This is a genomic window from Streptomyces lasalocidi (assembly GCF_005280215.1).
Classification (GTDB): Bacteria; Actinomycetota; Actinomycetes; order Streptomycetales; family Streptomycetaceae; genus Streptomyces; species Streptomyces longwoodensis.
In genome coordinates this window covers 4,294,982-4,350,940 of sequence record NZ_SZNQ01000001.1, presented here as the reverse complement: position 1 = coordinate 4,350,940, position 55,959 = coordinate 4,294,982, and the positions used below count along the sequence as shown (strand labels likewise).

General features: G+C 73.0%; 52 protein-coding genes (2 of these 52 only partly in view). 22 read left to right on the top strand and 30 right to left on the bottom strand.

Annotated features, from left to right (window positions below; genetic code table 11):
* The 4 genes from ilvD to E4U91_RS19580 all read right to left on the bottom strand — a co-directional run.
* A protein-coding gene (gene ilvD, locus E4U91_RS19595; RefSeq protein WP_137308063.1) for a dihydroxy-acid dehydratase crosses the window boundary here: on the bottom strand, window positions 1-944 show its 5' portion. 910 nt of this gene lie to the left of the window's left edge; 944 of the gene's 1,854 nt are visible here — the first part of the coding sequence; its start codon is at window positions 942-944; its stop codon lies off the left edge, out of view.
* Between the two features lie 180 nt (window positions 945-1,124).
* On the bottom strand, window positions 1,125-1,820 hold the full coding sequence (locus E4U91_RS19590) for a TetR/AcrR family transcriptional regulator (RefSeq protein ID WP_241678634.1): 696 nt from the start codon (window positions 1,818-1,820) through the stop codon (window positions 1,125-1,127).
* On the bottom strand, window positions 1,817-2,641 hold the full coding sequence (locus E4U91_RS19585) for a sugar phosphate isomerase/epimerase family protein (RefSeq protein ID WP_174867830.1): 825 nt from the start codon (window positions 2,639-2,641) through the stop codon (window positions 1,817-1,819). The genes E4U91_RS19590 and E4U91_RS19585 overlap by 4 nt, the downstream gene beginning before the upstream one ends.
* Window positions 2,642-3,085: 444 nt before the next feature.
* Complete coding sequence (locus E4U91_RS19580; RefSeq protein ID WP_137308062.1) at window positions 3,086-4,018, bottom strand: Ppx/GppA family phosphatase; 933 nt, start codon at window positions 4,016-4,018, stop codon at window positions 3,086-3,088.
* An 84-nt stretch (window positions 4,019-4,102) separates the two neighbouring features.
* Between E4U91_RS19580 and E4U91_RS19575 the strand changes: the two genes are divergently transcribed.
* A complete protein-coding gene (locus E4U91_RS19575; RefSeq protein WP_388124536.1) occupies window positions 4,103-5,032 on the top strand; it encodes a DUF3109 family protein in 930 nt (309 codons plus the stop codon).
* A 73-nt stretch (window positions 5,033-5,105) separates the two neighbouring features.
* Here E4U91_RS19575 and E4U91_RS19570 read toward each other — a convergent pair whose 3' ends face one another.
* Window positions 5,106-6,830: a BACON domain-containing protein gene (locus E4U91_RS19570; RefSeq protein ID WP_137308061.1), complete on the bottom strand. Its 1,725-nt coding sequence runs from the start codon at window positions 6,828-6,830 to the stop codon at window positions 5,106-5,108.
* A 242-nt stretch (window positions 6,831-7,072) separates the two neighbouring features.
* Here E4U91_RS19570 and radA point away from each other — a divergent pair, with 242 nt between their 5' ends.
* The gene (gene radA, locus E4U91_RS19565; protein ID WP_137308060.1) at window positions 7,073-8,485 is read left to right on the top strand and encodes a DNA repair protein RadA; all 1,413 of its coding nucleotides are present in this window, start codon (window positions 7,073-7,075) and stop codon (window positions 8,483-8,485) included.
* A gap of 81 nt (window positions 8,486-8,566) precedes the next feature.
* Entirely contained in the window at window positions 8,567-9,691 is a 1,125-nt protein-coding gene (gene disA, locus E4U91_RS19560; protein WP_137308059.1) for a DNA integrity scanning diadenylate cyclase DisA, read from the top strand.
* Between the two features lie 157 nt (window positions 9,692-9,848).
* Here the strand turns inward: disA and E4U91_RS19555 are convergent, their stop codons facing one another.
* Window positions 9,849-10,694 carry a hypothetical protein gene (locus tag E4U91_RS19555; RefSeq protein ID WP_137308058.1) on the bottom strand — a complete coding sequence of 282 codons (846 nt, stop codon included), beginning with the start codon at window positions 10,692-10,694 and terminating at the stop codon, window positions 9,849-9,851.
* A 316-nt stretch (window positions 10,695-11,010) separates the two neighbouring features.
* Here E4U91_RS19555 and E4U91_RS19550 point away from each other — a divergent pair, with 316 nt between their 5' ends.
* The 5 genes from E4U91_RS19550 (at window position 11,011) to cseC (ending at window position 15,869) form a co-directional block, all read left to right on the top strand.
* Window positions 11,011-12,054, top strand: coding sequence for an HhH-GPD family protein (locus E4U91_RS19550; protein ID WP_241678633.1), 1,044 nt, complete (start codon window positions 11,011-11,013; stop codon window positions 12,052-12,054).
* Window positions 12,055-12,373: 319 nt separating this feature from the next.
* Window positions 12,374-12,916: a SigE family RNA polymerase sigma factor gene (locus tag E4U91_RS19545; RefSeq protein ID WP_067241044.1), complete on the top strand. Its 543-nt coding sequence runs from the start codon at window positions 12,374-12,376 to the stop codon at window positions 12,914-12,916.
* Entirely contained in the window at window positions 12,901-13,584 is a 684-nt protein-coding gene (locus tag E4U91_RS19540) for a hypothetical protein (protein WP_241678632.1), read from the top strand. The genes E4U91_RS19545 and E4U91_RS19540 overlap by 16 nt, the downstream gene beginning before the upstream one ends.
* A gap of 158 nt (window positions 13,585-13,742) precedes the next feature.
* On the top strand, window positions 13,743-14,444 hold the full coding sequence (cseB, locus tag E4U91_RS19535; protein WP_137303228.1) for a two-component system response regulator CseB: 702 nt from the start codon (window positions 13,743-13,745) through the stop codon (window positions 14,442-14,444).
* Between the two features lie 12 nt (window positions 14,445-14,456).
* Complete coding sequence (gene cseC / locus E4U91_RS19530) at window positions 14,457-15,869, top strand: two-component system sensor histidine kinase CseC (protein ID WP_137308057.1); 1,413 nt, start codon at window positions 14,457-14,459, stop codon at window positions 15,867-15,869.
* A gap of 83 nt (window positions 15,870-15,952) precedes the next feature.
* On the opposite strand, the gene E4U91_RS19525 is transcribed toward cseC, so the two are convergent.
* Window positions 15,953-17,539, bottom strand: coding sequence for an MDR family MFS transporter (locus E4U91_RS19525; RefSeq protein ID WP_137308056.1), 1,587 nt, complete (start codon window positions 17,537-17,539; stop codon window positions 15,953-15,955).
* A gap of 176 nt (window positions 17,540-17,715) precedes the next feature.
* On the opposite strand from E4U91_RS19525, the gene E4U91_RS19520 reads away from it, so the two are divergent.
* Complete coding sequence (locus E4U91_RS19520; RefSeq protein ID WP_137308055.1) at window positions 17,716-18,309, top strand: TetR/AcrR family transcriptional regulator; 594 nt, start codon at window positions 17,716-17,718, stop codon at window positions 18,307-18,309.
* A gap of 26 nt (window positions 18,310-18,335) precedes the next feature.
* On the opposite strand, the gene E4U91_RS19515 is transcribed toward E4U91_RS19520, so the two are convergent.
* A complete protein-coding gene (locus tag E4U91_RS19515) occupies window positions 18,336-18,914 on the bottom strand; it encodes a M23 family metallopeptidase (RefSeq protein WP_137308054.1) in 579 nt (192 codons plus the stop codon).
* A gap of 524 nt (window positions 18,915-19,438) precedes the next feature.
* Here E4U91_RS19515 and E4U91_RS19510 point away from each other — a divergent pair.
* The gene (locus E4U91_RS19510) at window positions 19,439-20,077 is read left to right on the top strand and encodes an HAD family acid phosphatase (protein ID WP_137308053.1); all 639 of its coding nucleotides are present in this window, start codon (window positions 19,439-19,441) and stop codon (window positions 20,075-20,077) included.
* Window positions 20,078-20,180: 103 nt separating this feature from the next.
* Here the strand turns inward: E4U91_RS19510 and E4U91_RS19505 are convergent, their stop codons facing one another.
* Entirely contained in the window at window positions 20,181-22,706 is a 2,526-nt protein-coding gene (locus E4U91_RS19505; protein WP_137308052.1) for an ATP-dependent Clp protease ATP-binding subunit, read from the bottom strand.
* Between the two features lie 541 nt (window positions 22,707-23,247).
* On the opposite strand from E4U91_RS19505, the gene E4U91_RS19495 reads away from it, so the two are divergent.
* Window positions 23,248-23,922: an SCO3374 family protein gene (locus E4U91_RS19495; protein WP_137308051.1), complete on the top strand. Its 675-nt coding sequence runs from the start codon at window positions 23,248-23,250 to the stop codon at window positions 23,920-23,922.
* Here E4U91_RS19495 and E4U91_RS19490 read toward each other — a convergent pair.
* The 10 genes from E4U91_RS19490 to E4U91_RS19445 form a co-directional block, all read right to left on the bottom strand.
* A complete protein-coding gene (locus E4U91_RS19490; protein WP_137308050.1) occupies window positions 23,901-24,236 on the bottom strand; it encodes a histone-like nucleoid-structuring protein Lsr2 in 336 nt (111 codons plus the stop codon). The genes E4U91_RS19495 and E4U91_RS19490 overlap by 22 nt on opposite strands.
* A gap of 297 nt (window positions 24,237-24,533) precedes the next feature.
* Window positions 24,534-25,067: an amino-acid N-acetyltransferase gene (locus tag E4U91_RS19485; RefSeq protein ID WP_067240731.1), complete on the bottom strand. Its 534-nt coding sequence runs from the start codon at window positions 25,065-25,067 to the stop codon at window positions 24,534-24,536.
* 9 nt (window positions 25,068-25,076) lie between these two features.
* A complete protein-coding gene (locus E4U91_RS19480) occupies window positions 25,077-25,523 on the bottom strand; it encodes a BlaI/MecI/CopY family transcriptional regulator (protein WP_137310904.1) in 447 nt (148 codons plus the stop codon).
* 195 nt (window positions 25,524-25,718) lie between these two features.
* Window positions 25,719-25,898, bottom strand: a complete 180-nt coding sequence (locus E4U91_RS19475) for a hypothetical protein (protein WP_137308049.1) — start codon at window positions 25,896-25,898, stop codon at window positions 25,719-25,721.
* A 187-nt stretch (window positions 25,899-26,085) separates the two neighbouring features.
* Window positions 26,086-26,796, bottom strand: a complete 711-nt coding sequence (locus E4U91_RS19470) for a serine/threonine-protein kinase (protein ID WP_137310903.1) — start codon at window positions 26,794-26,796, stop codon at window positions 26,086-26,088.
* 169 nt (window positions 26,797-26,965) lie between these two features.
* On the bottom strand, window positions 26,966-27,763 hold the full coding sequence (locus E4U91_RS19465) for a type III pantothenate kinase (RefSeq protein ID WP_137308048.1): 798 nt from the start codon (window positions 27,761-27,763) through the stop codon (window positions 26,966-26,968).
* A 16-nt stretch (window positions 27,764-27,779) separates the two neighbouring features.
* Window positions 27,780-28,772 (bottom strand): carboxylating nicotinate-nucleotide diphosphorylase, encoded by a 993-nt coding sequence (gene nadC, locus E4U91_RS19460; RefSeq protein WP_137308047.1) that lies wholly within the window; start codon window positions 28,770-28,772, stop codon window positions 27,780-27,782.
* Complete coding sequence (locus tag E4U91_RS19455; protein WP_137308046.1) at window positions 28,769-30,493, bottom strand: L-aspartate oxidase; 1,725 nt, start codon at window positions 30,491-30,493, stop codon at window positions 28,769-28,771. The genes nadC and E4U91_RS19455 overlap by 4 nt, the downstream gene beginning before the upstream one ends.
* Window positions 30,490-31,482 carry a pantoate--beta-alanine ligase gene (panC, locus tag E4U91_RS19450; protein ID WP_137308045.1) on the bottom strand — a complete coding sequence of 331 codons (993 nt, stop codon included), beginning with the start codon at window positions 31,480-31,482 and terminating at the stop codon, window positions 30,490-30,492. The genes E4U91_RS19455 and panC overlap by 4 nt, the downstream gene beginning before the upstream one ends.
* Window positions 31,479-32,417, bottom strand: coding sequence for a Rossmann-like and DUF2520 domain-containing protein (locus E4U91_RS19445; RefSeq protein WP_137308044.1), 939 nt, complete (start codon window positions 32,415-32,417; stop codon window positions 31,479-31,481). The genes panC and E4U91_RS19445 overlap by 4 nt, the downstream gene beginning before the upstream one ends.
* A gap of 184 nt (window positions 32,418-32,601) precedes the next feature.
* On the opposite strand from E4U91_RS19445, the gene E4U91_RS19440 reads away from it, so the two are divergent.
* Both E4U91_RS19440 and E4U91_RS19435 read left to right on the top strand, forming a co-directional pair.
* Window positions 32,602-33,822, top strand: a complete 1,221-nt coding sequence (locus E4U91_RS19440) for a threonine aldolase family protein (RefSeq protein ID WP_241678631.1) — start codon at window positions 32,602-32,604, stop codon at window positions 33,820-33,822.
* Window positions 33,823-33,865: 43 nt separating this feature from the next.
* Window positions 33,866-34,972 (top strand): DUF5937 family protein, encoded by a 1,107-nt coding sequence (locus E4U91_RS19435; RefSeq protein WP_137308042.1) that lies wholly within the window; start codon window positions 33,866-33,868, stop codon window positions 34,970-34,972.
* Window positions 34,973-34,997: 25 nt separating this feature from the next.
* Here the strand turns inward: E4U91_RS19435 and E4U91_RS19430 are convergent, their stop codons facing one another.
* From E4U91_RS19430 to E4U91_RS19420, 3 genes are all read right to left on the bottom strand, one after another.
* Entirely contained in the window at window positions 34,998-35,630 is a 633-nt protein-coding gene (locus tag E4U91_RS19430; protein WP_137308041.1) for an AAA family ATPase, read from the bottom strand.
* 84 nt (window positions 35,631-35,714) lie between these two features.
* Window positions 35,715-36,392 carry a response regulator gene (locus tag E4U91_RS19425; protein WP_137308040.1) on the bottom strand — a complete coding sequence of 226 codons (678 nt, stop codon included), beginning with the start codon at window positions 36,390-36,392 and terminating at the stop codon, window positions 35,715-35,717.
* 80 nt (window positions 36,393-36,472) lie between these two features.
* Complete coding sequence (locus E4U91_RS19420) at window positions 36,473-37,675, bottom strand: sensor histidine kinase (protein ID WP_137308039.1); 1,203 nt, start codon at window positions 37,673-37,675, stop codon at window positions 36,473-36,475.
* A gap of 238 nt (window positions 37,676-37,913) precedes the next feature.
* On the opposite strand from E4U91_RS19420, the gene E4U91_RS19415 reads away from it, so the two are divergent.
* Window positions 37,914-38,990 carry an SAM-dependent methyltransferase gene (locus E4U91_RS19415; RefSeq protein WP_174867938.1) on the top strand — a complete coding sequence of 359 codons (1,077 nt, stop codon included), beginning with the start codon at window positions 37,914-37,916 and terminating at the stop codon, window positions 38,988-38,990.
* Between the two features lie 29 nt (window positions 38,991-39,019).
* Here the strand turns inward: E4U91_RS19415 and E4U91_RS19410 are convergent, their stop codons facing one another.
* Window positions 39,020-40,171: an NADH-quinone oxidoreductase subunit D gene (locus tag E4U91_RS19410; RefSeq protein WP_137308037.1), complete on the bottom strand. Its 1,152-nt coding sequence runs from the start codon at window positions 40,169-40,171 to the stop codon at window positions 39,020-39,022.
* Between the two features lie 31 nt (window positions 40,172-40,202).
* Here E4U91_RS19410 and E4U91_RS19405 point away from each other — a divergent pair, with 31 nt between their 5' ends.
* The gene (locus E4U91_RS19405; protein WP_137308036.1) at window positions 40,203-40,715 is read left to right on the top strand and encodes a PH domain-containing protein; all 513 of its coding nucleotides are present in this window, start codon (window positions 40,203-40,205) and stop codon (window positions 40,713-40,715) included.
* Window positions 40,712-42,049 carry a PH domain-containing protein gene (locus E4U91_RS19400; RefSeq protein WP_137308035.1) on the top strand — a complete coding sequence of 446 codons (1,338 nt, stop codon included), beginning with the start codon at window positions 40,712-40,714 and terminating at the stop codon, window positions 42,047-42,049. Before E4U91_RS19405 ends, E4U91_RS19400 begins: the two co-directional genes overlap by 4 nt.
* A 22-nt stretch (window positions 42,050-42,071) precedes the next feature.
* On the opposite strand, the gene E4U91_RS19395 is transcribed toward E4U91_RS19400, so the two are convergent.
* Window positions 42,072-43,532 (bottom strand): hypothetical protein, encoded by a 1,461-nt coding sequence (locus tag E4U91_RS19395; protein WP_137308034.1) that lies wholly within the window; start codon window positions 43,530-43,532, stop codon window positions 42,072-42,074.
* A gap of 138 nt (window positions 43,533-43,670) precedes the next feature.
* Window positions 43,671-44,786 carry an alpha/beta hydrolase gene (locus tag E4U91_RS19390; protein WP_137308033.1) on the bottom strand — a complete coding sequence of 372 codons (1,116 nt, stop codon included), beginning with the start codon at window positions 44,784-44,786 and terminating at the stop codon, window positions 43,671-43,673.
* A gap of 223 nt (window positions 44,787-45,009) precedes the next feature.
* On the opposite strand from E4U91_RS19390, the gene E4U91_RS19385 reads away from it, so the two are divergent.
* From E4U91_RS19385 to E4U91_RS19360, 6 genes are all read left to right on the top strand, one after another.
* Window positions 45,010-46,821, top strand: a complete 1,812-nt coding sequence (locus E4U91_RS19385; protein WP_137308032.1) for a phosphatidylglycerol lysyltransferase domain-containing protein — start codon at window positions 45,010-45,012, stop codon at window positions 46,819-46,821.
* A 140-nt stretch (window positions 46,822-46,961) separates the two neighbouring features.
* Window positions 46,962-47,858 (top strand): dihydropteroate synthase, encoded by an 897-nt coding sequence (folP, locus tag E4U91_RS19380; protein ID WP_137308031.1) that lies wholly within the window; start codon window positions 46,962-46,964, stop codon window positions 47,856-47,858.
* A complete protein-coding gene (locus E4U91_RS19375) occupies window positions 47,855-48,358 on the top strand; it encodes a nuclear transport factor 2 family protein (RefSeq protein ID WP_137308030.1) in 504 nt (167 codons plus the stop codon). Before folP ends, E4U91_RS19375 begins: the two co-directional genes overlap by 4 nt.
* Before the next feature lie 240 nt (window positions 48,359-48,598).
* Window positions 48,599-48,958, top strand: coding sequence for a dihydroneopterin aldolase (gene folB / locus E4U91_RS19370; protein ID WP_137308029.1), 360 nt, complete (start codon window positions 48,599-48,601; stop codon window positions 48,956-48,958).
* Window positions 48,955-49,566: a 2-amino-4-hydroxy-6-hydroxymethyldihydropteridine diphosphokinase gene (gene folK / locus E4U91_RS19365; RefSeq protein WP_137308028.1), complete on the top strand. Its 612-nt coding sequence runs from the start codon at window positions 48,955-48,957 to the stop codon at window positions 49,564-49,566. The genes folB and folK overlap by 4 nt, the downstream gene beginning before the upstream one ends.
* 61 nt (window positions 49,567-49,627) lie before the next feature.
* Entirely contained in the window at window positions 49,628-50,113 is a 486-nt protein-coding gene (locus tag E4U91_RS19360; protein WP_137308027.1) for a DUF3180 domain-containing protein, read from the top strand.
* Window positions 50,114-50,221: 108 nt separating this feature from the next.
* Here E4U91_RS19360 and folE read toward each other — a convergent pair whose 3' ends face one another.
* The 5 genes from folE to E4U91_RS19335 all read right to left on the bottom strand — a co-directional run.
* Window positions 50,222-50,833, bottom strand: coding sequence for a GTP cyclohydrolase I FolE (gene folE / locus E4U91_RS19355; protein ID WP_137308026.1), 612 nt, complete (start codon window positions 50,831-50,833; stop codon window positions 50,222-50,224).
* Window positions 50,834-50,965: 132 nt separating this feature from the next.
* The gene (ftsH, locus tag E4U91_RS19350; protein WP_137308025.1) at window positions 50,966-53,005 is read right to left on the bottom strand and encodes an ATP-dependent zinc metalloprotease FtsH; all 2,040 of its coding nucleotides are present in this window, start codon (window positions 53,003-53,005) and stop codon (window positions 50,966-50,968) included.
* Window positions 53,006-53,211: 206 nt separating this feature from the next.
* Window positions 53,212-53,772 (bottom strand): hypoxanthine phosphoribosyltransferase, encoded by a 561-nt coding sequence (hpt, locus tag E4U91_RS19345; RefSeq protein ID WP_058924027.1) that lies wholly within the window; start codon window positions 53,770-53,772, stop codon window positions 53,212-53,214.
* A gap of 50 nt (window positions 53,773-53,822) precedes the next feature.
* Entirely contained in the window at window positions 53,823-54,905 is a 1,083-nt protein-coding gene (tilS, locus tag E4U91_RS19340) for a tRNA lysidine(34) synthetase TilS (protein ID WP_137308024.1), read from the bottom strand.
* A 232-nt stretch (window positions 54,906-55,137) separates the two neighbouring features.
* Window positions 55,138-55,959 carry the 3' portion of a zinc-dependent metalloprotease gene (locus tag E4U91_RS19335; RefSeq protein WP_137308023.1) on the bottom strand. 303 nt of this gene lie beyond the right edge of the window, so only the last 822 of its 1,125 coding nucleotides appear in the window; the start codon falls outside the window, past its right edge; it ends in the stop codon at window positions 55,138-55,140.

Below are 55,959 nucleotides of genomic sequence, written 5' to 3'. Positions count from 1 at the left end.
TTCGCCAGGCACGGCACCCGGCGCGAGACCGCGTCGATCTGCTCCAGCCCGAAGGGCACCTCCGCCTCCTGGGCGGCGGCCAGCAGGTGCAGGATCGTGTTGGTGGAGCCGCCCATCGCGATGTCGAGCGCCATGGCGTTCTCGAACGCCGCGAAGGTGGCGATCGAGCGGGGCAGCGCGCTCTCGTCGTCCTGCTCGTAGTAGCGGTGGACCAGGTCCATCACCGTGTGCGCCGCGTTCACGTAGAGCTGCTTGCGCGCGGTGTGGGTGGCCAGGACCGAGCCGTTGCCGGGCAGGGACAGGCCGATCGCCTCGGTCAGGCAGTTCATCGAGTTGGCCGTGAACATGCCCGAACAAGAGCCGCAGGTCGGACAGGCGTTCTCCTCGATGCGGAGGATGTCCTCGTCCGAGATCTTGTCGTTCACGGCGTCGGAGATCGCGTCGACCAGGTCGAGCGTGCGGACCGTGCCGTCGACCAGGGTGGCGCGGCCGGACTCCATCGGGCCGCCGGAGACGAAGACCGTGGGGATGTTCAGGCGCAGAGCCGCGTTGAGCATGCCCGGCGTGATCTTGTCGCAGTTGGAGATGCAGACCAGCGCGTCGGCGCAGTGCGCCTCGACCATGTACTCGACCGAGTCCGCGATCAGGTCGCGGGAGGGCAGGGAGTACAGCATGCCGCCGTGGCCCATCGCGATGCCGTCGTCCACGGCGATCGTGTTGAACTCGCGCGGGATGCCGCCGGCCTCGCGGATCGCCTCGCTGACGATCCGGCCGACCGGCTGCAGGTGCGTGTGGCCCGGCACGAACTCGGTGAAGGAGTTGGCGACGGCGATGATCGGCTTCCGGCCGATGTCCGCACCGGGTACACCGGAGGCGCGCATCAGGGCGCGGGCGCCCGCCATGTTGCGGCCGTGGGTGACTGTGCGGGACCTCAGCTCGGGCATCGTCGCTCGCTCCTTCAGAGACTGCGATCTGGGAGATCGTGACCGTCAGAGAGACTTCTGACTGTCCACGAGCCTACGCCCGTCATCCAGGGGTCGGGACAAGGTGTCCGGAATGCGGGACGGGTGTCTCGGCGATGTGCTACAGGAGCGGGACTCCGAGGGCTTCGCGGGGCCCGTTCCTCAGGGCGCCGTCAGATGCCCCTGCACCACCGGCGCCACCCGGCGGATCACCTGCTCCACGTCCGCGGACGCCAGCGGCTCCACCTTGATCACGTACCGCAGCATCGCGCACCCCACCAGCTGCGCCGCCGCGAGTTCGGCGCGCAGCTCCGCGTCCGGCACCTCGAGCTGGGCGGCGACGCGGCGCAGCAGCTGGGAGACGACCAGGCGGCGGAAGACGGCGGCCGCGGTGTCGTTGTTGACCGCGGAGCGCAGGATCGCCAGCAGGGGCGTGCGGGTGGTGGGGTTCTCCCAGACGCCGAAGATGAAGCGCGTCAGCCGCTCCCCCACGTCCTCGCGCGGACCCTCGGCGACGGCGTCGGGCGCGTGCAGCGCGGGCGCGAAGGCGACCGCCACGGCCGCCTCGAAGACGCCCTCCTTGGTGCCGAAGTAGTGGTGCACCAAGGCCGAGTCGACGCCCGCGGCCTTGGCGATGCCGCGCACCGACGTCCCGTCGTACCCGTACCGGGAGAACTCCGCGCGCGCGGTGTCGAGGATCCGGTCCCGGGTGTCGGCGGGCTCGGTACGGCGCGGGCGGCCGCGGCCACGCGTGCGGGGGCGGGGACCGGGCGCGGAGGAAGGTTCGGGCGCGAACGGGTCGGGCGCGGACGGGTCGGGCGCGGACGGGTCGGACCGGGTGCCGGGCACGTCGGTCACCGCCGGGGCACCTTCACCGGCGAGGCCAGGTGGAGGCGAGTGAAGGCCAGTGCCTCGGCGAGGTCGGCCTCGCGTTCGGCGCCGGACATCGCGCGCCGGGTGTTGACCTCGATGACGACGTGCCCGTCGAAGCCGGTGCGCGCGAGGCGCTCCAGCAGCTCCGCGCAGGGCTGGGTGCCGCGGCCCGGCACCAGGTGCTCGTCCTTGTTGGAGCCCAGGCCGTCGGCGAGGTGGACGTGGCCCAGCCGGTCCCCCATGCGGTCGACCATGTCCAGGGCGTCCGTGCGGGCCGTCGCGGCGTGGCTGAGGTCGATCGTGAAGTGCCGGTAGTCGTCCTTGGTCACGTCCCAGTCGGGCGCGTACGCGAGCATTTCCCGGTCCCGGTACCGCCACGGATACATGTTCTCCACGGCGAACCGCACGTCCGTCTCGTCCGCCATCCGCCAGATGCCCTGGACGAAGTCGCGCGCGTACTGGCGCTGCCAGCGGAAGGGCGGGTGCACCACGACGGCGCCGGCGCCCAGCTTCTCCGCCGCCGCACGCGCGCGCCGGAGCTTGGTCCAGGGGTCGGTCGACCACACGCGCTGGGTGATGAGCAGGCAGGGGGCGTGCACGGCCAGGATCGGGATGCCGTGGTAGTCGCTGAGCCGGCGCAGCGCCTCGATGTCCTGGCTGACGGGGTCGTTCCACACCATGACCTCGACCCCGTCGTACCCGAGGCGCGCGGCGATCTCGAAGGCCGTCGCCGTCGACTCCGGATACACCGAGGCCGTGGACAGCGCGACCTTCGCATCCGGGATGCGCACCACTGGTTCTGCCACGAGGGACAGGGTACGGTCCCGCGCTCGCCGTCGGGGAGCTGGACCGGGCGCTCCCCCGGCGGCCCCGCGCCGACCGGCCACGCGTGCGTGGCCCGGTGTCACCGGTGCGCCCGGGGCCCGGTGCGCGGGCGTTCGCGCTCGTGAGCCGGGGGGTGGGCCGGTGCGGGGCGGGGGCGTGGGCGGGGGGTGCGGGCGGCGGCCCAGGGGCGGCGTTCACGGGTGGGAAGGTGGCGCACTTCACGGCGTACAGGGGGCTCGTGAGGGTCGCCCCGGGGGGTGGGCGCCGAGGGGAGGGGACGTACGAAGCTGACGTCGGCGAGGCGGACGGGGCGAGCGGGGCGAGGCCGGAGATGGGCCACCGCCACCCCGGCGCCGCCCGGCCAGGGGCGCCGCAAGAAGGGCGAGGAAGGCCCCGCTCCTCCGCGCCGCCCCGGGGTCACCGCGTCACACCACCACCATCTGGTCCAGCCGCCGCAGGATCACGCCCTCCCGCAGCGCCCAGGGGCAGACCTCCAGCGTCTCGACTCCGAACAGGTCCATCGCGCCCTCGGCCACCAGGGCCCCGGCGAGCAGCTGTCCCGCGCGCCCCTCGGAGACGCCCGGCAGCTCGGCCCGCTGGTCCGCGGTCATGCCGGCCAGCCGCGGCACCCACGCCTCCAGGGACTCCCGCTTGAGCTCCCGCTGCACGTACAGGCCCTCGGCGGAGCGCGCCGCCCCCGCTATCCGGGCGAGCTGCTTGAACGTCTTGGACGTGGCCACGACGTGGTCGGGCGCGCCGAAGCGGCTGAACTCGCCCACCGTCCGCGCGATCTGCGCGCGCACGTGGCGGCGCAGTGCCCGCACGTCCTCGGGCCGGGGCGGGTCGCCGGGCAGCCAGCCCGCGGTGAGCCGGCCGGCGCCCAGCGGCAGCGACACGGCCGCGTCGGGCTCCTCGTCGATGCCGTAGGCGATCTCCAGGGAGCCGCCGCCGATGTCCAGCACCAGCAGCTTCCCGGCGGACCAGCCGAACCAGCGGCGGGCGGCGAGGAAGGTGAGCCGGGCCTCCTCGTCGCCGGCCAGCACCTGCAGCTCGACGCCGGTCTGCTCCTGCACGCGCGCGAGGACGTCGTCGGCGTTGCTGGCCTCGCGCACGGCGGAGGTCGCGAACGGCAGCAGCTCCTCGACGCCCTTGTCCTCGGCGGCCTGGAGGGCGTCGTGCACGACGGCGATCAGCCGGTCGACCCCCTCGGTGCCGATCGCGCCGTCGCCGTCGAGGAGCTGGGCGAGGCGCAGCTCCGCCTTGTGCGAGTGCGCGGACAGCGGGCGCGCACCCGGGTGCGCGTCCACCACCAGCAGATGCACCGTGTTCGATCCCACGTCGAGGACACCGAGTCTCATGGAGGGAAACGCTACTGCCGCCAGCGCTTTTCCCGGGCCCCCGTGCGGTGCCGGGAAAGGAGCTGGGCGACTTACCCTGGACGGGTGCCAAAGACGAAAAAGGCGAAGGACGAAAAGGCGACGAAGACGGCGGATGCCGACATCGCGCGCGAATCGTCCGAGGTTCCTGTGCAGGGGAAGTCACCGGTGAAGCCCTCCAAGAAGTCGAAGAAGGCCCTGGCCGCCGTGGAGGCGGCCGCCCTGGCGGCGGACGAGAAGGGCGGCCTCGACTTCACGCGCGCGTGGGTGGAGTTCCCGGACCCGGCGGACGACGAGCAGGTCTTCCGCTGCGACCTGACGTGGCTGACCTCCCGCTGGAACTGCATCTTCGGCAGCGGCTGCCAGGGCATCCAGCCGGGCCGTGCGGCCGACGGCTGCTGCACGCTGGGCGCCCACTTCTCCGACGAGGAGGACGAGCAGCGCGTGGCCGGCCACGTCGCCCGGCTCACCCCGGAGATCTGGCAGCACCACGACGAGGGCACGCGGGGCGGCTGGGTCTCGGAGGACGAGGACGGCTCCCGCCAGACCCGCCCGTTCGAGGGCTCGTGCATCTTCCAGAACCGCCCCGGCTTCCCCGGCGGCGCGGGCTGCTCGCTGCACATCCTCGCGCTGCGCGAGGGCCGCGAGCCGCTGGAGACCAAGCCGGACGTCTGCTGGCAGCTGCCGGTCCGGCGGACGTACGACTGGATCGACCGGCCCGACGACACGCGCGTGCTGCAGGTGTCGATCGGCGAGTACGACCGCCGCGGCTGGGGCCCCGGCGGCCACGACCTGCACTGGTGGTGCACCTCGGCGACCTCGGCGCACGGCGCGGGCGAGCCGGTGTACGTCTCCTACCGCGCGGAGCTGACCGAGCTGATGGGCAAGGCCGGCTACGACCGCCTGGTCGAGCTGTGCGAGGAGCGCCTGGCGTCCAGCCTGCCCCTCCTGGCCCCGCACCCGGCGGACCCGGACCCGGCCGGCCCTGCCGCCTGACGCCTCTTCCTCCGCCTGACGCCCGACGCCCGCCCTCACGCGTGAGGGCGGGCGGCTCGCCCCCGTGCGCCTCCTACGACGTCTCCGGGCTCGGCGCCCCGCTGCTGTCGACCGGCGACGGGGTGTCGCCCGGGGTGGACGGTGAGCCGGTGGACGTGGGCTCCGGGTCGGTCGTCGTGGGCGGGTCGCTGGGCGTCGGGTCGGAGGGCGTCGAGGTGACCGGCGTGGGCTCGGGCGAGGAGGGCGGCGGTCCGCTGGGACTGCCGGACCCCGGGCCGGAGGGGCCGGGGCCGTGCGGCACGGCGCCGTGGCCCTCGATGGAGACGACGGCGCCGGCCGGGGCGATCGCCACGCGTGCGTGCCACTGCCCGGCGGGTTCGCGCAGGGGGTCGACGTACACCTTGACGGTGATCGACTCCCCGGGCGCGAGGGTGCCCGAGGACCGGCTCAGGTAGAGCCAGGAGGCGCTGGTCGACGCGGACCAGGTGACCGGTCCGCCGGCGTCGGCGGCGGCCGTCAGCGTGATCAGCGTGGTGTCGCCGCGGCTGCTCGCGGTGACCGACAGGCTGCCCGGTCCCTTCGCGCCGGCGCCGCTGACGCTGACGACCTCCACGGAGACGTCGGACCCGTCCGCGCTGTCGAGGCCGGAGCCGGGGCGGGTGCTGGCGTTGCCGGCGTTCTCGTAGCCGCCGGTGGCGTCCCCGTCGGGGGTGCCGGGGCCGTGCGCCTCGTTCGCGCCCGCCGAGTGGCCGTCCACGCCCTCGCCGGTCGGCGTGCCGCGGTAGGCGGCCCACAGGGCGAACACGGGCGCGGCGACGACGGTCGCCACGACGGTGGTGGTGACGGCACGCGCGCGCAGGCGGTCGCGGCGGGCCGCGCGGTCCTTGGGGTCCATCGGGAAGCCGCGCCGGTCGAAGCGGGGCGCGGCGGCACCCCGCGCGCGGGGCAGGTGCGCGAGTGCGTGGTGCACGGCCCGGCGGGGCGCGGACAGCACGGGCAGCTCGGCCGGGGTGACGCCGGCGCCGGGCCAGCGTCCCGGCACGGCGCGCTCGGCGGCGCGGCGGCAGCGGGGGCAGTCGTCGACGTGCCGGACCAGTTCGCGGCGCAGGGCGGAGCTCAGGACGAGCTGCTGGTCGCCGGTGAGCCGGGCCACGCCGGGACAGCCGCCGGTCTCGACGACGGCGAGCGCCGCGCGCGTGCGCTCGACCTCGCAGGCGGCGCCGGCGAGCAGTTCGCGGGCGGCGGCGTGGTCCATGCCGAGGACGGCGGCGACCTCGTGGGCGGCGAGCTGGTGGCGCACCGCGAGTTCCAGCGCCTCGCGCTGCTCGGGCGTGGTGCCGGCCGCCTCCGGCCAGGCGAGCAGGGCGAGTTCGCGCCGCCGCTGCTCGCGCACGTCGTCCGGAACGGGTGGGGCGGGGGGCCGCGCGGCCGGCTGGCGGTGGGTGCCGTTGCGCCCCGCCGCGTGCGTGCCCTGACGTTTCTGCTTGGCCTCGGCCAGCTTGCGCAGGCACGCCCAGCGGGCCAGGGCGTACAGCCACGCGCGGCGGTCGCCGGCGGCGTCCGGGACGCGCTGGCCGCGCCGGTCGGCGAGGGCGAGGACGTCCGCGAGGGCGGCGGTGGCCGCGTCGTGGTCGCACAGCACCGACAGGCAGTAGGTGAACAGGCCGTCCAGGTACGGCTCGTAGGGCGTCGCCGGGCGTTGCACCGCCGTGCGGGTCGCACCGCGGTCACGCGCCTCCCGGTGCGCCCGGTGTGCGCCGGTCGTGCGGGTCGTGGTCTCCGGGCTGCTGCTCGTCACCCGTGCGACCGTAGGCGTCCCGGAACGGACAGCTCCCGCCCCTTGAGCCCTTTTAATCCGTACGGGTGAAACGATCCCTCATAAGGGGACAGGGGCCTCCGGGACGGTCTCGTCCGAACGTCTGGGACGGCCCCGTAGGAACCTCCGGGACGGCCCCGCGCGGGCCGCCGCACCGGCGCCCCGAGCGGAGCCGGGGCCCGATTGGGGCCCGGTTGTCAGACCCTGCGGTTACGGTTTCCCCCATGGCTGCCCGTACCAAGACCACCAAGGACCGTCCGTCGTACCGCTGCACGGAGTGCGGCTGGCAGACGGCCAAGTGGCTCGGCCGCTGCGCCGAGTGCCAGGCGTGGGGCACCGTCGAGGAGTACGGCGGCGCCCCCGCGGTGCGCACCACCGCGCCGGGCCGGGTCACCACCTCCGCGCTGCCCATCGGCCAGGTCGACGGGCGACAGGCCACCGCGCGCTCCACGGGCGTGCCGGAGCTGGACCGGGTGCTCGGCGGCGGGCTCGTGCCGGGCGCGGTGGTGCTGCTCGCGGGCGAGCCGGGCGTCGGCAAGTCGACGCTGCTGCTGGACGTGGCCGCCAAGGCGGCGAGCGAGGAACACCGCACGCTGTACGTGACCGGCGAGGAGTCGGCGAGCCAGGTCCGCCTGCGCGCCGACCGCATCAAGGCCGTGCACGACCACCTCTACCTGGCCGCCGAGACCGACCTCTCCGCCGTCCTCGGCCACCTGGACGCGGTGAAGCCGTCGCTGCTCATCCTGGACTCGGTGCAGACGGTCGCCTCGCCGGAGATCGACGGCGCGCCGGGCGGGATGGCCCAGGTGCGCGAGGTGGCCGGGGCCCTGATCCGCGCCTCCAAGGACCGCGGCATGTCGACGCTCCTGGTGGGCCACGTCACCAAGGACGGCGCGATCGCCGGACCGCGCCTGCTGGAGCATTTGGTGGACGTCGTGCTGCACTTCGAGGGGGACCGCCACGCGCGCCTGCGGCTCGTACGGGGCGTCAAGAACCGCTACGGCGCGACGGACGAGGTCGGCTGCTTCGAACTGCACGACGAGGGCATCACGGGCCTCGCGGACCCGAGCGGCCTGTTCCTGACCCGCCGTGACGAACCGGTCCCGGGCACCTGCCTGACGGTCACCCTGGAGGGCCGGCGCCCGCTGGTCGCCGAGGTGCAGGCGCTCACCGTCGACTCCCAGATCCCCTCCCCGCGCCGCACGACGTCCGGCCTGGAGACCTCCCGCGTGTCGATGATGCTGGCCGTCCTGGAGCAGCGCGGCCGCATCAGTGCCCTCGGCAAGCGGGACATCTACTCGGCGACGGTGGGCGGGGTGAAGCTGTCCGAGCCGGCCGCCGACCTCGCGATCGCCCTGGCGCTGGCCTCCGCCGCCAGCGACACCCCGCTGCCCAAGAACCTGGTCGCCATCGGCGAAGTGGGCCTCGCCGGCGAGGTGAGGAGGGTCACGGGCGTGCAGCGCAGGCTCGCCGAGGCGCACCGGCTGGGCTTCACGCACGCGCTGGTGCCGGGCGATCCCGGCAAGGTCCCGGCCGGTATGAAGGTCCTGGAAGTGGCGGACATGGGGGACGCCCTGCGGGTCCTGCCGCGCTCCCGTCGCCGAGAGGCCCCGCGGGAGGCGGAGGACCGCCGGTAGACTTTGCCCAGGTCTCGCCCGTCCGTACGAACCCAGTGCGCGAAACGGGAGCACCCCAGAACCTGCGACCGGAGGAGTGCAGTGGCAGCCAACGACCGGGCAGCAGCTCCCGGCAAGTCCGGTGGGAGTGCCGGTTCCGATGGCCTGATGCGCGCCTCGCTGAGCGCCGTGGCACCCGGCACCGCCCTGCGCGACGGGCTCGAGCGCGTCCTGCGCGGCAACACCGGCGGCCTGATCGTGCTGGGCTACGACAAGACCGTCGAGACGATGTCCACGGGCGGTTTCGTGCTGGACGTCGAGTTCACCGCGACCCGGCTGCGCGAGCTGTGCAAGCTCGACGGCGGCATCGTCCTGTCCTCCGACCTGTCGAAGATCCTCCGTGCGGGCGTGCAGTTCGTGCCCGACGCCACGATCCCGACCGAGGAGACCGGCACCCGGCACCGCACGGCGGACCGCGTCTCCAAGCAGGTCGGCTTCCCGGTGGTGTCCGTCTCGCAGTCGATGCGGCTGATCGCGCTCTACGTCGACGGCCAGCGGCGCGTGCTGGAGGACTCGGCGGCGATCCTGTCCCGCGCGAACCAGGCGCTGGCGACCCTGGAGCGCTACAAGCTCCGCCTGGACGAGGTCGCGGGCACGCTGTCGGCGCTGGAGATCGAGGACCTGGTGACGGTCCGGGACGTCTCCGCGGTCGCGCAGCGCCTGGAGATGGTGCGCCGCATCGCGACGGAGATCGCCGAGTACGTCGTCGAGCTGGGCACCGACGGGCGCCTGCTGGCCCTCCAGCTGGACGAGCTGATCGCCGGCGTGGAGCCCGAGCGTTCCCTGGTCGTCCGGGACTACGTGCCCGAACCGACGGCCAAGCGCTCCCGCACGGTCGACGAGGCCCTCTCCGAACTGGACGCCCTCAGCCACGCCGAGCTGCTCGAAATGTCCACGGTGGCCCGGGCGTTGGGGTACACCGGCTCCCCCGAGGCACTGGACTCGGCGGTCTCCCCGCGCGGCTTCCGGCTGCTGGCCAAGGTGCCCCGCCTCCCCGGCGCGATCATCGACCGCCTGGTGGAGCACTTCGGCGGCCTGCAGAAGCTCCTCGCCGCGAGCGTCGACGACCTCCAGACGGTCGACGGCGTCGGCGAGGCACGGGCGCGGAGCGTCCGCGAGGGGCTGTCCCGCCTGGCGGAGTCGTCGATCCTGGAGCGGTACGTCTAAGCGCACGGAGCAGCGCCGCGCCGCGTGAACAGCGCCGCGCCGCCACCGGCTCGGTCGTGGACGGCCCGCCGCCACCGGCTCGGCCGCGGACGGCCGTACCGCCGTAGCGGCACGGGGTTCGAGCCGGCCGGATGCGCCCAGGTCCGCCGGACGCGCCCTAGTCCGCCGTCAGCACGAACGACGTCTGCGCCTTGGCGAAGCCGGGCACCTTCGCCTCCACCAGGTACGTCCCGGGCCCGGCCTTCCCCGCCGGAGGCGTCGCGCAGTGCGGCGCGCTCGGCCGGCGGTCCCACTTCACGGTGTACGTGAAGGTCTCCCCGGCCGGCACCCGGTACAGCAGGCTCCCGGACACCTTCGGGCAGTCGTCCGACGCCCAGTAGTCGTCCGTGGCCCCGGCCTGAGTGAGCGTCAGCACCGCGCTCTTCGGCCCTAGGTCGAGCTTGCAGTCACTGCCGGAGCCGTTCTTCGCCGTGATCCGGAACGTCAGCGTCTCCCCCGGCGCGTAGCTGTTGCGGACGCTGCGCAGCGTCAACGTCACCACGCTGGGCGTGCAGTTGGGCAGCGTGGTCCCGGTCGGCAGCGTCGTCGCCGCGCTGCCGCCGCCGACGCCCTCCCCGACGGTGCCCGCGCTCACGGACGCGTCACCGTTGCCGTCGCCGCCCCCGGAACCGCCCGAGCCCGCCGACCCGCCGGACCCGGAGCCGTCGCCCGCGGAGGACCCGGACGACGACCCGCCGGTCCCCGAGCCCCCGCCGTTCGACTCGTCGCGCCCGCCCGGGTGTTGGCTGATGGCGGGTCCCGATCCGGAGGGCCCGGGCGTGATGGAGGAGGCGGGATTCTTGCCGTCGTCCCCGTCGGCGCCGTTGTGGCCGCCACCGCCGCCCGAGGTGACGATCCAGGTGATCAGGAGCGCCAACAGGGCGATCACGGACACCAGTACAACCCTCCGTCGCCAGTAGATGGAGGAGGGAAGCGGCCCGACCGGATTGCGCAGAGATCCCACGGCGCAAACTGTACGAGAGATCTTGGCGTTCGCCGTTCTCACCCGCCGCCCGCGGCGCAACTTTTCCGGATCATCATCCCGGTTCCCGCGGCGAGTTCCGCTCCCTGCGGCCCCCACCCACCCGTTGATCGCGGTGCGTGACGATGGCGGCGCGCCCGGCACGGACAGTGAGCGGACCCCGCACGGATTCGCGATCGCGCGCCTTGCAGCTCTGGCCACGGCTCGCCCCGCGCCGTCGACCCCCCGGCGGCCGACCCCACCCCGTCGGGTGACGGTACGCACGCGTGCACCCCTGTCGTGGCAGGATCGAAAGGCCATGACTGCGCCCACGAAGCCCCCGCACGGCACCACCGCCCTGCCCCCCGCCGCCGCGATCGCCCCCCACACCGCCGCCGACCCCGCAACCAACGCCGACACCGCAACCATCGCCGACACCGTCCCCGGCCCGGCCCCCGCCGAGCCGCCGTCCGCCGGACCGGCGCCGGGCGGAGCGCACCTGCACTCCCCCGTCGTCGACTGGTTCGAGGACAACGCCCGCGACCTGCCCTGGCGCCGCCCCGAGGCCGGGGCGTGGGGCGTGATGGTCAGCGAGTTCATGCTCCAGCAGACGCCCGTCAGCCGGGTCCTGCCCGTCTACGAGCAGTGGCTCGCCCGCTGGCCCCGCCCCGCCGACCTGGCCGCGGAGGCCCCCGGCGAGGCCGTCCGCGCGTGGGGCCGCCTCGGCTACCCGCGGCGCGCGCTGCGCCTGCACGGCGCCGCGGTGGCCATAACGGAGCGGCACGGCGGTGACGTACCGGCGGACCACGCGCAGCTCCTCGCGCTGCCCGGCATCGGCGAGTACACCGCCGCTGCGGTCGCCTCCTTCGCCTACGGACAGCGGCACGCCGTCCTGGACACCAATGTCCGCCGGGTGTTCGCGCGCGCGGTGACGGGCGTGCAGTACCCGCCGAACGCCACCACGGCCGCCGAGCGCCGGCTGGCCCGGGCGTTGCTGCCCGAGGACGAGCGGACGGCCGCCCGCTGGGCCGCCGCCTCCATGGAGCTCGGCGCGCTGGTGTGCACCGCGAAGAACGAGAGCTGCCACCGCTGCCCGATCGCGGCCCAGTGCGCCTGGCGGCTCGCCGGCAAGCCGGAGCACGCCGGTCCGCCACGGCGCGGGCAGACGTACGCGGGCACCGACCGTCAGGTGCGCGGCAAGCTGCTCGCCGTACTGCGCGAGGCGCACGCGCCCGTGCCGCAGTCCGCGCTGGACCGGGTGTGGCACGAACCGGTGCAGCGTGCGCGGGCGTTGGACGGTCTCGTGGCGGACGGTCTGGTCGAGCCGCTGCCGGGCGGTCTGTACCGGCTGCCGCACAGCTGACGCACGGCCGTCCGACAGCGGACGCACCACCGGCAACGGCCGTACCGCGTCCGTGACACGGCCGTCGTCACAGCCGAACCGCCGGACAAATCGCCTCATAACCCCCTCAACAGCCCCATCCCCTTACCCCGTTACCGCGGCTGTTACACAACCGACGGACAGCTGAGCGCTGGCCGCAGGCTGCTTCGGACAGCGCCGTGACAAGTGCTCCGTAGCTTCTCTTCCGTGGCCGCCACCGACGCGGGGGCCACGGACCTGAAGCAGGAACCGGCCGGGGGCAGCCCGCCGGAAACGGGGAACTTTTCGGAGGCGGTTGATCATGGCGCAGGGCGAGGTGCTCGAGTTCGAGGAGTACGTCCGCACCCGGCAGGACGCGCTGCTGCGCAGCGCCCGCCGGCTGGTCCCGGACCCGGTGGACGCCCAGGACCTGCTCCAGACCGCGCTGGCCCGCACCTACGGCCGCTGGGAGGGCATCGCCGACAAGCGGCTCGCCGACGCCTACCTGCGCCGGGTCATGATCAACACCCGCACGGAGTGGTGGCGCGCCCGCAAGCTGGAGGAGGTGCCCACCGAGCAGCTCCCGGACGCGTGCGTGGACGACGCCACCGAGCAGCACGCGGACCGCGCCCTGCTGATGGACGCGATGAAGGTCCTCGCACCCAAGCAGCGCAGCGTCGTGGTCCTGCGACACTGGGAGCAGATGTCCACGGAGGAGACCGCCGCGGCCCTCGGCATGTCGGCCGGAACGGTCAAGAGCACGCTGCACCGGGCGCTCGCCCGGCTCCGCGAGGAGCTGGAGGCGCGCGACCTGGACGCACGCGCGCTGGAGCGTGAGGAGCGGGAGCGTTGCGCGGCGGCTTGACCGACCCCGGGCCCACCCCGGACCGGCCCGGGACCACCCGGGCCCCCGGGGCCCTGCAGGCGGCAGGCACGGCAGTGGCCGTGCTCGCCGCCCTGGCCTTTTTGGTCTCCGCGTGCGCGACCGGCGGCACCGGCGCCCGTGACGAGGGCCCGGCCCACGCCGACGGGGTCGCGGGCAGCGCCAAGGTCTCCGCCTCGGCCGCGCCCAGCGACACACCCGACCGGGTGGACGCCGTGCGGCTGATCAAGCAGGACCCGGCGGTCTCGGCGGAGGTCAAGCGCGAGCTCAAGCCGTGCGTCGGCGACGAGTACCCGATCGACGTCTCCTACGGCGACCTCACCGGCGGCTCCGCGAGCGACGTCGTCGTCAACATCCTGACCTGCAGCGACCCGGTCGGCGTCGGCGCCTACGTGTACCGCGAGCGCGGCGGCCGCTACGAGAACGTCTTCAAGGCCGAGGAGCCGCCGGTCTACGCCGAGATCGACCGGGGCGACCTCGTGGTGACCAAGCAGGTCTACGAGCGGGGCGACCCGGTCTCCAGCCCGTCCGGCGAGAACGTCATCACGTACCACTGGAGCGCGGGCCGCTTCACCGAGGCGTTCCGCACGCACAACGACTACAGCAACGTCGTCGGCGGCGACGCGACACCCGCCCCCGAGAGCGGATGAGCGGGGTTCGCGACAATTTCCGGGTGGGCGTGAACCGATCGGGGCGCCGGATCCGATGAGGACAGTGAACGCACCGCGCACCGCGGACGTCCCTCTGAGGGGATCCGCGGGGGACGACCGAGATCCACACGAGGACCACGAGGACTGAGAGCACCGGGATGGCAGACCAGACACACGTCCTGTTCGTCGAGGACGACGACGTCATCCGCGAGGCCACCCAGCTCGCCCTGGAGCGGGACGGCTTCGTCGTCACCGCCATGCCCGACGGGCTGTCGGGCCTGGAGGCGTTCCGCGCCGACCGCCCCGACATCGCCCTGCTGGACGTGATGGTGCCCGGCCTGGACGGCGTCAGCCTGTGCCGCCGCATCCGTGACGAGTCCACCGTGCCGGTGATCATGCTGTCCGCGCGCGCCGACTCCATCGACGTGGTCCTCGGCCTGGAGGCGGGCGCCGACGACTACGTGACCAAGCCGTTCGACGGGGCCGTGCTGGTCGCCCGCATCCGGGCGGTGCTGCGCCGCTTCGGGCACGCGGGCGGCGGTGACCGCGCCGAGCCCGAGGCGGCCGCCGACGGCGGACTGCTGACCTTCGGGGACCTGGAGGTCGACACCGAGGGCATGGAGGTGCGCCGGGGCGGACAGCCGGTGGCGCTCACCCCGACCGAGATGCGGCTGCTGCTGGAGTTCTCCTCCGCCCCGGGCACGGTGCTCTCCCGGGACAAGCTCCTCGAGCGCGTCTGGGACTACGGCTGGGGAGGGGACACCCGCGTGGTCGACGTCCATGTGCAGCGACTGCGGCAGAAGATCGGCCAGGACCGCATCGAGACGGTCCGCGGCTTCGGCTACAAGCTGAAGGCCTGAGCGGAGCAGGGGATGCGGGGGATGGTGCGGCACCTGGTTCCGGCCCACGGGGAACGCGCGGGCATCCGGACGGGCCTGCGGTGGAAGCTGAGCGCGGCGATCGCGCTGGTCGGTGCGCTGGTGGCGATCGCGCTGAGCCTGGTCGTGCACAACGCCGCCCGGGTGTCGATGCTGGACAACGCCCGTGACCTCGCCGACGAGCGGGTCCGGATCGCCCAGCGCAACTACGAGCTCTCCGGCCGGCCGAACTTCCCCAGCGTCAAGATCGACGATCCGCGGCTGCCGGCCGAGCTGCGGCAGAAGGTCGAGGACGGCCGCCGGGCCACGTTCGTGGCCGACCGGGCGGGCGGGGTGCCCGACATCTGGGCGGCGATGCCGCTCAAGGACGGGCACGTGATGTCCCTGCACACCGGCTTCACCGACCGCAGCACGGACATCCTCAACGACCTCGACCAGGCCCTGGTGATCGGCTCCATCGCGGTCGTCCTCGGCGGCAGCGCGCTCGGCGTGCTCATCGGCGGGCAGCTCTCGCGGCGGCTGCGCAAGGCGGCGGCCGCGGCGAACCAGGTCGCCAAGGGCGAGACGGACGTGCGTGTGCGGGACGCGATCGGCGGGGTCGTCCGCGACGAGACCGACGACCTGGCCAGCGCGGTGGACGCCATGGCGGACGCCCTCCAGCAGCGGCTGGAGGCCGAGCGCCGGGTCACCGCCGACATCGCGCACGAGCTGCGCACCCCGGTGACCGGGCTGCTCACCGCCGCCGAGCTGCTGCCGCCCGGGCGGCCGACCGAGCTGGTGCTGGACCGCGCCAAGGCGATGCGCACGCTCGTCGAGGACGTGCTGGAGGTGGCCCGGCTGGACGGCGCCTCCGAGCGGGCCGAGCTGCAGGACATCATGCTGGGCGAGTTCGTCACCCGGCGGGTCGCGGCGAAGGACCCGGACGTCGAGGTGCAGGTGGTGCACGAGTCGGAGGTCACCACCGACCCGCGCCGGCTGGAGCGAGTGCTGTTCAACCTGCTGGCCAACGCCGCCCGCCACGGCAGACCGCCGATCCAGGTCACCGTCGAGGGCCGCGTCATCCGGGTCCGTGACCACGGCCCCGGCTTCCCCGAGGCGCTGCTCGCCGAGGGCCCGAGCCGCTTCCGCACCGGCAGCACCGACCGCTCCGGGCACGGGCACGGCCTCGGTCTGACCATCGCCGCGGGCCAGGCCCGCGTCCTCGGCGCCCGCCTCACCTTCCGCAACGTCCGCCCCGCCGGCGCCCCCGACCACATACCGGCGGAGGGCGCGGTCGCCGTGCTGTGGCTGCCGGAACACGCCCCGACCAACACGGGCAGCTACCCGATGCTGCCGCTCCCGGGCGCGGCCTCGCCGCCGGGACCGCGACCCGGCCCACCGGTCGGGCCCCGGCCCCTCGGCTCGTAGGAGAGGGCGGCAGGGACAGGCGAAGGCCCCCGGGGCGGACACCCGCCGGGGGCCTTCGGTGTGGGGAGCCGGAGCCGTCCGGCTCAGACCGCTTCGACGACCGGCGGCTGGGGAGCGGCCTCGGCCGGCGCGTCCTCGCTCTTGGGGCCCGCCCCCTTGAGCGGCACCTCCTTGACGAAGACGGCGGCGACCAGGGCGACCACGGCCACCACGGACCCGAGGACGAAGGCCGCGTGGGTGCCGTCGGACACGGCGTACTGGTAGGCCTCGCGGGCCGCGGCCGGCAGCTTCGCCAGGCTGGCCGCGTCGAGCTGGGCGGACTGCTCGGTGATCTTCGAGCCGATCGAGCCGGCCCGCTCGTTCATGACGTCCTGGACCCGGTGGTTGAACAGCGCGCCCATGATCGCGACGCCGAAGGAGGAGCCGAGCGTACGGAACAGGGTGGTCGAGGAGGACGCGACGCCCATGTCCCGCATCTCCACGCTGTTCTGCGCGACCAGCATGGTGATCTGCATCAGGCAGCCCATGCCGAGGCCGAGGACCGCCATGAACAGGCCGGAGGTGAGCCGGGTCGTACCGGTGTCCATCGTGGACAGCAGGTACAGGCCGACGATCATGAAGGCGCTACCGACGATCGGGAAGACCTTGTAGCGGCCCGTGTTGGTGGTGATCCGGCCCGCGATCATGGAGGTGACGAGCATCGCGCCGAGCATCGGCAGGAGCAGCAGACCCGAGTTGGTCGCGGACGCGCCCTGCACGGACTGCTGGTAGAGCGGCAGGAAGAGGGTCGCGCCGAACATCACGAAGCCGGTGATGAAGCCGATGACCGACATGAGGGTGAAGTTGCGGCTGCGGAAGATGTGCAGCGGGACGACCGGCTCGGCGGCCTTGGTCTGCCAGAACACGAACCCGACCAGCGCGGCGACGCCGATGCCGATCAGCTCCATGATCCGCGCGGACGTCCAGGCGTACTCGGTGCCGCCCCAGGTGGTGACCAGCACGATCGAGGTGATGCCGACGGTCAGCAGGATCACGCCGAGGTAGTCGATGCCCGCCTTGGAACGCTTCTTCGGCAGGTGCAGCACGGCGCTGATCAGGCCGAGGGAAAAGATGCCGAGCGGCAGGTTGATGTAGAAGGCCCAGCGCCAGCCCCAGTGGTCCGTGATCGTGCCGCCGACGAGCGGTCCGGCGATCATCGCGACCGCCATGACGGCGGCCATCATGCCCTGGTACTTGCCGCGCTCGCGGGGCGGGATCAGGTCACCGATGATCGCCATGACGCCGACCATCAGACCACCGGCGCCCAGGCCCTGCACGGCGCGGAAGCCGATCAGCTCGCCCATGTTCTGGGCCATGCCGCTGAGCACGGACCCGATCAGGAAGAGCACGATCGAGGTCATGAAGGTGGCCTTGCGGCCGTACATGTCGCCGAGCTTGCCCCAGATCGGCGTGGCGGCGGCGGTCGCGAGGGTGTACGCGGTCACCACCCAGGAAAGGTGTTCGAGCCCGCCGAGGTCGCCGACGATCGTCGGCATCGCGGTGCCCACGATCATGTTGTCCAGCATCGCGAGCATCATCGTGATCATCAGTGCGAGCAGGACCACCCGCACGCTCTTCGGCTGTTTGCCTTCGCTGGTCCCGGCCGCCACGGCCGGCTGTGTGTCCGCCATCTCTTCCCACTCCCCCAGGGCTGCTACTTACTTGCCGCCCGGCTAGTTCAGTACACTGGGAAGGTAGACCTGTCACTAGCCGGTCGTCAAGTAAGTTTCCGGAGGGCACACCTGCCGGGCGGCACACACGCCCCCGCGGGCACCCACGTTCTCGCGGGGACGCGAGGAGTACGAGGATGGACGTCACCATGGACGACGACGGCACCAAGCAGCAGCGACGCGGGAACACCCGCCAGCGCATCCAGGACGTGGCGCTCGAACTCTTCGCCGAGCAGGGCTACGACAAGACGTCGCTCCGCGAGATCGCGGAGCGGCTCGATGTGACGAAGGCGGCCCTGTACTACCACTTCAAGACGAAGGAAGAGATCCTCGTCAGCATCTTCGAGGACCTGACGCAGCCGATCGAAGACCTGATCGAGTGGGGCCGGGAGCAGCCGCACACCTTGGAGACCAAGCAGGAGATCGTGCGGCGCTACGGCCAGGCGCTCGACGACGCCGCCCCGCTCTTCCGCTTCATGCAGGAGAACCAGGCGACGATCCGCGAGCTGCGCATCGGCGACTCCTTCAAGAGCCGGATGCAGGGTCTGCGGGAGATCATCATCGATCCGGACGCCCCGCTGACCGACCAGGTCCGGTGCATCAGCGCGCTGTTCACGCTGCACGCCGGCATGTTCGTGCTGCAGGACCTGGAGGTCGACCCCGAGGAGAAGCGCGCGGCCGTCCTCGAGGTCGCCATCGATCTGGTGACCCAGGCCCACCAGGGCGGCTGACCGGGTCACTCACCCCGCCCGAGGGGTCAGACGGTGACGCCCTTGGCGCGCAGGAAGCTGACCGGGTTGACCGCGGAGCCGTAGTTCGGCGTCGTGCGGATCTCGAAGTGCAGGTGCGGGCCGGTGGAGTTGCCGGTGTTGCCGGACTTGGCTATGTGCTGGCCGGTCTTCACGACCTGGCCGATCTTGACGTCGATGCGCGAGAGGTGCGCGTACTGCGAGTAGACGCCGTTGGCGTGCTTGATCACGATGGCGTTGCCGTAGGCGGGGCCGTCACCGGCGCCGTTGCCGCCGGCCTTGACGACGGTGCCGCCGTGCGCGGCGACGACGTTGGTGCCGATCGGCACCGCGAAGTCCTGGCCGCTGTGCTTGGCGACCCAGTGACTGCCGGACTGGGCGAAGCCCGCGGACAGCTCGTAGTGCTTGACCGGGTCGACCCAGGAAGCGGCCTTCTTGCTGACGGCCGTCACGGTGGTGTGCTCGGCGGCCGTCGCCACTCCGCCGCCCAGCACGACCGCGGTGGCACCCAGGGCAGCGGCCCCGACGGCCACGCGGGTGCGAAGCAGGGACGTACGGGAAGAGCGGTTCATGGCACGGAGGAACATCGAAACCTCATGAGGTCGGGAGCGGGGGTCACCCCCCGGGGCGAGGACGCCTGCCGGGTGGGCCACACCTTGGTAACCCGCGCTCCCATCCCCGCCCAAACGTGTGACCTACGACGGAAAGTAGTACGTGAACGCAGAACTTTCCCACTTCTTGACAGAGGGGTTCCTAGCGCTCATTCCGTGCAGTACGGCGAAAACGGGCACAGGGGTCGACGCCTTCTGTCCGATTTGCCCCACTCTGTGGGGCGACTATTCCCACTAGTACTACCGAATCCGGCTGTGCGGCATGTCACCGGGGACCGTGATCCATGACGTCGAAGAGGTGACCCGGGCCACCCTCCTGACGGTCCGTCATGACGCCCCGGCCGATGGCCGGATGGTGACCGCGGTCACCAGCGGGACCCCATTCGGTGACGCACGCCTCTAGCGCCCTACCGTCCAGTAACCCTACGGTTCCCCTCGCGCCACCCTCGCCGACGAACATGCACACGACACAGCAGCGTTGAACGGGAGAGGACCCCCACATGACCCACAGACGTGCCTGGCTGCGCGACGCCTCGGTGACCGTCGTCTCCGCGTCCGCCCTCGTGGCCCTGGCCGCCCCGGCCGACGCGGCGACGGACACCGCGCCCGCCCGCACCGCGGCCACCGCCACGGCCGCCGCGGCGGACGTCGACTACGCCACCTGGCAGCAGGACTGCCGCGCCGTCATGGACCAGGCCCTGCCGTACCTGAAGCAGCGCATCGCGGCCGCCACGCCCGGCGAGAAGCAGGCCATCGTCCTGGACGTCGACAACACCGCGCTGGAGACCGACTTCGGCTTCAGCTTCCCGCAGCCGGCGAACCGTCCGGTCCTCGACGTCGCCCGCTACGCCCAGGAGCACGGCGTCTCCCTGTTCTTCGTCACCGCCCGGCCCGGCATCATCGCGCTGCCCACCGAGTACAACCTCGAGCACGACGGCTACGAGGTCTCCGGCCTCTCCGTCCGCGGCCTGTTCGACCTGTTCAAGAACGTCGGCGCCTACAAGACCGCCCAGCGCGTCGGCATCGAGAACAAGGGCTACACGATTATCGCGAACATCGGCAACAGCGCCACCGACCTGTCGGGCGGCCACGCCGAGAAGACGTTCAAGCTGCCGGACTACGACGGTCAGCTGTCCTGACGGCCGTCCTGGCGCCCCAGGAGCCCGGAGACAGGGAAAAGGGCCGGCCCCGGGACATGTGTCCCGGGGCCGGCCCCTCGTCCGTTCAGGCCGAGCGCGGAGGCTAGGCCTCCTTGCTCAGGTTCGGCCCGGCACCGCCGGCCGCCTGCTCGATCGGCGGGACGTCGGGCAGCGCCGACTTCTCCTCGCCGCGGAAGGTGAAGGTCTGGGTCTCGCCCTCGCCCTCGGTGTCCACGACCACGATCTGACCGGGGCGGACCTCGCCGAAGAGGATCTTCTCCGACAGGGTGTCCTCGATCTCCCGCTGGATCGTGCGACGCAGCGGCCGCGCGCCCATCACGGGGTCGTAGCCCTTCTTGGACAGCAGCTCCTTGGCGGCCTGGGACAGCTCGATGCCCATGTCCCGGTCCTTCAGGCGCTCGTCCACCTTGCCGATCATCAGGTCGACGATCCGCAGAATGTCCGCCTGCGTGAGCTGCGGGAAGACGACCACGTCGTCGACGCGGTTGAGGAACTCGGGGCGGAAGTGCTGCTTGAGCTCGTCCGACACCTTGTTCTTCATGCGCTCGTAGTTGGTCTTCGTGTCACCCGAGGCTGCGAAGCCCAGGTTGAAGCCCTTGGAGATGTCCCGGGTGCCGAGGTTGGTCGTCATGATGATGACCGTGTTCTTGAAGTCCACGACCCGGCCCTGGGAGTCGGTCAGGCGACCGTCCTCCAGGATCTGCAGCAGCGAGTTGAAGATGTCCGGGTGGGCCTTCTCGACCTCGTCGAAGAGGACGACCGAGAACGGCTTGCGGCGCACCTTCTCCGTCAGCTGGCCGCCCTCCTCGTAGCCCACGTAGCCGGGGGGCGAACCGAAGAGGCGCGAGACCGTGTGCTTCTCGCTGAACTCCGACATGTCGAGGGAGATCAGCGCGTCCTCGTCGCCGAAGAGGAACTCGGCGAGCGCCTTGGACAGCTCGGTCTTACCGACACCGGACGGGCCGGCGAAGATGAACGAGCCACCCGGGCGCTTCGGGTCCTTCAGACCCGCACGCGTACGGCGGATCGCCTTCGACAGCGCCTTGACGGCGTCGTTCTGGCCGATGACCCGCTTGTGCAGCTCCTCCTCCATGCGGAGCAGGCGGCTGGACTCCTCCTCGGTCAGCTTGAAGACCGGGATGCCGGTGGCCGTGGCGAGGACCTCGGCGATCAGCTCGCCGTCGACCTCTGCGACGACGTCCATGTCGCCGGCCTTCCACTCCTTCTCCCGCTTGGCCTTGGCGGCCAGGAGCTGCTTCTCCTTGTCGCGCAGGGAGGCGGCCTTCTCGAAGTCCTGCGAGTCGATCGCGGACTCCTTGTCCCGGCGGACCGAGGCGATCTTCTCGTCGAACTCGCGCAGGTCCGGCGGAGCGGTCATCCGGCGGATGCGCATCCGGGAACCGGCCTCGTCGATCAGGTCGATCGCCTTGTCCGGCAGGAAGCGGTCCGAGATGTACCGGTCGGCCAGGGTGGCGGCCTGGACCAGCGCCTCGTCGGTGATGGAGACGCGGTGGTGCGCCTCGTACCGGTCGCGCAGGCCCTTGAGGATCTCGATGGTGTGCGGCAGGGACGGCTCGGCGACCTGGATGGGCTGGAAGCGGCGCTCGAGGGCCGCGTCCTTCTCCAGGTGCTTGCGGTACTCGTCCAGCGTGGTCGCACCGATGGTCTGCAGCTCACCGCGGGCCAGCATCGGCTTCAGGATCGAAGCGGCGTCGATGGCGCCCTCGGCGGCACCCGCACCGACCAGCGTGTGCAGCTCGTCGATGAACAGGATGATGTCGCCGCGGGTGCGGATCTCCTTGAGCACCTTCTTCAGGCGCTCCTCGAAGTCACCGCGGTAGCGGGAGCCGGCGACCAGGGCGCCGAGGTCCAGCGTGTAGAGGTGCTTGTCCTTCAGCGTCTCGGGGACCTCGCCCTTGACGATGGCCTGGGCGAGGCCCTCGACGACGGCGGTCTTGCCGACGCCGGGCTCACCGATCAGCACCGGGTTGTTCTTGGTGCGGCGGGACAGCACCTGCATGACCCGCTCGATCTCCTTCTCGCGCCCGATGACCGGGTCGAGCTTGGACTCACGAGCGGCCTGGGTGAGGTTCCGGCCGAACTGGTCGAGGACCAGGGACGTCGAGGGGGTGCCCTCGGCAGGGCCGCCGGCGGTGGCGGTCTCCTTGCCCTGGTAACCGGAGAGCAGCTGGATCACCTGCTGCCGCACGCGGTTCAGATCAGCGCCCAGCTTGACGAGGACCTGGGCGGCGACGCCCTCGCCCTCGCGGATCAGGCCGAGCAGGATGTGCTCCGTGCCGATGTAGTTGTGGCCCAGCTGAAGGGCCTCGCGGAGCGACAGCTCCAGGACCTTCTTGGCACGGGGGGTGAAGGGGATGTGGCCGGACGGGGCCTGCTGGCCCTGGCCGATGATCTCCTCCACCTGCTGGCGGACCGCCTCGAGCGAAATCCCGAGGCTCTCAAGGGCCTTGGCGGCGACACCCTCACCCTCGTGGATCAGGCCCAGGAGGATGTGCTCGGTGCCGATGTAGTTGTGGTTGAGCATCCGGGCTTCTTCCTGAGCCAGGACGACAACCCGCCGCGCGCGGTCGGTGAACCTCTCGAACATCGTTAATCGCTCCTCAGAGCGGTCAGGCAGTGGGGGGAACTTCCCCTCCCTGTCCTTCCGCAGCTTAGTCCCGCAAGCGGGGACCGCTCATTCCAACTGCCGACACCGTCGATGGCCTCCTGACCCCGAACGCCGACATCTGCTCCAACCCGATGGTGCGAGACGATGTTCCCGCAGGCCAGGCAGATACCCCACTCGCCACTACGCCGATGGCGAACGTGAGACGGCCTTTCCCGCGCGTCGCCCCCTCCCACTAGGGATGTCTTACCCGCGCGCACAGACACTCCATGCCGCGCACCCCGGTTCCCTCCGCTACGGGCGAACAACCTTGCGCCTCCCCACACCCCCGCGCGCCCCCCTGCTCGACACCGTGCGCACTCGTACGGGCACCCAGCGTAACTCGACGGCCCTTCGAGCGGTTGGCGCTGACATGACTGGCTCAGCGCTGAAGACCGTCACCGGAGCGGCCTCGAAGGTCCCACAGGCATCGCAGACCCTGGTGGCCACATGGGCCCCGGCAGCCCCGGCAGCCCCGGCAGCCATGCGAACCCCGTCCGTCACTCCGCTCATCCCCGGCCCTCTCCTCCCGTACCCCCGTCGGCCGCAGGACCCGGACGAGCGGATCCGCGGCTGGTACGAGAACGACCTGGGGTGGGCGACCGTGCCCGGAACGCCGGTACGACTTATCGCGGGCCGGCGCTTCGACGTCCTGGACGTGCCCGCCGCGGCCGGATACGCGGCCCTGCGGCGCCTGGCACCCGGCAGGGCGCCCGTGGCCGTGCGCGGGCAGCGGATGTGGCTGCTGGTGGCCGCGGGCAGCGCGGAGGAGCTGCCGGGCGTCCTGCGGTGGCTGGAGTGGGGCGGCCTGCCGCTGGACATCACGGCGATCGGCGCGGGCGGGACGATCGAGGCGCCCCTGCCGCCCGGACCGCCGGGGGCGGGTCCACCGGGCCAGGGCGTGGGCGTACGCGGACCGAGCCCGTGGGGACCGGACGCCAGGAGGCCGGAAGGGCCTGCGCAGGGGGCCGCCGTGTGGCTGCGGCCCCCCGGGGCCGGGTGCGAGGTCGAGGCCTCGCTGCCGACGGTGTCGGCACTGCCGACGCCGGGGGCCACTGAGGGCGCCCCCGATCTCGTACGGCTGGTGGACACGGTGGCGACCGAGTGTCACCGCGTCCGACTGCGACGCGCCGGCGCTCAGCCGTTGGCCTTCTCGTAGGCCTCACGGATGGCCGCGGGAACCCGGCCGCGGTCGTTGACCTCGAGGCCCTGCTCCTTCGCCCACGCGCGGATGGCAGCGGTGTCCTGGCTGCCACCGGAAGCGGCACGGGTCTTTCCGCGTCCGCCCGAGGAGCGGCCTCCGGTACGACGGCCACCCTTCACATAGGGGTCGAGAAGGCCGCGCAGCTTGTCCGCATTCGCAGTCGTGAGATCGATCTCGTACGTCTTGCCGTCCAGCGCGAACGTCACGGTCTCGTCGGCCTCGCCACCGTCGAGGTCGTCGACAAGAAGGACCTGAACCTTCTGTGCCACCGGATTTCCTTTCATCGATAACGTGAGGGCCGGGGGTCCGCGGCGTCCGCCGTTTCGCCGCTTCCCCCTTATATGCAGTACTGCGTTACGTCGGAAAGCAAACCGCTTTTGCCGAGAAAACACAAACCCCCGGCAGAGACCGACCTCCCGGCACCCAGCGGGAAACGTACGCGTTTCGGACATAGGGGCACGTGGGGAAGACACGGGAAGGGCACGGCGAAGACAGGGGGAACGGCACGGGGAAGGACCGGCGAAGGGTGGAATACACCGGATCGACGCTTCGCCGATCCCCGGCGATCACAGATGCAGAAGCATCCGGCTGTTGCCCAAGGTGTTCGGTTTCACCCGCTCCAGCCCGAGGAACTCCGCGACGCCCTCGTCATAGGAACGCAGGAGCTCGGCGTAGACATCGGTGTCGACGGGCGTCTCGCCGATCTCCACGAAGCCGTGCTTGCCGAAGAAGTCGACTTCGAAGGTCAGACAGAAAACGCGCCGGACCCCGAGCCAGCGCGCGGTGTGCAGCAACTTCTCCAACAACTGGTGGCCGACGCCGGCGCCCTTGAGGCCGGGCTTCACGGCCAGCGTGCGCACTTCCGCCAGGTCTTCCCACATCACGTGCAGGGCGCCGCAGCCCACGACCTCGGCGTTGTCGTCGCGTTCCGCCACCCAGAACTCCTGGATGTCCTCGTAAAGCGTCACCGTCGCTTTGTCCAGCAGGATGCCCGCACGGACGTACGCGTCAAGGAGACGCCGTACGGCCGGGACATCGCTCGTCCGGGCCCGCCGGACGGTGATGGCTTTAGCGGGGACTTCGGGACTCTCTGCGGACATGCACGGACGCTATCGCCCGTCGTGCTCCGTTGCCGAGCCGGGGTTCCGTGCGGCGCTCTCACCGGGTCCGCGCTCTTCGCCGGGTTCGGCGGGGCGGGTGTCTTCCGGCTGTTCCGGGGGCCTGGGGGATTCCGGGCCCTGGACGATGCGCACGGCATCGCTCAGTGCCCGCCGCTGTTCCTCGCTCATCATGCCGAAGAACGCGACGAGAGCGGCGGCGGGGTTGTCGCTCTGGGACCAGGCGTCGTTCATGAGGGCGGCCGCGTAGGCGGCGCGGGTGGAGACCGCCTCATATCGATAGGCCCGGCCTTCCGCCTCACGGCGGACCCAGCCCTTCTGATGGAGATTGTCCAAAACGGTCATCACGGTGGTGTACGCGATCGAGCGTTCCTGTTGGATGTCCTCCAGGACTTCTCGAACGGTCACCGGACGGTTCCACTTCCACACCCGCGTCATGACCGCGTCTTCGAGTTCTCCCAAGGGGCGAGGCACAACTCAGAACAATAGTGGTAGATCTCCCCCACGGCGTGCGGGACGGGCGCTTACCTCGCCGAACACAACAAAAAGGGCGTACGGCTCCCTCGGCCCATGCGGGGGCACGCGTGCGCGTGAGCGCGCGCGGGGAGACGTACGCCGGCGGGGCCGGAGCGGTCAGGCGTCGGCCGGGCCGGACACCTGACGGGTGCCCTCGGCCCGCGCGAGGGCGGCGTCGACGGCCGCGTCCTCCTTGGCCTTGTTGGCGCCCCCCTGGGTCTTCACGATCACCCTGATCACGCCGATGAAGAACACGGCCATGACGACCGGAGGCACGAGCGCGGAGACGTAGTCCATGCATCCAGGGTAGCCACGGAGGAAGCGGACATCCGGCCGGGGTGGCACCCCGGGCGCGGCCCCTGGTCGGGACAGGCGCGGTACGTTCGGCACGCGCGCGGGAGCGTCGACGGACGGAGGGGCCGGTCGGCGCGGCGACCGGCCCCTCCGGGGCGTCCGTGGGACGCGCGCGTGAGGCGCCCGGCGGTCAGCCGACCGCCAGGCGGTGGTCCGACTCGGCCGGGCGCTGTGCGGGCTCCGCGGGCGGCGCGGCGGGCTTGCGGCGCGGGAAGACCTCGCCCGGGGTGGGGACGGGCCGCCGGGCCGGCTGGGGCGCGCCGCGGCCGGGTCCGGGAGCGGCGGGCTGGTCCGCGGGCTTCTTCTCCTTGGTCCGTTCCGGCCGCGGCGCGCCGTCGCCCGCGCTCCCGGCCAGCCCGCCGGGAAGGGCCAGCAAGCGGGTCCGGGAGGCGGGGACGGTGACCATGGGGGCGGCGGGGGTGGCGGCCGGGGTGACGCTTCCGGTGGGGGCGGCCGGCGCCGGGACCGTGCGGCGCACCAGCCGGGCCCGGACGTCCTGCTCGGCGAGCACCTGGCAGCGCGCGAGCAGGGCGGCCCCGGCGGGGTTGCCGCGCAGCGCGCGCAGGGCGGCGAGGTCGTCGGCGACGGGGCGGTAGCCGGTGCCGAGGACCTCCTCCAGGAGCGTCAGGTAGCCCGCTGCGGTGCCGGGCAGGGCGGCGCGGTACCGGGCGAGGTCGGCCACGAGGAAGGCCCGCAGCCGGGCGCCCTCGCGGATCGCCTCATCGAGGGACTCGGCGAGGCGCAGACAGTCCTGGACGTCCTCGGCCGAGGCGGGTTCGGGCTGGAGGGCGAGGGCGAGGGCGCGGCGGAGCACACGCAGCTCCTCCACGCCGAACGCCATGCCGCCGCGGGATCCGTATGGCGTGGGCATGCGCCGACGGTACGCGCTAATCAGACAAATCAGACACGCCGCGCAGGGTGTCACGCCAGGACCACTCACCTGGACCCATGTCCGGCGCCGCCGGGAGGCGCCGGGACCGCGCCGGGCGCGCCCGTGCCTCCCGGCGTCCTCACATGCGCGCGACGTTGCGCTCGTACACCAGGCGCAGGCCGATCAGGGTCAGCCACGGCTCGTGCTCGTCGATCACCGAGGACTCGCCCAGCACCATCGGCGCCAGCCCGCCCGTGGCGATCACCGTCACGTCGTCCGGGTCGTCCGCGAGTTCGCGGACCATCCGGTTCACCACGCCGTCGACCTGGCCGGCGAAACCGAACACGATGCCCGACTGCATGGCCTCGACGGTATTCTTGCCGATGACGCTCCGCGGCCGCGCCACCTCGATCTTGCGCAGCTGCGCGCCCTTGACGCCCAGCGCCTCCACGGAGATCTCGATGCCGGGGGCGATGACGCCGCCGATGTACTCCCCGCGCGCGCTGACCGCGTCGAACGTCGTCGCGGTGCCGAAGTCCACGACGACGGCCGGTCCGCCGTACAGCTCGACGGCCGCCACCGCGTTGATGATGCGGTCGGCGCCGACCTCCTTGGGGTTGTCGGTCAGGATCGGCACCCCGGTCTTCACGCCGGGCTCCACGAGGACGGCGGGTACGTCGCCGTAGTAGCGCCGGGTCACCTCGCGCAGTTCGTGCAGCACGGACGGCACGGTCGCGCAGATGGCGATCCCGTCGATGCCGTCGCCCAGCTCGTCGCCGAGCAGCGGGTGCATCCCCATCAGGCCCTGGAGGAGCACCGCCAGCTCGTCGGCCGTGCGGCGGGCGTCCGTCGAGATCCGCCAGTGTTCGACGATGTCCTCGCCGTCGAACAGGCCGAGCACGGTGTGCGTGTTGCCCACGTCGATCGTCAGCAGCATGGCCGCTACCCGCTCCCTACTCCGCCGCTCGCAGGTCCAGGCCGATGTCGAGGATCGGCGAGGAGTGCGTGAGCGCCCCGACGGCCAGGAAGTCGACGCCGGTCTCGGCGTACGCGCGTGCGGTGTCCAGGGTGAGCCGTCCGGACGCCTCCAGCAGGGCGCGCGGCCCGACGATGCCGACGGCCTCCTCGCACTCGCCGGGGGTGAAGTTGTCCAGCAGGATCAGGTCGGCGCCCGCGTCCACGACCTCGCGCAGCTGGTGCAGGGTGTCGACCTCCACCTCGATGGGCACGTCCGGGAAGGCTTCCCGGACGGCCTTGAAGGCTTGGGCGACGCCGCCCGCGGCGACCACGTGGTTGTCCTTGACGAGGGCCGCGTCGGACAGCGACATGCGGTGGTTGACCCCGCCGCCGCAGCGCACCGCGAACTTCTCCAGCGCGCGCAGGCCGGGCGTGGTCTTGCGGGTGTCGCGCACGCGCGCCTTGGTGCCCTCCAGGACGTCGGCCCACGCGCGCGTGGCGGTGGCGATGCCCGACAGGCGGCACAGGATGTTGAGCGCGCTGCGCTCGGCGGTCAGCAGGTCACGCGTGCGCGTGGTGACCGACAGCAGCTTCTGCCCGGCGTGGACGCGGTCGCCGTCCTCGACGTGCCGCTCCACCTCGAACTCGTCCGTGCAGACGACGGACAGGACCGCCTCGGCGACCCGCAGGCCCGCCACGACGCCCGCCTCGCGCGCGACGAAGTCGGCGGTGGCCACGGCCTCCTCGGGGATGGTCGCGACGGTCGTCACGTCCACGCCGTGGTCGAGGTCCTCCTGGATGGCCACGTTGGCGATGTCCTCGACTTCGACGGGGTCGAGTCCGGCGTCGGCCAGCAGCTGTGCGAGGGCGGGGTCGAGGCCGCACTCCAGGTACGCCTCGTCCGCGTCGGCTCCTTCGGCGCCGCAGCCGCAGCCGTCGCCGCAGCCTCCGCTCGGGACGAGGGGAAGGTCGTTGCTCACTTCGGTCACTGCTCCTGGGGCTGCCGGGACGAGGGGACGGTCGGGGGGAAGTCTGCGGTGTCCGTGGTGCGTACGGCCAGCGTCCGGTCCGGATTCAGCCGTACGACGATGTGGCGGCGCCACCGGGTGTCGTCGCGCCCGGCGTGGTCCTCGCGCCAGTGGCAGCCGCGGGTCTCCTCGCGCAGCGCGGCGGCGGCGACCAGGACGCGGGCCACGCACAGGAGGTTGGTGGCCTCCCAGGTGTCGACGCCGGGCTCGGCGGTCTTGCCGTTCTCGTCGAGCGCGTCGCGCGCGTCGGCGTGCAGCCGCTGGAGCTGGTCGGCGGCCTGCTCCAGGGACCGTGCGGAGCGCAGCACGCCCGCGCCGTCGGCCATGATCCGCTGGATGGCGAACCGGGCCTCGGCGGCGAGGAGCGGGTGGGACGGCTTCTCGGGCTGCGGCACCGCCTGCGGCTCGCGCGCGGGCAGGCCGTCGGCGGCGCGACCGGCCGCGATGTCGGCCGCGATGCGCTCGGCGTAGACCAAGCCCTCCAGCAGGGAGTTGGAGGCGAGCCGGTTGGCGCCGTGCACGCCGGTGCAGGCGACCTCCCCGCACGCGTAGAGGCCCGGCACGGTCGTGCGGCCGTGGGAGTCGGTGCGCACGCCCCCGGAGGCGTAGTGGGCGGCCGGGGCGATCGGGATGGGCTCGTGGACCGGGTCGATGCCGTGGGCGCGGCAGGCGGCGAGGATCGTCGGGAAGCGGTGCTCCCACATCTCGGCGCCGAAGTGGCGGGCGTCGAGGAACATGTGCTCGGCGTCCTGCTCCTGCATCCGGCGCATGATGCCCTTGGCGACGATGTCGCGGGGGGCGAGCTCGGCCAGCTCGTGCTGCCCGACCATGAAGCGCACGCCGTCGGCGTCCACCAGGTGGGCGCCCTCGCCGCGCACCGCCTCGGAGACCAGCGGCTGCTGCCCCTCGGCGTCGGGGCCGAGGAACAGCACGGTCGGGTGGAACTGCACGAACTCCAGGTCGCTGACCTCCGCGCCCGCGCGCAGCGCCAGCGCCACGCCGTCGCCGGTCGACACCGACGGGTTGGTGGTCGCGGAGAACACCTGGCCCATGCCGCCGGTCGCGAGGACGACCGCGGGCGCGTGCACGGCGCCCACGCCGTCGTGCTGGCCCTCGCCCATGACGTGGAGGGTGACGCCTGCGGTGCGGCCGTCGGCGTCGGTGAGCAGGTCGAGGACGAGCGCGTTCTCGATCGCCCGTACGCCCCGCGCGCGGACCGCCTCGACGAGCGCGCGGGAGATCTCCGCGCCGGTCGCGTCACCGCCCGCGTGGGCGATGCGCCGGCGGTGGTGGCCGCCCTCGCGGGTCAGTTCCAGGCCGCCCTCGTCGGACTCGTCGAAGTGGGCGCCGGTCTCGATGAGGCGGCGCACGGCGTCGGGGCCCTCGGTGACGAGGAGGCGCACGGCGTTCTCGTCGCACAGGCCGGCGCCGGCGACCAGGGTGTCGTCCAGGTGCTGTTCGGGGGTGTCGCCCTCGCCGAGGGCCGCGGCGATGCCGCCCTGCGCCCAGCGAGTGGAGCCGTCGTCGAGGCGGGCCTTGGTGACGACGACGGTGTCCAGGCCGGCGGCCTCGCAGCGCAGGGCCGCGGTCAGGCCGGCGACGCCGGAGCCGACGACCACCACGTCCGCGGCGATGGACCACCCGGGCGCGGGCGCGTGCAGTCGTATGCCTGTGCTGGTCACGAGGCGGCTCCGAAGGTGAGGGGGAGGTTGTCGATCAGCCGGGTCGAGCCGACCCGGGCGGCGACGGCGAGGACGGCCTCGCCGGTGAAGTCGTCGTCGATGTCGGTGAAGTCGGCGGGGTCGACGAGGGCGAGGTAGTCCAGGACGAGCGGCGGCGTGAGCCGGGCGGCCTCGTCGAGGACGAGCCGGGCGGCGGCGCGCACGGCCGCGGCGGAACCGGGGACGGCCTTGACGACGGCGTGCGTGTCGGCGGCGGCGCGGGACTCGCCGATCGCGCTGAGCGCCTCGGCCCGCGCGCGGGTGGCGGGCACCTCACGCGCGCGTGCCCGCAGCGCCTCCTGCGCGGCGTGCCGGTCGCGGCCGGCGAACAGTGCCTGCGACAGGGCGAGCGCGGTGCGCCGCTCCTCCGGGGAGAGGTAGCGGTTGCGGCTGGACAGGGCGAGCCCGTCGTCCTCGCGCACGGTGGCGACGCCGACGATCTCGACGCCGAAGTTCAGGTCGCGCACCATGCGGCGGATCAGGGCGAGCTGCTGGGCGTCCTTCTGCCCGTACAGCGCGACGTCCGGGCGGGTCAGGTGCAGCAGCTTGGCGACGACGGTGAGCATGCCGTCGAAGTGGCCGGGCCGCGAGGCGCCCTCCAGGCGCTCCCCCATGGGCCCGGCGCTGACGCGCACCTGCGGTGCGCCGCCCGGGTAGACCTCGTCCACCGAGGGCGCGAAGACGACGTCGGCGCCCGCCTCCTCGGCGATCTTCAGGTCGGCGTCCAGGGTGCGCGGGTAGCGGTCGAGGTCCTCGCCCGCGCCGAACTGCAGCGGGTTGACGAACACGGTGACGACGACCTCGCCGTCCGGTCCGGCGATGCCGCGGGCGGCGCGCACGAGGGTGGCGTGGCCCTCGTGCAGGGCGCCCATCGTCATCACGACGGCCCGGCGTCCGTGCCGCACGCGCGCGTGCAGGTCGGCGGCGGTGCGCAGCAGGGTGGTGGTCATCCGGCGGCTCCTTCGGTGCCGTGGGTGCCGTGGCCGCCGTCGGCGAGGACCCCGAGGAGGTCCTCGGCGAGTTCCGGCTTGAGCAGGCCGTGGGCGAGGGCGCGGTCGGCGGTGGCGCGGGCCATCGCCAGGTAGCCGGCGACGGTCTGCGGGGCGTGCCGCCGCAGTTGGTCGACGTGCGCGGCGACGGTGCCGGCGTCCCCGCGCGCGACCGGGCCGGTGAGGGCGGCGTCGCCGGAGCGCAGGGCGTTGTCCAGGGCGGCGCCGAGCAGCGGGCCGAGCATCCGGTCGGGTGCCTCGACGCCGGCCGCGCGCAGCAGTTCCATGGACTGGGCGACCAGCGTCACCAGGTGGTTCGCGCCGAGGGCGAGGGCCGCGTGGTAGAGCGGCCGCATGTCCTCGGCGATCCACTCGGGCTCGCCGCCCATCTCGATGACCAGCGCCTCGGCGGCCAGCCGCAGCTCCTCGGGCGCGGTGACGCCGAAGGAGCACCCGGCGAGCCGCTGCACGTCCACGGGCGTGCCGGTGAACGTCATCGCCGGGTGCAGCGCCAGCGGCAGCGCGCCCGCGCGCAGGGCGGGGTCGAGCACCTTCGCGCCGTAGCGCCCGGAGCTGTGGACGATGAGCTGCCCCGGCCGTACGGCGCCGGTCCGGGCGAGGCCCTCGACCAGGTCCGGCAGGGCGTCGTCCGGGACGGTGAGCAGCACCAGGTCGGCGCGCTGCAGGACCTCGGCGGGTGTCACGAGCGGCACGTCGGGCAGCAGCAGGGCGGCGCGTCGGCGGGAGGCGTCGGAAACCCCCGAGGCGGCCACCGGGCGGTGCCCGGCGAGCTGGAGGGACGCGGCGAGCGCGGGACCCACCCGGCCGGCGCCGACGACGCCGACGGTGAGCCGCGCGGGACGGTCCCGGGGATCTGGCTGCTGGCTTGTACTCACGCGACGGAGGCCTTCCCGTTCCAGTCCGCTCGGGGTACCGGACGATTTCTCGTCATGTTAACGCGATCTGTCCCGGCGGCGTCCGTTCGTCCACAGGCTGTGGGTAACCCCACGCCGTCCCGGTGTGGGCGCGCGGGCCGAAATGCGGTGCCGCGGTCGCCCCGCGCGCGACATGATCCCCGACATGAGCGATACGACGGAGCGGACCACGCGCGTGCCCGACGAGGGGCCCGACGAGCAGCTGTCGGAGGAGGAGCGGCGCACCCGGCGGTGGGAGCGGCGCAGGGGCGTGGCCCGCAGCGCGCGCCGGGTCCTCGCGCGCTCCGGGCTGCAGAGCACGATCCGCGGACGGCTGGCCCTGCTGGACGCCGCCGGCGAGGTGTACGACCTGGACGAGTCCGTCGACGTCTACGGCAACGGCGTCGTCGAGGCCCTGGAGCAGAAGGTCGCCGGGCTGCTCGGCATGGAGGCCGCGGCGTTCTTCCCGACCGGCACCATGGCCCAGCAGGTGGCCCTGCGCTGCTGGGCCGGACGCACCGGCGACCCGGCGGTGGCGCTGCACGCGCTGGCCCACCCGGAGGTGCACGAGCGCGACGCGTTCAGCCAGGTCAGCGGTCTGCGCCCGGTCCTGCTGACCGGGGAACCCCGCCAGCCCACGGCCCAGGAGGTGCGGGGCTGTGCCGAGCGCTTCGGGGCGCTGATGCTCGAACTCCCCCTGCGGGACGCCGGGTACCTGCTGCCGACCTGGGACGAGCTGAACGAACTGGTCGAGGCGGCGCGCGAGCGCGACGCGGTGGTGCACTTCGACGGGGCGCGCCTGTGGGAGTCCACCGTCCACTTCGGCCGCCCGCTCGACGAGATCGCGGGGCTCGCGGACAGCGTCTACGTGTCGTTCTACAAGTCCCTGGACGGCTTCGGCGGCGCCGCGCTCGCCGGGCCGGTCGCGCTGGTCGAGGAGGCGAAGACCTGGCGCCACCGCTACGGCGGCCAGGTCTTCCAGCAGTTCCCCACCGCCCTGTCGGCGCTCCTCGGGCTGGAGCGGGAACTGCCGCGCCTGCCCGAGTACGTGCGCCACGCGCGCGTGGTGGCCGCCGCGCTGCACGAGGCCCTGGCGGAGGCCGGCCTGCCGTGGTCGCGGGTGCACCCGGAGGTGCCGCACACGAACGAGTTCCAGGTGTGGCTGCCGTACGACGCCGACGTGGTCGCCGAGGCCGCGATCCGCACGGCGGAGGGGACCGGGACCTTGCTGTTCGGCCGCGCCTGGAACGGGCCGGTGCCGGGACTGGCCCAGACGGAGGTCGACGTCCGCGCCCCCGGCATGGAGTGGAGCGCCGAGGACGTACGGACGGCGGTCGCCGACTTCGTGGTCCGGCTGCGCGAGGAGGCCGGCCGGGCGCACGGGTAGGCCGGGCGACGGTGTTGTCAGTGGTGGGGTGCACCATGGGCCCATGAGCGTGAGCATCGACGTCGCGGGGCTGCGGCCGGAGAGGGTGGCCGTGGTGCCCTCTCCCCTGGCCGAGCTCGGCATGGCGCTGCACGCGCTGTCCGAGCCGGGGCACCACCCCGCGCTGCGCGGCTGGGTCACCGGGGTGAGCGCGGGGCTCGACCCGCACCTGGCCGACCGCATGTGCGAGGCGGACTTCCTGTGGCGGACGACGTTCTCGGACCTGTTCATGCCGTTCGCCGGGCTGCCCGGCCGCAGCACGCTCCCCGGTGCCACGCTCGCCGAGGACCTGGACCTGCTGGACAAGCTGACGGACGAGCAGTTCGTGGACGCCGCCCTGGAGTTCACCTGCGCCCTGCCGTACTGCTCGCACGGGCCCGATGTGCTGACCGACGCGAGCCTGCGGCGGCGGGCGCTGGAGCTGGCCGCGGCGCGCGGACCCCGGCAGCTGCGGTTCAGCGAGCGGCTGCTGGACGACCCGCCGCGGACCCGGGCCTGGCTGCGGCAGTTCCTCCAGGACTGCGACGAGGCGTTCTTCGGCGAGGTGTGGTCCCGGCTGCGCCACCCGCTCGCGGCGGACGCCCGGCACAAGACCGAGCTGCTGCGCCGCAGGGGCCTGGGCGAGGCGCTCACCGCGACGTCGCCCGCGCTCTCGCTCGACGAGGCGACCGCGCGGATCACCGTCGACAAGCTGGGCACCGGCCACTCGGCCACTGGGGACGGCGGCCTGCTGCTCGTCCCGACCAGCCTCGGCTGGCCGCACCTGAGCGTCCTGCACCGGCACGCCTGGCAGCCGGTGCTGCACTACCCGGTCGGCTCCCCCGAACCGGCCGCGCCGACCCCGGTGGAGCAGTTGGCCCTGCGGATGACCGCCCTGGCCCACCCGGTCCGCATGCGCCTGTGCCGCCACCTGGCCCGCAGCGCCTACACCACGAGCGAGCTGGCGCAGGCGCACGGCATGACCGCGCCTGAGATATCCCGGCACCTCGGCGTCCTGAAGAAGGCGGGCCTGCTCACCACGCGCCGCCGCGGCCGGTACGTCCTGCACCAGCTGGACGTGACGGTGGTGTCCCGACTCGGCACGGACTTCCTGGAGGGCATCCTGCGCTGAGCGGCCACCGGGCACGCACTTCCGGTCAGTCGAGCCGGATGTGCCGCAGGCCCACCCCGGCCTGGCGCAGGCGCGTGCGCAGTGCTCCCTCGGTGTTCGGCGCGAGGGTCAGTCCGGCGAGCACGGCGATCCGGTCCGCGGTCCTGGGCACGGTCGAGCGGTCCGTCCACAAGTGCTCGGCGAACTCGGGCTCGCGCAGCCGCTCCAAGCAGTGGTCCAGCTGTGCGACCGCCCAGCTCTCCCGGCGTGGTCCCGCACCCTTGCCCGTGGCGACCCGGAGCAGGTGCCCGAGGTCGCGCTCGCGCAGCCGCCGCAGCACCGTCTCCCGCTCGGCGAGCAGGGTGAAGTGCCGCACGTCGTGGCCGAGCTCGCGGAGCCTGCCGACGGTCTCGTCGAAGCAGCGGGGATCGGTGACCGTCATGGGTGCGATCACCACACCGTCGTGCCGGCGCAGCGTCAGGTCGAGGACCTCGACGACGCCCTGCCGCCAGGCCACCAGGTCCCGGAAGTCTCCGCGCAACTCGGGCGGGAGCATCCGGCGCAGCCCGAACCCGGGGTGCTCCGGGTCGCAGATCACGCTGCCGGGCAGCCGGCGCCGTATCTCGTGGGCGGTCTGTGTCTTGCCGCCCCCGAAGGGACCGTTGATCCACAGAAGCATGCGCCGACCCTAGGGGACACCGGTCACGCCCGGTCGGCGTCCACCTGCATTCGACACGCCGCGCCCACGGCCCGGCCGCCCCGCTCAGCCGTGGCCGCCGCCGCCCGCGCGGACCAGGCCCGTCTCGTAGGCCAGGACCACCACCTGGACGCGGTCGCGCAGGCCCAGCTTGGTCAGGATGCGGCCGACGTGGGTCTTCACGGTCGCCTCGGAGAGGACCAGCCGGGCCGCGATCTCGCCGTTGGACAGGCCCTGGGCGACCAGGATCATGACCTCGCGTTCGCGCTCGGTGAGGCGTTCCAGCTCCTTGTGCCGGGGTTCCCTGCCGGTGCTCGGCAGCATCGGCGCGAACCGGTCGAGCAGCCTGCGGGTGGTCGAGGGCGCGACCACCGCGTCCCCGCTGTGCACCGAGCGGATGGCGGCCAGCAGCTCGCCGGGCGGCACGTCCTTGAGCATGAACCCGGAGGCTCCGGCCTTCAGCGCGGAGAAGGCGTACTCGTCGAGGTCGAACGTGGTCAGGATCAAAACCTTCGGCGGCTCGGCCTCCGCGCAGATGCGCCGGGTGGTCTCCACGCCGTCCAGCTTCGGCATGCGCACGTCCATCAGCACGACGTCCACCGCGCTGGCGCGCAGCACCTGGAGGGCCTCCACGCCGTCGCCCGCCTCCGCGACGACCTCCATGTCCGGCTGGGCGGCGAGCACCATCCGGAACCCGGTGCGCAGCAGCACCTGGTCGTCGACGAGCATCACGCGGATCGTCATCGGTCCTCTTCCGTCCAAAGGGGGTGAGCGAGTGGGTCGTGCGGGGCGTGACAGGTGTCACCAGGGGGCGTGCGTCGGTGTCAATGCGCCGGTTTGAGCGGCAGCAGGGCGCTGATGCGGAAGCCTCCACCGGGGCGGGGCCCCGCGTCCAGGGTGCCGCCGACCATGCCCACCCGCTCCCGCATGCCGATCAGCCCGTGGCCCTGGCCGTCCGCGCCGCCCTCCTCGTACATCTCGTGCGGAGCGCCCTTGCCGTCGTCCTCGACGAGCAGGCCGAGCCCGTCGTCGAAGTAGACCAGCCGCACGCTCGCGCCCGCGTTGGGCCCGCCGTGCTTGCGGGTATTGGTGAGCGCCTCCTGCACGATGCGGTACGCGGTCAGCTCGACACCGCTGGGCAGCGGGCGCGGGGTGCCCTCGACCTTGAAGTCGACGGGCAGGCCGGAGCCGCGGCACTGCTCGACCAGGTCCTCTATCTGCTCCACGTCGGGCTGCGGGACGTACTCGCCGCCCTCCTGGTGCTCGCCGGTGCGCAGCACGCCCAGCAGGCGGCGCATCTCGGCGAGGGCCTGGCGGCCGGTGGACGAGATCGTCTCCAGGGCCTTCTTGGCCTGGTCGGGCGCCGCATCCAGGACGTAGGCGGCGCCGTCGGCCTGGACCACCATCACCGACACGTTGTGCGCGACCACGTCGTGCAGCTCACGCGCGATCCGCGCGCGTTCCGCGGCGACCGCGACCTTCGCCTGCGCCTCGCGCTCCTTCTCCAGGCGCGCCGCGCGCTCCTCGAGCTGGGCGAAGTACGCGCGCCGGGTGCGCACCGAGTCGCCGAGCACCCAGGCGAGCGCGAACGGCACCGTCTGGAAGACCACGATCGCGATGTTGCCCGGGACGCCGGTCTGGTCGCTCGGCCAGCGCAGCTGCGCCAGGGCCGCCGCCGACAGGCCCATGCCGAGCGCGAGCCGGGACGCCCAGCGGGCGCCCGTGGCGGCCACCGTGTAGACGATCACCAGCAGCGCGAAGTCGGCGACCGTGGTCCCCACGTCCAGCACCAGCTGCGCCAGGCCCAGCGCGCCGGCCAGCACCAGCATCTTCTCCGGCATCCGCCGGCGCAGCGCCACGACCAGGCTGAGCAGCAGCACGACCGGGACGATCAGCGCCAGGTTGTCGGTGCCCCGGACCTCCTGGCCGGCTCCCGCGGTCACCACGGAGAGCCCGAACAGGACGAGGGCCCAGAAGCCGTCGACCCCGGTCGGGTGTCTGCGGAGGAAGTCATAGAGGCGCTGCACGTAACCCAGCGTAGGGAAGTGAGATGCGTGCAGGGGTCAACCGGAGGACCGATCCGCACCCGACGCGCGTACTCCCCAAGGTGGAGGCGGTGATCACCGGTACCCCTAGGCTGGCCGTGCGGGCCCGCAGACGCCGGGCGGGAGCGGCGGCCGGGCGGACGGCACGGGACGGGAGGGCACGCGCGTGAGGAGCCACGGCGGGGACGACGACGATCACGGCGCGGACGGCCACAGCGCGGTGCACGACGGCCACGACCCGAGCGGCGGCCGGAACCGGAGCGGCGGCGGCACCTGGCGCGGCTGGCGCGTGGCCGCACAGGGCGCCCTGTACGGCCCCCAGGGCTTCTACCGGCGGCCCGAGGGTCCCGCGGGCCACTTCCGTACGTCGGTGCACGCCTCGCCCCTGTTCGCGGGCGCCGTGGCCCGGCTGCTGTGCCGGGTCGACGAGGCGCTGGGCCGGCCCGACACGCTGGACTTCGTCGACGTGGGCGCGGGCCGGGGCGAGCTGGTCACCGGCGTGCTCGCCGCGCTGCCCGCCGAGGTGGCCGCCCGCACGCGCGCGTACGCCGTCGAGCTGGCCGACCGCCCGGCCGGACTGGATCCCCGGGTGGAGTGGCGCGCGGACCTGCCGGAGGACGTCACCGGGCTGCTGTTCGCCAACGAATGGCTGGACAACGTGCCCGTCGACGTCGCCGAGGTGGACGCCACCGGCGTGCCCCGGCTGGTCGTGGTCCGTGACGACGGCACCGAACGGCTCGGGGAGCCCGTGGCCGGGGCGCAGGCGCGGTGGCTCGACCGCTGGTGGCCGCTGCCCGCCGAGGAAGGCACGCGCGCGGAGATCGGCCTGCCCCGGGACGCCGCGTGGGCCTCGGCCGTGGCCGCCGTGCGGCGGGGGCTCGCGGTGGCCGTGGACTACGCCCACACGCGCGCCGCGCGCCCCCCGTTCGGGACCCTCACCGGCTTCCGCGCGGGCCGCGAGACGCCCCCGGTACCCGACGGCTCCTGCGACATCACGGCCCACGTGGCCCTGGACGCGTGCGCGGAGGCGGCCCGGGGGGCGACGTCACCCTCGGCCGCTGCGGCAGCGGACGCTCGTGCGTCCGCCCCGCTGCTCCTCACCCAGCGCGCCGCCCTGCGCGCCCTCGGCGTCACCGGCACGCGCCCTCCGCTCGCGCTCGCCTCCACGGACCCCGCGGGCTACGTCCGCGCCCTCGCGGGCGCCGGCGAGGCCGCCGAGCTCACGGCCCCCGGCGGACTGGGCGACTTCGGCTGGCTGCTGCACCCGGTGGGCATCCCGGACCCACTCGGTGAGTGACCGCCCGTCGCCGCAAGGGCAGCTCTGCCCTACTTGTCGATGTCCCCCACCACGAAGAACATCGACCCCAGGATCGCCACCATGTCGGCCACCAGCGTCCCCGGCAGCAGCTCGGTGAGCACCTGGATGTTGTTGTACGACGCCGAGCGCAGCTTGAGCCGGTACGGCGTCTTGTCGCCCTTGCTGACCAGGTAGTAGCCGTTGATTCCGAGGGGGTTCTCGGTCCACGCGTACGTGTGCCCCTCGGGCGCCTTCAGGACCTTCGGGAGCCGCTGGTTGATCGGCCCCGGCGGCAGCTGCGCGAGCCGGTCCAGACAGGCGTCCGCGAGGTCGAGGGCGTTGTGCGTCTGCGCCAGCAGCACCTCGAACCGGGCCAGGCAGTCGCCCTCGCTCCGGGTGACCACCCGCAGGGTGTCCTGGAGCTCCCCGTAGGCGAGGTACGGCTCGTCGCGGCGCAGGTCGAAGTCGACGCCCGAGGCACGCGCGAGGGGCCCGCTCACGCCGTACGCGTGGACGGCCTCCGGCGCGAGCGCGCCCACGCCCCGGGTGCGCCCGCGGAAGATCTCGTTGCCGAGCACCAGGTCGTCGTAGACGTCCATGCGGGAGCGGACCTCGGCGACGGCGGCCCGTGCGCGCGTCGTCCAGCCGGCGGGCAGGTCCTCCTTGAGGCCGCCGACGCGGTTGAACATGTAGTGGATGCGGCCGCCGGAGACCTCCTCCATGACGTTCTGCAGCACTTCGCGCTCGCGGAACGCGTGGAACATCGGCGTGATGCCGCCGAGTTCCAGCGGGTACGACCCGAGGAACATCAGGTGGTTGAGCACCCGGTTCAGCTCGGCGAGCAGCGTGCGCGTCCACACCGCCCGCTCGGGCACCTCCATGCCGAGCATGCGCTCCACGGCGAGGACCACGCCCAGCTCGTTGGAGAACGCCGACAGCCAGTCGTGGCGGTTGGCCAGCATGATGATCTGACGGTAGTCGCGCGCCTCGAACAGCTTCTCCGCGCCGCGGTGCATGTAGCCGATCACCGGTTCCGCGCGCGTGATGCGCTCGCCGTCCAGCAGCAGCCGCAGCCGCAGCACCCCGTGCGTGGACGGGTGCTGGGGTCCGATGTTGAGCACCATGTCGGTGCTCTCCGCGGCACCGCCGATCCCGACCGTGGTCTCCGTCGTAGGAGTCATGGACCCAGTCTCCCCTACGTACGCTGGCCGCATGGAGACGGGGAGCCCACGGGGCGCGGACACCGAGGACGGAGCGGGGGACGGGCCGGCGTGGACCGGTCTGCCGCCGGGACTGCTGCGGATGCGCCGACTGCTGCTGGCGGTGTGGCTGGTGCCGGCCGCCCTCACCGCGGGGCTGGCACCGGGCCTGCTCGTCGGCCCCGCGTGGGCGGCGTTCGCGCTGCTGCCGCTGGCCGCGCTGGCCTGGGGCTGGGTGCTGCTCGGGCGCAACTGGCGCTCCTGGCGGTACGCCGAGCGCGCGGACGACCTGCTGATCAGCCGTGGCGTGCTCTGGCGCGAGGAGACCGTGGTGCCGTACGGGCGCATGCAGTTGGTGGAGGTCACCTCCGGGCCGGTCGAACGGCACTTCGGGCTGGCCAGCGTGCAGCTGCACACGGCGGCCGCGGCGACCGACGCGGCCATCCCGGGCCTGCACCCGGCCGAGGCGGAGCGGCTGCGCGACCGGCTGACCGAACTGGGCGAGGCCCGATCGGCGGGCCTGTGACCGCGCAGGGCGTCGACGACGCCGTACGCGCGCGGGAACCGGTGGGCGAGCGGCGGCTGCACCCGGTGACGCCGTTCCGGCGGGCGTGGGCGCCGGTGACGCTGCTCGTCGGCTGGGCGGCTCACGACCCGAACCAGGCGCAGCAGCAGCTGACCCGCCTGACCACGACGACGCTGCTGCTCGCGCTCGCGGTCATCGTCCTGGCAGCCTCCCTGTACGGCTTCCTCAGCTGGTGGTTCACGTACTTCTCGGTGACGGACAGCGAACTGCGCATCCGCACCGGCCTGGTGTTCCGGCGCACCGCGCACATCCGGCTGGAGCGCATCCAGGCGGTCGACGTCACCCAGCCGCTCCTCGCGCGCGTGGCGGGCGTCGCCAAGCTGCGGCTGGATGTCGTGGGCGCCGACAGGAAGGACGAACTGGCGTTCCTCGGCCAGGACGAGGCGCGCGTCCTGCGCGCCGAACTCCTCGCGCGGGCGGCCGGGTTCGCGCCCGGCACGGCGCGGGAGGTCGGGGAGGCACCGGCGCACGAGCTGCTGCGCGTGCCGCCGCGCGCGCTCGCGGTGTCGCTGGCGCTCAGGGGCGCCACCTGGGGCGCGCTCGCCGCCGCGCTGGTCGTCCCGCCGGTGCTGTGGCTGGTCACCCACAGCGTGTGGACGGTGCTCGCCACGGGCCTGCCGCTGCTGGGCGCGGCCGGTGCGCGCAGCGCGGGCCGGTTCGTCGCCGAGTACGACTGGACGGTCGGCGACTCGCCGGACGGGCTGCGCCTGGACCACGGGCTGCTGGACCGGAGCCACGAGACGGTGCCCCCGGGCCGGGTGCAGACGGTGCGGATCGTGCAGCCGGTGCTGTGGCGGCGGCGCGACTGGGTGCGCGTCGAGCTGGACGTGGCCGGCTCCGACAACTCCGTGCTGGTGCCCGTCGCCCCGCGCGCGGCGGCCGAGGCCGTCGTCGCGCGCGTGCTGCCCGGGGTGGCCGTGCCGGCGGACGCCGCGCTGTCCCGCCCGCCGCGGCGGGCCGGGCGGTGCCTGCCGCTGTGGTGGCGCGGGTACGGGATCGCGGTCACGGACGCGGTGTTCGCGGCCCGGCACGGGCTGCTGCGGCGGGACCTGGCCCTCGTGCCGCACGCGAAGGTCCAGAGCGTACGGCTCACCCAAGGGCCCTGGCAGCGGCTGTGGCGGCTCGCGGCGGTGCACGTGGACACCGGGGCCGGCAAGACCGTCACGGCCCGGCTGCGGGACGCGCAGGAGGCCGCGGACCTGCTGCGCGGTCAGGCGGAACGGTCCCGGACCGGGCGCAGGGACGCCCGGCCCGACCGCTGGATGGCCTCCTGAGGCCCCCTCGGGGGCCCGGCGCTCAGGACGCGGCGCTGCGCAGTCCCTGCAGGTCGATCTGCTCGGTCTCGTCGTGGGCCGTCAGGTCGATCACCTGACCGACCCCGCGTGTGTCCTCGTCGGCCGGCTTGAACTCGGCCTCGGCCTCCGCCTTGTGCAGCGCGAGCGCCTCCTGTCCGACGACGTCGGCGAGGTCCTCGTTCTGCACGGCCTCCATCGCGGCGGACGCCGACGACTTGTGCGTGCCGAAGAAGTCGAACCCGCCCTCGGACCCGGGACGCCGCACCGGCTGCGACGCCGGTACGACGGCCACGGCGGTCGGCACGGTGAAGTGACCGGCGGGCCGCTGCGCGGGGGCCGCGGGACGGGGCACGACCGCGGCGGAGGGCGCCGGGGTCCCCGCGGGGCGCGCGGCCGCGGGCTCGTCGTCGGTCTCGCGGGCGACCGGCTGGGCGGAGGGGTCGTCGTCCCCGCCGTCCTCGCCGTTCCCGCCGTCCGCGACGGCCCCGCCCGGCGCGTCCACGTCCACGTCCGCGGTCGCGTCGTCGGTGTCCGTGACGTCGGGGGCGTCGGGGGTGTCCGTGGCGGCCGCGCGCGCGTGCTCGTCGGCCGCCTCGGGCTTCCCCTGCGGGTCGTCCTCCTGGACGGGCGCGGACGCCGAGTCGCCGCCGTTGCCGACCTCGCCGGCCTTGTCGGCGGGCTCCCCGCTCGTGCCGTTGTCTGCGTTCTCTGCGTTCTCTGCGTTCTCGTCGCTGTCGTCGCTCTCGGCGTCCAGGCGGCTCAGCGCCGCGCCGGCCCGCAGGAACAGCTGGGAACCCGCCGGGGAGAACGCCCCCGGCGCCTCGGGAGTCTCGGGTGTCTCAGGGGCCTCCGCGGTGCCGTCGACGTCGTCCGCCGCCTCGGCCGCCGTGGTGTCCGCCTCGACCGGCTCGTCCTGCGCGGCGTCGGTGGAGTCCGCCCGCTCGCTCTCGCTCTGCGCCGCCGCGGACTTGCCCGGCCCGGCGGTGAGTTCGCGCGCCGCGGGGACGGTGGTCTCGATCTCCAGCAGGCGGCGGCCCTCCAGGGCGCTCGCCCGCTCGGTCTCCGCCGTGGCGTACCGCCGCAGCAGGGCCGCGTGTTCGTTGCGCAGCCCCGCCAGTTCGGAGCGCTTGGCCCGCAGCCGCTGCTCCAGCTTCTTGCGCAGCTCGCGCGACTCCTCGAGGTCGGACTCCAGTTCCGCGACCCGTTCCTCGAACCGCCACTCGTCGCTCACCCGCGCGCGCGTGAGGTCGGCGACCTGCTTGCCCGCCTGGATGTCCCAGCGGCGCATGACGAACGCGCCGATGATCGCCGTGGCGGCGGCAGCGGCGGCCAGCCCGCGCAGCACCACGGCCTCGGTGAACACCCAGGGGCCCAGCGCGCAGACGAGGGAGACGCCGGCGATCGCCGAGGGGGGCAACAGCCTGTGCAGAGGTGGGGAATGGCGGTGACGTCCACGTGGCATGGCCAGAAACTTACCGCGCGTAGGCGAATGTTGGCGCCCCGCCCCGTAAAAACACTGCCGTTCCGTGGCCTTCACGAGGCATCAGAAATCATTCCCCCCGTCGATGGCGTGCCGAATTCGGCGAGAATCAAGATCGTTTCAACCGAGCCGCCCGCTGAGCCACTGCAGGGCCGCCGGGATCTCCCGCCGCCAGGTGTTGAAGTTGTGCCCGCCGCTGTCCAAGACGATCGACGAGATCCGGGTCTTCCCGGTGGCCTTGACCTCGTCGATGAACTTCAGCGTCGCCTTGTAGTTGGATTCCCCGACCTTGCTGGTCGTGACGAGCAACGAGGTGTCCGCGGCGGGCCGGTGCGTCACGAACCAGCGCAGGTCCGCCTCGTTGCGCAGCTTCACGTCGCCGCGGAAGAGGTCGCCCGTGGTCGGGTCGAGGGGCGCCTTGTAGTACGCCGACAGGCCGACGCCCGCCGCGTAGGTGCCCGGGTGGTGCAGGGCCAGCTTCAGCGCGCAGTAGCCGCCCGTGGAGTCGCCGATGACGCCCCAGCCGGCCGGCGTGCGGCCCACCCGGTAGTGCGCGCGCATCGCCTCGGGCAGGTCCTTGGCGAAGAAGGTCTCCGTCTGCGGCCCGCCCGGGACGTCCACGCACTCGGTGTCGCGCGGCGGCGCCACCGTCGGCCGCATCATCACCAGGATCATCGGCTGCGTCCGGCCGTCCTTGGCGAGGTCCCGCGCGGTGCGCGGGTAGTGCAGCTTCTCGAACAGCGCCTCCGCCGTGCCCGGGTACCCCGTCAGGACGACCGCGGCGGGGAACACGCGCGTGCGGTACTGCGGCTGGAAGTACTCCGGCGGCAGGTACACGTACGCGGGCGTGGCGATGTGCGACGTACGGCCGGTCAGCGCCACCTTCTGGATCTGCCCGCCCTGTTGCGGCCGGCCACCGCCCGGCCCGTCGACCCGGCGGGTGCCCAGCACCTCCAGCGGACCGCCCGAGCCGCCGGTGTGGTCGACCACCACGCCCTGGTCGGTCTCCCGGCCGAACAGGTCGGCCCAGCTCGCGTAGAAGCCGAAGGCCTGGTTCGCGGCCAGGCCGACGGAGGCGAACAGCATCAGCTGGGTGCCCAGCAGCAGTCCGACCCGCCCGCCGACGGCCCGCCAGCCGCGCCGCGCCAGCCGCGGCCACAGCCAGACCGTACCGACGAAGAGCGTGGCGGCGCACACCACCGCCACCAGCAGAACCGTTGTGCTCGTGAGACCCATGGGGGTTCCCGCACCTGCGCTTTCCGTCCGTGCACCCGCGAAGTCGGGCACGCTTGCCCCGGACTTTCCGTGGGCTTTGGAGTGGCTTTGAGGAGACGAGTGAACCTCTCTCCCCGAGACACCGTCCTAGAGGGCGCAATGTCGCCGGATGCCCGATCGGCTCCGGAATCCAGGTCCCTCGCGAACACTGTGGGAAGCGATGTCTGTCAGGCTAGATGGGGAAATGTCGGGCGGGGTTCCGCGCCGATCAAGCCGGGTGCGGAGCATGCTCCGGGGTCCGCGCCCCGAATCCGTTCCCGTGCTCGTCGGCAGGGCCTGCGCGCTCGTGGGCCTGCTGGACGTCGCCGCCGGTGTCTTCCCGCGGTTCCGGCACAGCCGCATGCACACCCTCGCCGAGGTGCTGCCCGGGGCGTTCGGACCGTTCGCCGCCGCGCTCTCGCTCAGCGCGGGAATGCTCCTGCTGCTGCTCGCGCACGGGCTCAAGCGGGGCAAGCGGCGGGCGTGGCGCGCGGCCGTGGCGCTGCTGCCCGCGGGCGCCATCGCCCAGTTCTCCTACCGCCACTCGCTGCTGGGCGCGCTGCTCTCCGCGGCGCTGCTGGTGCCGCTGCTGCGCCACCGTGACCAGTTCGCGGCGCTGCCCGACCCGCGCAGCCGCTGGCGCGCGCTCGCCAACTTCGTCCTCATGGGCGCCGGTTCCCTCGTCCTCGGGCTGGTCATCGTCAGCGTCCACCCGAACCGCGTGGTCGGCGACCCGAGCCTCGCCGACCGCCTGACGCACGTCCTGTACGGCCTGTTCGGCTTCGAGGGCCCCGTCGACTACCAGGGCGACACCTCCTGGACGGTCGCCTTCTCCCTGGGCGCGCTGGGCCTGCTCACCGCCATCACCACCATCTACCTCGCCTTCCGGCCCGAGCACCCGGCCGCGCAGCTCACCGAGGAGGACGAGGCGCGCCTGCGGGCCCTGCTGGACAAGCACGGCCGGCGCGACTCCCTCGGCCACTTCGCGCTGCGCCGCGACAAGGCCGTCGTCTTCTCCCCCAGCGGCAAGGCCGCCGTGACGTACCGCGTCGTCTCCGGCGTGATGCTCGCCAGCGGCGACCCCATCGGCGACGTCGAGGCCTGGCCGGGCGCCATTGAGCGGTTCATGGACGAGGCCCGGGCGCACTCCTGGACGCCCGCCGTCATGGGCTGCTCGGAGACGGGCGGCGAGGTGTGGACCCGTGAGACCGGTCTCGACGCCCTCGAACTGGGCGACGAGGCGGTGGTGGACGTCGCGGATTTCTCGCTCGCCGGCCGCGCGATGCGCAACGTGCGCCAGATGGTCAAGCGCATCGAGCGCGCCGGTTACGAAACCCGGGTACGACGTGTCCGTGACCTCGGCGAGGCGGAGCTGGAGCGCATCCGGCAGGCCGCCGAGGACTGGCGCGGCACCGACACCGAGCGCGGTTTCTCCATGGCGCTGGGCCGCATCGGCGACCTGGCCGACGGCGACTGCCTCATCGCCACCGCCCACAAGTCCGACCCGGAGCCCGGCCCCTACGGCGACCTGAAGGCGATCCTGCACTTCGTGCCCTGGGGCACCGACGGCGCCTCGCTGGACCTGATGCGCCGCGACCGCGCCGCCGACCCGGGCATGAACGAACTGCTGATCGTGGCCGCCCTCCAGGCCGCGCCCAGGTTCGGCATCACGCGCGTGTCGCTGAACTTCGCCATGTTCCGCTCGGCCCTGGCCCGCGGCGAGAAGATCGGCGCCGGCCCGGTGCTGCGCGCCTGGCGGGGACTGCTCGTCTTCCTCTCGCGCTGGTTCCAGATCGAGTCGCTGTACAAGTTCAACGCCAAGTTCCAGCCGCGCTGGGAGCCCCGCTTCGTCGTCTACCGCGCCTCCGCCGACCTGCCCCGCATCGGCTTCGCCGCCATGCAGGCGGAGGGCTTCGTCACGCTGGCCCTGCCGCTGCCGCGCTTCCTGCGCCGGCACCGGCCCGCCCCGCGCCCGTGCACCCACGCCCTCACCGAGCCCGACGCACGCGCCGCGTGACCTCCACGGGGACCACCCCCCGACCGGTCCGGGCGGAGGCCTCGCCCCCCTCCAGCCCTGAGGCCCCCGCCCGGACCACCCACCCCGCACCATGCGTGCGTGCCGCACAGCGTGTCGTGCCCTGGGCCTAGGCTGAACGTATGAGCAAGCAGAGCGGACGCGGGCGGGTCGCCGGTCTTCCCGAGTGGGACCGGTGCGCGGTCATGGGCGTCGTCAACGTCACGCCCGACTCCTTCTCCGACGGCGGCCGCTGGTTCGACACCACGGCCGCCGTCAAGCACGGCCTGACCCTGGTCGACGAGGGCGCCGACCTCGTCGACGTCGGCGGCGAGTCCACCCGCCCCGGCGCCACGCGCGTGGACGAGGCCGAGGAGCTGCGCCGCGTCATCCCCGTCGTCCGCGGGCTGGCCTCCGAGGGCGTCGTCGTGTCCGTCGACACCATGCGCGCCTCGGTCGCCGAGCAGGCCCTCGCCGCCGGCGCCGCCCTCGTCAACGACGTCAGCGGCGGCCTCGCCGACCCCGCGATGGTCCCCGTCGTCGCCGACGCCGGAGCCCCCTTCGTCGTCATGCACTGGCGCGGCTTCCTGGAGGGCGGCGCCGTCCGCGGCGTCTACGACGACGTCGTCTCCGAGGTGGTCGACGAGCTCCACGCGCGCGTGGAGGCCGTCCTCGCCGGGGGCATCGCCCCGGACCGGATCGTCGTCGACCCCGGCCTCGGCTTCTCCAAGGAGGCCGGGCACGACCTGACCCTGCTCGCCCACCTCGACCGCCTGCGCGCCCTCGGCCACCCGCTGCTGGTGGCCGCCTCCCGCAAGCGGTTCCTCGGCCGGGTGCTCGCCGGCCCCGAGGGCGCGCCACCGCCCGCGCGGGAGCGGGACGCGGCCACCGCGGCCGTCTCCGCCCTCGCCGCGCACGCCGGCGCCTGGGCCGTCCGCGTCCACGAGGTGCACGCCACGGCCGACGCCGTACGGGTCGCGCGCGCCCTGGAGGGCGCCCGGCACGCAGGAGACGCCCGGCACGCAGGAGACGCCCGGTGACCGCCCCGCACACGGACGTCGAGCGGGTCGAGGCCGCCAACGCCGCCTTCTACGAGGCACTGGAGCGCGGCGACTTCGAACAGGTGTCCTCGCTCTGGCTCACCCCGGCCGACCTGGGCGTCGACGAGACGTACCACGACCCGGCCGACACCGGCGTGGTCTCCTGCGTGCATCCGGGCTGGCCGGTCCTCACCGGCCGGGGCGAGGTGCTGCGGTCGTACGCGCTGATCATGGCGAACACCGACTACATCCAGTTCTTCCTCACCGACGTGCACGTCTCGGTCACCGGCGACACCGCCGTGGTGACCTGCACCGAGAACATCCTCAGCGGCGGACCCGCCCCGGACGACGGCGAGGAGCTGGGCCCGCTCGTCGGGCAGCTGGTCGTCGCGACGAACGTGTTCCGCCGCACGCCCGACGGCTGGAAGCTGTGGTCGCACCACGCCTCGCCGGTTCTGGCCGAAAACGACGAGGACGACGACGAGGAGACGCCCTCCTGAGGGGTAGACGGTCCACGGGGCGTGGTGGGAATCACCCGCCGGCGGCAGGTGCGGCCACCGACCGGTGAGCCACCGGGGTTCCCCAGGGGGAACGCCCGGGGGAACCGGCCGGATCCGACACCCGCGGGCGCCCCCGCGGCCCGCCGCTGTCGGTGGCCGCAGGTAGATTCGTCCGAGGCCGGCGTGCCGCCCGCACGCGGCAGCGACCGGCCGTCCCCGACGATTGCAGGAGTGATTCGCGTGGATCGTGTCGCGCTGCGCGGCCTGAAGGCCCGCGGGCACCACGGCGTGTTCCCCAAGGAGCGCGAGGAGGGCCAGACCTTCCTCGTGGACCTCGTGCTGGGACTGGACACCCGGCCGGCCGCGGCCGACGACGACCTGGCGAAGACCGTGCACTACGGCATCGTGGCGGAGGAGGTCGCGGCCGTCGTCGAGGGCGAGCCGGTCAACCTCATCGAGACGCTCGCCGAGCGCATCGCCGAGACGTGCCTGAAGCACGAGCAGGTTCAGGAGGTCGAGGTCCGCGTCCACAAACCGGACGCACCGATCACCGTCCCGTTCGACGACGTGACCGTCACCATCATCCGGAGCCGAGCATGACCGCGTCCTTCACGCAGGGTCCGACGGACCCGACCGTCCAGCCGGTGCCGGCCTCTGTCGTCGAGCAGGTCGACGCCGCCGACACCACGCTGCACAACCCGCAGCGGGCCGTGGTCTCCCTCGGCTCCAACCTGGGCAACCGCCTGGAGACCCTCCAGGGCGCCATCGACGCCCTGGAGGACACCCCCGGCGTCCGCGTGAAGGCCGTCTCCCCCGTGTACGAGACCGAGCCCTGGGGCGTCGAGCCGGGCAGCCAGCCGTCGTACTTCAACGCCGTGGTGCTGCTGAAGACCACCCTGCCCCCGGCGTCCCTCCTCGAGCGGGCCCACGCCGTCGAGGAGGCCTTCCACCGGGTCCGCGAGGAGCGCTGGGGCGCCCGCACCCTGGACGTCGACATCGTGGCGTACGCCGAGGTCGTTTCCGACGACCCGCACCTGACGCTCCCTCACCCGCGCGCCCACGAACGGGCCTTCGTGCTCGCCCCCTGGCACGACCTGGAGCCCGGCGCCCGGCTGCCCGGCCGCGGTCCGGTGGCCGACCTCCTCGGCACCGTCACCCGCGACGGCGTCGCGCCCCGCGCCGACCTGGAACTCCGGCTGCCCGAGTAGTCGTTAAGGTCGAGGACACCACACGTACGCCGGGCCCGGTCGGGGGAGCTGAAGGATCACCGTGAGAGAGCTGCGCATCAGGTTGCTGGCCGGCGTCTTCGTCGTGGCCGGTGTCCTGTCCTGGGCGGGCGCCCGCCTCTGGAACTCGCTCGGGACCCTCCCCAGCGTCCCCCTGGCCGCGCCCATCGTGCTGGCCCTCATCGCGGTGGTCCTGCTCGCCACGGCGCTCTCGCTGCGGGCCCGGCTGCGCGCCCAGCGCGAGCGCCGCCCCGAGGCCAAGGGCGTCGACCCGCTGATGGCGGCCCGCGCGGTCGTCTTCGGCCAGGCCAGCGCCCTGGTCGCGGCCCTGGTCGCCGGCATGTACGGCGGCACGGGCGTGGTCCTGCTGGAGTCCCTGGACATCCCCGCCCGCCGCGATCAGGCCATCTACGCCGGCTTCTCGGTCCTCGCGGGCATCGGCGTCATAGCGGCCGGGATCTTCCTGGAACGCGTCTGCAGGCTCCCCGAGGACGACGACCACGACAAGGGCGCCACGTCGACCGCCTGAAGCCGTCCGAGCGGTCTCAGCCGGTCTGCGCCGGTGTGAAAAGCGGTCGGCGCCCGCCGCGTGGAGCGGGGGCGCCGACCGGCTCACGTCCGGGTCATGAGCGGCGCGTCAGCGCGCCATGATGAGGCTCATCGCCTCGTTGCGGGTGGCGGCGTCCCGCAGTTGCCCGCGCACCGCCGAGGTGAGGGTCTTCGCGCCGGGCTTGCGGATGCCCCGCATCGACATGCACATGTGCTCGCACTCGATGACGACGATGACGCCGCGCGGCTCCAGGATCTCCATCAGGGAGTCCGCGATCTGCGTGGTGAGACGTTCCTGCACCTGGGGGCGCCGGGCGTAGACGTCGACCAGCCGGGCCAGCTTGGACAGTCCTGTGATCTTCCCGCTGGTGGACGGGATGTAGCCGACGTGGGCGACCCCCCGGAACGGGACCAGGTGGTGCTCGCAGGTGGAGAACACCTCGATGTCCTTCACCAGGACCATCTCGTCGTGGCCGAGGTCGAAGGTCGTCGTCAGGACGTCCTCGGGCTTCTGCCACAGACCCGCGAAGATCTCCCGGTAGGCCCGTGCCACCCGCGCCGGCGTCTCCTTGAGGCCCTCGCGGTCCGGGTCCTCGCCGACCGCCAGCAGGAGCTCGCGCACGGCGTTCTCGGCGCGCTTCTCGTCGAACTCGCCGCGGGCGCCGCCGCTGTCGCCGTCCAGCGTGACGGGGTCGGTCATCTTCGTGCCTCGTTCCTCTGCGGGTCACACGTGTGGGTCACGCGCTGCGGGGGCGGTCGTCCGGGCGGTCATACGAAAGGCCGCGCCCCCCAGGCTAGAACCTGGGGGGCGCGGCATCCATTCCGGGCCTGGTCAGCTCTCCGGGCGGTCCTCCGGAGCGGGCTCCGCCACCGGGGCGGACTCCGTCGCCGTGGACTTGACCGTGGAGATCGCGGGCGTCGCGCCGTTGGCGCCGTTCGTCAGGGCGAGCTCCTTGGGGGAGAGCACCGGCGGACGGGTGGACGGCGTGCGCCGCGAGGAGCCGGTCCAGGCCGGCCGCGCCGGCCGCTTGACGATGGTGGCGAAGATCTCGGCGATCTCCTCCTTGCCCAGCGTCTCCTTCTCCAGCAGCTTCAGGACGAGGTTGTCGAGGACGTCGCGGTTCTCGACCAGGATCTCCCAGGCCTCGTTGTGCGCGTTCTCGATGAGCTTCTTGACTTCCTCGTCCACCAGCGCGGCGACCTCTTCCGAGTAGTCGCGCTGGTGAGCCATCTCACGCCCGAGGAACGGCTCGGTGTTGTCGCCACCGAACTTGATGGCGCCCAGCCGCTCGGTCATGCCGTACTGGGTGACCATGGCACGGGCCGTGGCCGTGGCCTTCTCGATGTCGTTCGCCGCGCCCGTGGTCGGGTCGTGGAAGACCAGTTCCTCCGCCGCGCGGCCACCGAGCATGTAGGCCAGCTGGTCCAGCATCTCGTTGCGCGTGGTGGAGTACTTGTCCTCGTCCGGCAGGACCATCGTGTAGCCCAGGGCACGGCCGCGGGACAGGATGGTGATCTTGTGGACCGGGTCGGAGTTCGGTGAGGCCGCCGCGACCAGGGCGTGTCCGCCCTCGTGGTACGCGGTGATCTTCTTCTCCTTGTCCGACATGATCCGGGTCCGCTTCTGCGGGCCCGCCACCACACGGTCGATCGCCTCGTCCAGCATGGAGTTGTCGATCAGCTTCTTGTCGCTGCGGGCCGTCAGCAGGGCCGCCTCGTTCAGCACGTTCGACAGGTCCGCACCGGTGAAGCCGGGCGTACGGCGCGCGACCGCGGCGAGGTCGACGTCGGGCGCGACCGGCTTGCCCTTCTGGTGGACCTTGAGGATCTCCAGTCGGCCCTGGAGGTCCGGCGGGTCGACCGCGATCTGGCGGTCGAAGCGGCCGGGCCGCAGCAGCGCCGGGTCGAGGATGTCGGGCCGGTTCGTCGCGGCGATGAGGATCACGCCGCCCTTGACGTCGAAGCCGTCCATCTCGACGAGGAGCTGGTTCAAGGTCTGCTCGCGCTCGTCGTGGCCGCCGCCCAGGCCGGCGCCGCGGTGGCGGCCGACCGCGTCGATCTCGTCGACGAAGACGATCGCCGGGGCGTTCGCCTTGGCCTGCTCGAACAGGTCACGGACCCGGGAGGCACCGACACCGACGAACATCTCGACGAAGTCGGAACCGGAGATCGAGTAGAACGGCACCCCGGCCTCGCCGGCCACGGCGCGCGCGAGGAGCGTCTTGCCGGTGCCGGGACGGCCGTAGAGCAGCACGCCCTTGGGGATCTTGGCGCCGACGGCCTGGAACTTCGCCGGCTCCTGCAGGAACTCCTTGATCTCCTGGAGCTCCTCGACGGCCTCGTCACAGCCCGCGACGTCCGAGAAGGTCGTCTTGGGGGTGTCCTTGGTGATGAGCTTGGCCTTCGACTTGCCGAAGTTCATCACGCGGCTGCCGCCGCCCTGCATCTGATTCATCAGGAACAGGAAGACGACCACGATGAGGACGAAGGGGAGCAGGGAGAGCAGGATCCCGACGAACGGGTTCTGCTTGGACGGCGACACGGTGTAGCCGTCGGTGATCTGCTTGTCCTGGTACTTGGTCTGCAGCGTGTTGGCAATGGTCACGCCCTGGTCGCCGATGTAGCTCGCCTGGATCTTCGAGCTGCCCTCGACCTTCTCGCCGTCCTTGAGCGTGACCTTGATGATCTGCTCGTCACCGGTGGTGAGCTTGGCCGACTCGACCCTGTTGTCGTTGATCGCTGCGACGACCTGGCCGGTGTCCACCGTCTTGTAGCCGCCGGACGAGCCGACGACCTGCATCAACACGACCACGGCAAGGACGGCCAGCACGATCCACATGACCGGCCCACGGAAGTATCGCTTCACGTCCATCCATACGGAGCGGTGCCGCCCCGTCCCTCCTGCCATAGTGAGTTTGATAAGACAGTTCTTCTGACGGTACCCCAGCATCGTGGGCCGAAGCCGCACCGGAGAGCCGGGAGGCCGTCCGCATGGTCCAACGGCGGGGGACCCGCTGGGGTTCCCGGTCGTCGTGCCGAACCGGCCCGTCCGGCCCAGTGACCGGACGGGAAGGGGACTCAGCCGCCGTAGACGTGGGGCGCGAGCGTCCCGACGAACGGCAGGTTGCGGTACTTCTCCGCGTAGTCGAGCCCGTACCCGACGACGAACTCGTTCGGGATGTCGAAGCCGACCCACTCCACGTCGATGGCGACCTTCGCGGCGTCCGGCTTGCGCAGCAGGGTGCAGATCTTCAGCGACTCCGGCTCGCGCGAGCCGAGGTTGTTGATCAGCCAGGACAGCGTCAGCCCGGAGTCGATGATGTCCTCGACGATCAGGACGTGCTTGCCCTTGATGTCGGTGTCGAGGTCCTTCAGGATCCGCACGACGCCTGACGACTGGGTGCCCGCGCCGTACGAGGACACGGCCATCCAGTCCATGGTGACGGGGGTGGACAGCGCCCGGGCGAGGTCGGCCATGACCATCACCGCGCCCTTCAGGACGCCGACGATGAGCAGGTCCTTGCCCGCGTACTCCGCGTCGATCTTCGCGGCCAGCTCGGCCAGCTTCGCGTCGATCTCTTCTTTGGTGATGAGCACCTGCTGGAGGTCGGCACCCATGTCTTTCGCGTCCACCCGCATCACTTTCGGTCGTCCCACCGGCTGTCGCGCTCCGCCGCAGGGGGTCGGATTCAGCCTTGCCGAATCACCAGTCTGCCACCCTGGCGCTGGGCGACGACCCGGCCGGGGAGGTTGATGGCCCCCTGGCCGCGCCAGCCGGTGATCAGCCGGTCGACTTCCTCGATGTGGCGGGCGAACAGGGAACCGGCGGGAGCGCCGGCCTCGATCGCGGCCCGGCGCAGGATCCGGCGGCGCACGGCGGGCGGCAGGGCGTAGAGCTTGGCGCACTCCAGCAGGCCCGTGGCGTCCCGTACGGCGGCCTCGGCCTGGCGGGCCCAGGTGTCGAGGGCGTCGGCGTCGTCGCGGGAGAGCTGGGCCGTCCGGGCGAGGGCCTCCACGACGCCCTTGCCGAGCGCCTTCTCCAGGGCGGGCAGGCCCTCGTGCCGCAGCCGGGACCGGGTGTACGCGGGGTCGGCGTTGTGCGGGTCGTCCCAGACGGGCAGCGACTGGGCCATGCAGGCCTTGCGGGCGGTCTGCCGGTCGAGGTGGAGGAAGGGGCGCCGGTAACGGCCGCCGGCCCCCGAGACCGCGGCCATGCCCGACAGGGAGCGGATGCCGGAGCCGCGGGCGAGACCGAGCAGGACGGTCTCGGCCTGGTCGTCCCGGGTGTGGCCGAGGAGGACCGCGGCGGCGCCGTGGCGCCGGGCGGCGGCGTCCAGGGCGGCGTAGCGGGCGTCGCGCGCGGCGGCCTCGGGGCCGCCCTCGCGGCCGACGGTCACGGCGGTCGACTCGACGGGGTCGAGGCCGAGTTCGCGCAGGCGCTGAACGACCTCGGCGGCGCGCTGGTCGGACCCGGTCTGCAAGCCGTGGTCGACGGTGACGCCGCCCGCGCGGATGCCGAGCCGGGGCGCCTCGAAGGCGAGGGCGGAGGCGAGGGCCATGGAGTCGGCGCCGCCGGAGCATGCCACGAGCACGAGCGGCGACGGCGGGCGCTCGTGCGGGGGGTGCGCGGCTGCCGGGACGAACGGCGCCGGGGATCCGGCGGCCGCCGCGGTCGGCACCGGGCGCTGCGCGGAGGTCTGTTCGGTCAGGATGTCGTGGAGGACGCGGCGGACCGCCAGGCGTATCGCCGCGACCGCAGGATGGGGACCCATGTCCGGTTCCCTTCATGAAGTTTTCGGGGGGTGAGCCCGAAGTCCGGTCACGCAGAGTGTGTAGATGGTGACAGAACCGGGGCGCTCCCCGAGCATTGCACGCCTGCGGGAGCCTCACGGTCCCTCGGACGGGTGATTGGAGGGGCGTTCGTCTGCCGTCGGCCGATTCCTTTCACGTCCCTCCACGTCCCTTTCACGTCCTGGCCCGTCCCCTCCCGCCCGGCGGGTGGGATCAGGACCCGGCGGGGCGGTGCACGCGCGTGATCCAGTCCGCCGGCTGGGAGATCTCCGCCTTGGTGGGGAGCGTGTTGGGGCTGGTCCAGACGCGGTTGAAGCCGTCCATGCCGACCTCGTCGACGACGGCCCGCACGAAGCGCTCGCCGTCGCGGTACTGGCGGAGCTTGGCGTCCAGGCCGAGCAGCTTGCGCAGGGCGGTGTCCAGGCGGGAGGCGCCCTTGGCGCGGCGCTGCTGGAACTTCTCGCGGATCTCGGCGACGCTCGGCACGACGGCGGGCCCGACGCCGTCCATCACGAAGTCGGCGTGGCCCTCCAGGAGGGACATCACCGCGGTGAGGCGGCCGAGGATCTCGCGCTGCGCCGGGGACTGCACGAGCTCGACGAGGGACCGGCCGCCGTCGTCCTCCTCCGCCTCGGGGCGCCCGCCGGCCAGCGACTGGGCCGCCTCACGGATCCGCTCCAGGAAGGTCATGGGGTCGACGTCGGTCTCCGCCAAGAACGACTGGATTTCGCCCTCCAGGTGGTCGCGCAGCCAGGGCACGGCGGAGAACTGGGTGCGGTGCGTCTCCTCGTGCAGGCACACCCACAGGCGGAAGTCGTGGACGTCGACGTCGAGTTCGCGCTCCACGTGGACGATGTTGGGGGCGACCAGCAGCAGGCGGCCGCCGCCGCTCCCGCCGGCCGGGAGGTCGCGGGTGGCCGGGGCGAAGGTCTCGTACTGGCCGAGGACGCGGGAGGACAGGAACGACAGCAGCATGCCCAGTTCGACGCCGGTGACCTTGCCGCCGACGACGCCGAGGACCGCGCCGCCGGCGCT

Excerpts from the sequence above, each read along its gene's own strand:
- E4U91_RS19525 (WP_137308056.1), bottom strand. The coding sequence starts at position 17,539 with ATGGCGGACACACAGCCGGCCGTGGCGGCCGGGACCAGCGAAGGCAAA.
- E4U91_RS19430 (WP_137308041.1), bottom strand. The coding sequence starts at position 35,630 with ATGCTTCTGTGGATCAACGGTCCCTTCGGGGGCGGCAAGACACAGACC.
- E4U91_RS19385 (WP_137308032.1), top strand. The coding sequence starts at position 45,010 with ATGTCGGGCGGGGTTCCGCGCCGATCAAGCCGGGTGCGGAGCATGCTC.
- E4U91_RS19580 (WP_137308062.1), bottom strand. The coding sequence starts at position 4,018 with ATGAGACTCGGTGTCCTCGACGTGGGATCGAACACGGTGCATCTGCTG.
- E4U91_RS19470 (WP_137310903.1), bottom strand. The coding sequence starts at position 26,796 with ATGGCGTTCGGCGTGGAGGAGCTGCGTGTGCTCCGCCGCGCCCTCGCC.
- E4U91_RS19390 (WP_137308033.1), bottom strand. The coding sequence starts at position 44,786 with ATGGGTCTCACGAGCACAACGGTTCTGCTGGTGGCGGTGGTGTGCGCC.
- E4U91_RS19475 (WP_137308049.1), bottom strand. The coding sequence starts at position 25,898 with ATGGACTACGTCTCCGCGCTCGTGCCTCCGGTCGTCATGGCCGTGTTC.
- ftsH (WP_137308025.1), bottom strand. The coding sequence starts at position 53,005 with ATGGACGTGAAGCGATACTTCCGTGGGCCGGTCATGTGGATCGTGCTG.
- E4U91_RS19515 (WP_137308054.1), bottom strand. The coding sequence starts at position 18,914 with ATGTTCCTCCGTGCCATGAACCGCTCTTCCCGTACGTCCCTGCTTCGC.
- E4U91_RS19495 (WP_137308051.1), top strand. The coding sequence starts at position 23,248 with ATGCGAACCCCGTCCGTCACTCCGCTCATCCCCGGCCCTCTCCTCCCG.
- E4U91_RS19410 (WP_137308037.1), bottom strand. The coding sequence starts at position 40,171 with ATGACTCCTACGACGGAGACCACGGTCGGGATCGGCGGTGCCGCGGAG.
- E4U91_RS19440 (WP_241678631.1), top strand. The coding sequence starts at position 32,602 with ATGAGCGATACGACGGAGCGGACCACGCGCGTGCCCGACGAGGGGCCC.
- E4U91_RS19435 (WP_137308042.1), top strand. The coding sequence starts at position 33,866 with ATGAGCGTGAGCATCGACGTCGCGGGGCTGCGGCCGGAGAGGGTGGCC.
- E4U91_RS19405 (WP_137308036.1), top strand. The coding sequence starts at position 40,203 with ATGGAGACGGGGAGCCCACGGGGCGCGGACACCGAGGACGGAGCGGGG.
- tilS (WP_137308024.1), bottom strand. The coding sequence starts at position 54,905 with ATGGGTCCCCATCCTGCGGTCGCGGCGATACGCCTGGCGGTCCGCCGC.
- E4U91_RS19465 (WP_137308048.1), bottom strand. The coding sequence starts at position 27,763 with ATGCTGCTGACGATCGACGTGGGCAACACGCACACCGTGCTCGGCCTG.
- E4U91_RS19480 (WP_137310904.1), bottom strand. The coding sequence starts at position 25,523 with ATGACGCGGGTGTGGAAGTGGAACCGTCCGGTGACCGTTCGAGAAGTC.
- E4U91_RS19520 (WP_137308055.1), top strand. The coding sequence starts at position 17,716 with ATGGACGTCACCATGGACGACGACGGCACCAAGCAGCAGCGACGCGGG.
- E4U91_RS19485 (WP_067240731.1), bottom strand. The coding sequence starts at position 25,067 with ATGTCCGCAGAGAGTCCCGAAGTCCCCGCTAAAGCCATCACCGTCCGG.
- hpt (WP_058924027.1), bottom strand. The coding sequence starts at position 53,772 with ATGCGGGTGGACGCGAAAGACATGGGTGCCGACCTCCAGCAGGTGCTC.
- cseB (WP_137303228.1), top strand. The coding sequence starts at position 13,743 with ATGGCAGACCAGACACACGTCCTGTTCGTCGAGGACGACGACGTCATC.
- folE (WP_137308026.1), bottom strand. The coding sequence starts at position 50,833 with ATGACCGACCCCGTCACGCTGGACGGCGACAGCGGCGGCGCCCGCGGC.
- E4U91_RS19425 (WP_137308040.1), bottom strand. The coding sequence starts at position 36,392 with ATGACGATCCGCGTGATGCTCGTCGACGACCAGGTGCTGCTGCGCACC.
- panC (WP_137308045.1), bottom strand. The coding sequence starts at position 31,482 with ATGACCACCACCCTGCTGCGCACCGCCGCCGACCTGCACGCGCGCGTG.
- folP (WP_137308031.1), top strand. The coding sequence starts at position 46,962 with ATGAGCAAGCAGAGCGGACGCGGGCGGGTCGCCGGTCTTCCCGAGTGG.
- cseC (WP_137308057.1), top strand. The coding sequence starts at position 14,457 with ATGCGGGGGATGGTGCGGCACCTGGTTCCGGCCCACGGGGAACGCGCG.
- E4U91_RS19395 (WP_137308034.1), bottom strand. The coding sequence starts at position 43,532 with ATGCCACGTGGACGTCACCGCCATTCCCCACCTCTGCACAGGCTGTTG.
- radA (WP_137308060.1), top strand. The coding sequence starts at position 7,073 with ATGGCTGCCCGTACCAAGACCACCAAGGACCGTCCGTCGTACCGCTGC.
- E4U91_RS19510 (WP_137308053.1), top strand. The coding sequence starts at position 19,439 with ATGACCCACAGACGTGCCTGGCTGCGCGACGCCTCGGTGACCGTCGTC.
- E4U91_RS19545 (WP_067241044.1), top strand. The coding sequence starts at position 12,374 with ATGGCGCAGGGCGAGGTGCTCGAGTTCGAGGAGTACGTCCGCACCCGG.
- folK (WP_137308028.1), top strand. The coding sequence starts at position 48,955 with ATGACCGCGTCCTTCACGCAGGGTCCGACGGACCCGACCGTCCAGCCG.
- E4U91_RS19550 (WP_241678633.1), top strand. The coding sequence starts at position 11,011 with ATGACTGCGCCCACGAAGCCCCCGCACGGCACCACCGCCCTGCCCCCC.
- E4U91_RS19505 (WP_137308052.1), bottom strand. The coding sequence starts at position 22,706 with ATGTTCGAGAGGTTCACCGACCGCGCGCGGCGGGTTGTCGTCCTGGCT.